Raw genomic sequence first — 57671 nt, forward strand, 5'->3', positions numbered from 1 at the left:
TGCTCGGCCAGGTCGGCCAGACCCAGGGGATCCCGCTTCCCACCGCCGGTGAGGTCGACGTCGACCTCGCCCCGCTCGACGCTCCGTTCGAGGAGGACTTCCACCTCGGCCAGCTCACCGTCTCCTGGGACGGCCAGCGCGTGTTCGTCGAGGCCGCCGGCCTGTCGCAGGGGGAGACCCGGGTCGCCGAGGGCGACAGCGAGGTCGACTCGCTGCGGGTCGGCCTGTCGATCGAGCAGACCAAGGCCTTCATCGAACGGGCCCGCAGCATCGTCGCCGCCGGCCGGCCGCCCTGTGTGCTGTGCGGGCGCCCGGACGACCCGGGCGGCCACTTCTGCCCACGCCTGAACTGACTGTCCGTCCATGCCTGGACTGGCTGTCCGCCCCACGCCCCGCGCCCGCCGGCTCCCGCCCACCTCCGCCGAGGCCGCCCAGGCCGCCCAGGGCCTCCCCAGGACCACCCGGGCTCTTCAGCGGGTGGCGTAGGCGGGATCGAAGGCGTCGTAGGCGGCCTCGTAGGCGCGCCGGACCGCTGCCGACAGCCCGCGCAGCGCCGCGGTGCGGCGGCTGACCTCGCTCGCGGTGACGGCGGCCCCGTCGTCGAGCGCGGCGAGTTCGAGGAGCTTCGCGAGCCGCTCGGCGCGGGCGAGGAGGGCATGCGCGTTCGGCGGGTAGCCGGGGCCCAGGCCGGGACCGGGCTCCGCCTCGCCCCGGTCGCGCAGCAGCGCCAGCACCTCCGGCCGCGCGCTGGCGATGTCGAGGTCGATCAGCGCGGCCGTGGTCTGGCGGATCGCGACGGACAGCTCGTGGTCGGCGGCCCGCAGCCCCGAGGGGGGCGGCGGCACCCGTGAGGCGCGCAGGACCTGCCAGTGGACGGACTCCAGCCCGCCCTCGACCGCGGGGCCGTGGACGACGAAGGACGGCACGAGAGCCAGCGGCGGCGTCGGCCCGATCACCACGAGCGCCTCACCCGCGGTGAGGGCGTCCTGGTTGACGTCGGCGGGACCCGGGAGGCTGCTGACGTCGCCGGGCACGGGAAGCACCAGGCGCAGCCGTTCCGCGCCGGCGCGGCGCAGCGCGCCGAGGCCGAGCACGAGGGGATCGTCGCCGAGAGTGTGCGGCGCGTTGCTGCCCAGGGCCTCGTGTACCCGGGTGATGACGTCGTCCAGGCCGACGAGTCCGGCCAGCCAGGCATTGCCCCAGCCGGCGACGACGCCGGAGCGAGGGGACGCGGGCATGTCGGCAAGCACATGCCTACGGTAGGGAATTCACCGGCCGGACGCGGTACCGAGTCGCCGGAAACCGGTGTTTCTTCGCCGCGGAGCCCCCCGGAGGGCCTGTGGGCGGCCCGCCAACCAGGGAACTCCGATCGTGGCGACCCATCTGAGGTGGTCGAAGGTCCCCGGTGGCGGGGGCTCGTGGCGCGGCTCCGGGATGTCGGCGAGCACCATCCCGCTCTCCCGCAGCCGGTCGACGAACGCCCGCGCGATCAGGCGATGCCCGTGCGGGCCGGGGTGCACCCGGTCGACGTCGAAGGTGGAGCGCCGGCGCACGGCGGGATGCCGGCCCAGGTCGACCACGAGCACCCCCTCGTCGCGGGCGGCCGCGGCGTCCACAGCGGCGTTGAGGTGCCCGACACGTTCGGTGAGCAGACGTCCGAGGGGGCCCGGAAGGGGGAGCAGCCCGCCCGGGTCGGGCAGCCTGGCGGTCAGGACGACGACTCCGTCGGCCCGGAGCCGGCCGATGCTCCACACCAGGTCCTGGCGCAGCCGCAGCGGGTCGAAGGCCGGCTTGAACACGTCGTTCATGCCCGCGACCACGCAGGCCAGCGCCGGGCGCAGAGCCAGCGCGACGGGCAGCTGACGGACCCGGACCTCCCGGGCGGTGGCACCCGTCCGGGCCAGGTTCTCGTAGTGGACACGCCCGGGTGGGGCCAGGGTGGCGGCCAGCAGCGCGGCGAAGCCGCGGCCGGCGAGCGCCGCCGGGGTGCGGTCGCGGCCCATGCTCACCCCGTCACCGAGCCCGGCGGTGAGGCTGTCGCCGAGCGCGACGAACCGGATCACCTCCGGCGTGCTGTGGTCCACGTGCGACGGGAGTCAGGCGGCCACGGCCGGCGGTGCCGTGACCTCGGCTCCGTGACAGTGCAGGAAGCCTTCCACGGTCGAGGCCCAGGGGAACTGCTCGGCCCGGGCCCGGGCGGTGGTGCGGCGCCGGTCCGGATCGATCTCCAGCAGTTCCATGGCCGCGTCGGCGAAGGTGAACCCGGTGCCCGCGGCGCTCAGGCCACCGGCGATGTCGTCCCAGCCTTCGCCGGCGCCGGCGACCAGTTCGGCGAGCGCGCTCGCGTGGTGGACGACCGGCGAGGTGCCGCTCGCCATCGCCTCCAGCGCGGCCAGCCCGAACGTCTCCACCGGTCCGGGCGCGAACGCCAGGTCCGCGGTGGCGAGCAGGCCGGCCAGCCGGGACGGGTCCGCGACGAAACCGAGGAAGGTCACCGGCAGCCCGGCGGCCAGTCGCTCCAGCCGTCCGCGGCTCGCACCGTCACCGGCGACGACGAGGCGCACCGGTACCCGGCGGCGCACCAGCTCGGCGACGGCCGCCACCGCGATGTCGACCCGCTTCTCCGGCGAGAGCCTGGTCGCCGCGACGATCAGGATCTCCCGGTCGCGGGCGAACGCGCGGCGCAGGGTGCGGTCGTGGTTGACCGGGCGGAACCGGTCGAGCTCCACCCCCAGCGGCACCTGGCGCAGGTTGCCGGCACCGATGCGGACGAACTCGGCGCCGGCCCAGCGGGTCGTCGCCACCACGGTGTCGAAGGACGCGGCGAGGGACCGGTTGGACCGGTCGGCCGCGGCCCCGACCGGGAGCACCCCGCGCAGCGGCGCGGGCGTCCACAGCCCCAGCAGCCGGTCGAGCCGCTCGTGGCTGACGACGAGCGAGCGGATGCCCTGACGGCGGGCCCACCGGCCCAGCGGGCGCAGGGTCGCGCGGTCGTGGACCTCCAGCCGGTCCCCCCGCACCTGCTCGACGACGGCGGCGACCCGCCGCGGCTCGGCAAGGACCCGGTAGCCCGTGCGGGGAAGCGTCGGCGACCGCAGGGTGATGACCCGGGCGTGTGCCGTGCGCTCCTCGCCGTCGGCCGCACCGGGGATGATCTGCACCACCTCGTGGCCGGCCCCGGCGTAGCCCGCGGCGAGGTGCCGCAGGGTCGTCCGAATGCCGCCGGACGCCGGGGCGACGAAACTCGCCGCCTGCACAATCCTCATGCTGGCCACCTGTCGGTCGTGACGGTAGTGGTGAGTCCCCGGCCCCGCACACCGCCCGGTCGGGCGGTGGCGACGGAGCGGTGGGTCCGGTGGACGCGGTTGCGCAGAGGAGGCCGCCGCCCGGTCGTGAGCCCGGTGCCCAGGACGTCCCGGTAGTGGCCGAGGAGCTCCTCCCCGATCGTGTGCCAGTCGCAGCCCGCGACGGACGCCCGGGCGGCCGTCGCCAGCCGGTTCCGCAGCTCGGCGTCCGCGACCAGGCGCACCACCGCGCGGCGGAACGCGACCGGGTCACCGGGGGTGTAGTGCAGGCCGGTCCGTTCGTGCTCGATCACGTCGAGCAGGCCGCCGGCCGCCGGGCCGACCACCGCCAGGCCGCTCGCCTTCGCCTCCTGCGCCGCCTGGCAGAACGTCTCGTGGATCCCGGTGTGGACGAACACGTCCAGACTGGCGATGGCGGTGGACAGCTCGAGGCCGGTGCGGAAGCCGAGGAAGGTGGCCCCCGGCAGCGCGCGGGTCAGCGCGGGCCGGCACGGGCCGTCCCCGACGACCACCAGCCGGGCCCCGGGCATGTCGGCGAGGGCGGAGAGCAGCTCCACCCGCTTCTCCCGGGCGAGCCGGCCGACATAGCCGACCAGGACCTCCCCGTTCGGCGCCAGCGTGGCGCGCAGGCTCTCGTCGCGGTGGTCGGGGTTGAAGCGCTCGAGGTCGACCCCGCGGCTCCACCGGGCGACCCGCTGCACCCCCTCCGACAGAAGGGTGTCGACCGCGTCCCAGGACGGGGCGAGCGTGCGGCTGGCGACGCGGTGGACGGTCGCCAGCCAGCGCCAGATCGAACGCTCCGCCGCCGCGAGCCCGTAGCGGGTCGCGAACGCGGCGATGTCGGTCTGGTAGACGGCGATGCTCGGCACGCCGAGGCGCCGGGCGGCGTAGGCGGCCTGGGCGCCCAGGCCCGCCGGGGCGGCGAGATGGACGACGTCCGGGCCGAACTCGCGCAGCGCCGACGCGAGGCCCGGCCAGGGGGTGGCGAAGCGGAACTCGGGGTAGCCCGGCATCGGGGCGGACGGGCTCCACAGCACCGGGGCGCCGGCATAGCTCCGCGGTGCGGTGCGGCGGGCCGCCGGAGCCGGCGCGGGCGCGACGACCAGCGCCTCGTGCCCGGTGTCGCGCAGGTGCTCCAGCACACGGCACACGGAGTTCGTCACGCCATCGACCTGAGGTAGAAAGGACTCACTTACCACCGCGACTCGCACACGAGCACGGTGGCAGCGACCGACGCCCACGTGAGGACTACAGTCCGTCCGTCGCGTAAACGTTCGGATACAGCTTGGTGCGACGGGAACTCGGGGCCGGGTGGCGGATCTCGCGACGGGGATCGTTGTCTCACTCCCGCCCCGCTGGGCAGGATGGCAGGGGGCCGGCTGTCGTGCCGGGCCGGCACCGGACCGGCTGGTGCGGCCGGCCGGGGAGACGAGCGCCCACGTGAGCAGGCGGTAGATGTGAAGTGGCGACGGAGCGAGCCAGTACTGATCACGTCGGCGGCTGAGTCCAGACCGGAGGAGATCCATCGCCGGGAGCAGCGTTACATCGCGACGATGTTGTTCCGGGTGGTCTGTTTCGTGCTCGCCGTCGTCGCCCTCGACGGGTGGCTGCGCATCGTCGCGGTCGGTCTCGCGATCATTCTCCCCTGGGTCGCTGTCGTCGTCGCCAACGGCGGCCCGCCGCGCTCGGACCGCCGCCAGGCCGGCTTCGCGGAGCAGGAGCCGGCGCAGGCCGACCCGCACGCCCTCGCCGCCGGACACGAGGTGGTCGACGCGGCCGCCGCCGACGGCGACGGCCGCGCGAAGCCCGGCAGCACCGCCCGCGTCCCTGCCGGGCTGCCGCCCGGCAGGGCGGAACCGGTCGGATCGGCTGACCCGGCTGACCCGGCCGGGCCGACGGGGCCGGCTGGACCGCAGGTGATCGACTCGGTGGTTCTGGCGTCCGTCACGGTGGAGCCGGGCTCCGGCGGGCCGGCGCCGGAAAGCGGCGCGGCACCGGTGCCTGCGGCGGCCGACGGCAACCCCGCGTACCGCGGCGGCGGGGCCACCCCGGCCTGACCTCGCAGCCCGGCACCGACGCGTGCGGCGGGGTCAGCCCGCCTCGGCGGTCTCGGTCGCCGCGGCGGCCGCCGCCTGGGCGCGGAACACTCCGGGGGCCAGCTCGCCACCGGCGCGGGCCTTCTCCAGGGCCGACGACCACCAGGCGACGTCGTCGAGCAGGATCTGCAGGCTGGCATCCGTGAACGGGTTGACCGGCTCGCCCTTCTCGTCGAACGTCTGGCCGACGAACGGCAGCACCACCGTGTTGCGCAGCGGCACCGCCTCCGCCTCGACGGCGATGTGGGCGAGGTGCTCGATCGCGCGGATCGCGCCGCTGATGCCGCCGCTGTAGCCGACGCTGGCGATCGGCTTGTTCCGGAAGCCGAACGACAGCCACACGGTGTCGATGGCGTTCTTCAGCACGCCCGGCACGCTGTGGTTGTACTCCGGCGTGATGACGACGAACGCGTCGGCGCTCTTCACCTTCGCGTTCCAGGCACGGACCAACGGATCCGAGTAGGTCGGATCGTTGATGTCGCCGATCGTGCCGAAGTGCTCGGCGAAGATCGGCAGCGGCCAGTCCCGCAGGTCGGCGACCTCGACGTCGAAGGCGCCGTGCGCCGCGGCGCGCGCCACGACCCAGGGGACGACGCTGTCGGCCGCCCGGCCGGGGCGGGTGCTCCCGACGATCACCAGAAGCTTGGACACCAGCACTCTCCACTCGGTGCGCAGGAAACCACGATACGTTCGTCAGTATCGCCGATAGTTTGCGAAACGCAAACTATCGGTATCTGACCTGTCGATGGTCGGGGTAGCCTCCAGAGATGGCAGAGCCTCCGCCGATCCTCGATCAGCAGGTGCTGCCCCTGATCGTCCAGCTCGCCCGGGTCGGCCAGCGTGCGGCCGGTATCCACATGGCCGGCTGTGTCCGCCCCCGCCAGCACTTCGCGCTCGCGCTGCTCGAGGAGCGCGGCCCGCTCAGCCAGCACCTGCTGGGCCAGGCCCTGCGGCTCGACCCCAGCAATGTCGTCGGCCTGCTCAACGAGCTGGAGACACTCGGGCTGATCGCCCGCCGCCGGGATCCCGCCGACCGCCGGCGCCACATCGTCGAGCTGACCGCCGCCGGCGGCACCGAGCTGACCCGTACGAACGCCCGGCTCCGGCTCGTCGAGGACGAGCTCCTCGCGGCGCTGCGCCCCGAGGAGCGGGCGACGCTGCACAGCCTGCTCGTCCGCGTGGCCGGGGTGGGCGCCGCGGGCGAGGCCGCCGGGGCGTGCGCGGCCGAGGCCTCCCCGTGCGGCGGCGGGGCCGAGCCGCCGCCCTGCTGATTCCCGCGCGGGTAGGGAACCGGCCCGGCGGGCCCGGTCCGGGCACTAGCCTGGCCTGCGTGCTTCCGCTCGCGGGTGTGACCGTCGTCAGCCTGGAACATGCAGTCGCCCTGCCGTTCGCGACCCGGCACCTCGCCGAGCTCGGGGCGCGGGTGATCAAGGTCGAGCGGCCGGGTCGCGGTGACTTCGCCCGTGACTACGACCGCGCGGTGCGCGACGGTCTGTCCGCGCACTTCTCCTGGCTGAACCGCTCGAAGGAGTCGCTCACCCTGGACCTGAAGGTCCCCGCGGCCCGGGCCGCGCTCGACCGGCTGATCGCGGGTGCCGACGTCGTCGCCCAGAACCTCGGGCCCGGCGCGGCCGCGCGGCTGGGGCTCGACGCGGCGACCCTGGTCGGGCGCCAGCCCGGGCTGGTCGCCGTGGATGTCTCCGGCTACGGGCCGACCGGCCCCTACCGGGCGCGGAAGGCCTACGACATGCTCGTGCAGGCCGAGTCGGGGCTGATCGCCGTCACCGGCAGCCCGGAGCAGCCGGCGAAGGCGGGGTTCGCCGCCGGTGACGTCGCCGCCGGCAGCTATGTCATCGAGGCGGTGCTCGCGGCCCTGCTGCGCCAGGCGCGCTCCGGTGCCGGGGCGGCCCTGCAGATCGCCATGCTCGACGCCCTCACCGAGTGGATGGGCTACCCGGTCCAGACGGTGGAGCACACCGGCACGGAGATGGCCCGGTCGGGGATCAGCCACCCCTCGATCGCCCCCTACGACGCCTACCGGACCGCCGACGGCGACGAGGTGCTGATCGGCGTCCAGAACGACGGGGAGTGGCGGCGGCTCGCCGAGGGCCCGCTGGCCCGCCCGGATCTCGTCGCGGACCCCGCCTTCGCGACGAACCAGGCCCGGGTGCGCAACCGGGCCCGGACGGACGCCGCGGTGGCCGACGCCGTCGGCGGACTGCGCACGGCCGAGCTGGAGGCGGGCCTGGAGGCCGCGGGCATCGCCTACGCCCGGGTCAACTCCGTCGCGGACCTGCTCGCCCACCCGCAGCTGGCCGCCCGCGGCCGATGGGTCGAGGTGGGCTCGCCGGTCGGGCCGGTGCGTCAGTCCCGCCCGGTGGTCGAGTTCCCCGGGGAGCCGGCCCGGCTGGACCCGGTTCCCGCGCTGGGGGAGCACACCGAGCGCATCCTGGGCGAGGTGGGCCTCTGCGCGGGGGAGATCGCCGAGCTGCGCGCCGCCGGCGCGATCTGACCTTCCCGGGGATGCGATGAGCTGCGTCAGCCTGACGACCGACTACGGCCTGGTGGACGGGTTCGTCGCCGCCTGCCACGGCGTGCTGCTGCGCCTGGCCCCGGGAGTACCGATCGTCGACGTGACGCATCTGGTGCCGCGCGGCGACGTCCGGCGCGGGTCCGCCGTGCTCGCGGCGACGGTGCCACACCTGCCGTCCGGGGCGGCCCACGTCGCCGTGGTCGACCCCGGCGTGGGGACGGGGCGGCGTGCGCTCGCCGTCCGCACCCCGGAGGGGTTCCTGGTCGGCCCGGACAACGGGCTGTTGGTCCCCGGCGCCGAGGTGCTCGGCGGCGTGCTGGCGGCGGTGGATCTGACCGTGCCGGCGGGCACCCCGGCGACCTTCCACGGCCGGGACGTCTTCGTGCCGGCCGCCGCGGCCCTGCTGGCCGGGCGTCCGCTCGACGCGCTGGGCACCCCGGTCGACCCGCGGTCGCTTGTGCGGCTGCCGGCGCCGCTGGCACGGGTGTCCGCCGGCCCGGGCGGGATCCGGCTGGAGTCGGAGGTCCTGCTGGTCGACACGTTCGGCAACGTGGCCCTCGCCGCGCCCGCCGAGCTGCTCGCCGAGGCCGGACTGCGCCCGGGCACCCGCGCCCGCCTCACCTGTCCGCCTCCCAGCCGCGCTCTCGGCACTGGCGGCCCAGCCGGCCCAGCCAGCCCGGTCGAGCTCACGGTCGGGGTCACCTTCGGCTCGGTGCGGCCCGGTGAGCTGGTGCTCTACGTCGACTCGTCGGGGCTGGCGGCGGTGGCCCGGCGGGACGGGGACGCGGCCCGGGCCCTCGGCCTCGCGCCCGGCGACCGGGTGGTCGTCGCCCCGCTCTGACCACCCGGGGCGCTCTCGTCAGGAGAAGTCGGATCAGCAGAAGCCCGGCGTGCCGTACCACGCCGTGGGGGCGGCGGGGGCGTCGTCGCGCAGCACCGTGCCCTCGATCAGCCCGTACGGGCGGTCGGCCGCGAGGTAGACCGAGTCGGGATTGTCCAGGCCGAACGGCGCCAGGTCGACGAGGAAATGATGCTTGTTCGGCATCGAGAGCCGTATCTCGGCGACCTCCGGGAATCTGACCAGAACTGCCTCGCCCATGCGGTGCAGGGTCTGCTGGAGGGCCAGGCTGTGTACCTGCGCGAAGGTTTCCAGCAGTGTGCGTGGTATCTCGGCGGCAAGTCGCCCGAAATCCGGGCCGCCGGTCGCCTGCCCGGTTCCCAGGTAGCGCCAACGTGCCGTCACCTCGGTGGCGAGGATCCGGTCCGACGTCTCCGCGAGGGTCGTGTAGCGGTCGCGGGGGAATCCGCGGAACTCCGACCCGGTTGTTTTGAGCACCACCACTCCGGCAAGTCCGGAGACGACATGCACGGTGTCCGCCTCGACGGTCACCACGGTCGTCCGCCGGCCCCCGCCGGACCGGAGGAAGGAGTGGTCATGCGCGTGCCCGTCCGCGGTGATCCGGTCCCAGCCGGACTGCTCGATCTCGATGCGTGCCGCGGTGACCCACTCGTGACCGGACGTGAAATGACGGCCGAGCCGGGTCGCGAACTCTTCGATCTCGCCGATGCCGCCTTCGCGGGCGAGGGCGTACACGACGTTCTTCTGGGTGTCGGTGGTGAGCACGTGGCTGTTGTCTCCCGCGGTGTGGGCGGCGACGAAGTCGCCGCGCAGCGCGGTGGACACGGTCAGGTCACTGATCCGGTGGACCGGGGTGGAGCGGTCGACGTGGACGAGGCGGACCTCGGCCTTGCCGTACTGGTTGGGCCCGGGAACGATGGCCATGGGCACCTTTCGTGGTCGGCGCGGCGGGCCCGGGCCGGCGCGGCGGGGGTGCGAGGGGCCCGAGGCCCGCGGAGCCCGGCGGGCCCGTCTCATTGTGGCGCCGTTTCGCCCGCGTTCCCGGTCCGGCCGCACTGGCCTGTTCCGGCCAGGGGGCACCGAAGTCGGGCCGCTCGGAGTGATTCGACCGGCACTTCCGGGGGTGGTGATTGTCCGGCTGCCGACACATTCAGCTCCGGATACCGGCAGCGCGGGCCCGGTGTCCGGCCGGCGCGCAACGTCGGATATGAGTTGTGCGTCGGACTTACCGGCGCTGGGAGGGGTTCATGTCGGTCAACCGGAGAGTGTCACTCTCCGAGTTCGTAATCTTGGTGAAACGTGGTTGTCTCGTCGGTGTGGCGAGGTTTTCCCGTGATCGACGGGACGTGGTCCGCGGTTGTGGGTACCGTCCGCTCGTGGGCGGTCGAGCAAGTGCACATTCTGTTTCCGTGCGGTCTCTCGCGGTGATGGAATCGCTTATTGTCGCCACTCCGTTCCGTCTGGTGTCCGTTGGTCCTCGCGGCGTGTTGTCAGGCCGGCCGCGATCGCGCGGGAAAGCCCACCCGACCCGGTCGCAGCGGTCTTCGGAAGAAGGCATCGCATGTCTCGCTCGATGATGAGCTCGGCGCGCGCCCGTCGCGGCGCCGCGCCAGCTGTTCCCGGTCCCTTCCGCGGCTCCGAGCCGTCCCCTCGCGGCTCCGGAGGCGGCCGCGGCCGGGTCGCCCCGGCCCGGCGCGGGATGGCCGGGATCGCCGCGGTGCTCGCCGCCGTCCTGCTGGCCTCCTGCTCGACGGGCGGCGGGGGTGGCGACACCGCCGCCGCGCCGACCCCGGCGCCGCCTCCCGCGGCCTCGGTGAAGGTGACGCCGGCCGACGGTGCCACCGGCATCGCGCTCACCGAGTCGGTCGTCGTGACCAGCAACGCTCCGCTGGAGGCGGTCACTGTCAACCGGGGCGCCAGCGCGGCGGAGAAGACCGAGCCCGGCACGCTCGCGGGCACGTTCTCCCCGGACCGTCGGACGTGGACGTCCTCGGGCGGCCTGTTCTCCGACAGCCGCTATGACATCCAGGCCACGACGACGGCGGCCACCGGCATCGCGGGTACGGCGAACATCGCCTCGAGCTTCACGACGGGCATCCCGGACAATCCGTTCAAGGTGTCGTGGGAGCCGGTGGCGGGCCAGACCGTCGGGGTGGGCGCCCCGATCAGCCTGACCTTCAGCGCGCCGGTGACCGACCGCGCCGAGGTGCAGCGCCGGCTGTCGGTCAGTGCCGACCCGCCCGTGCTCGGCGCCTGGAACTGGATGTCGAACCGCCTGGTCGCGTGGCGCCCGCAGCAGTACTGGACGCCCGGCACCCGGGTGCACGTGGAGGCCAACCTCGCCGGCTACGACTCCGGGACGGGGTGGATCGGGGTCAAGGACCGGACGATGGACTTCACCATCGGCTCCGCCCAGATCAGCAAGGTCGACGCGGCGACGCACATGATGCAGGTCTTCAAGGACGACCAGCTGGTGCGGACCATGCCGATCAGCGGTGGCAAGGCCGGCTACCTCACCATGGAGGGCCCGCACAACGTCCTCGGCAAGACACCCATGGTGATCATGGACTCGGCCACCGTAGGCGTGCCGAAGGGCCACCCGGAGTACTACTACGAGGAGGTCCAGTGGGCCGTCCACTACACCAGTGGCGGCCAGTACGTGCACTCCGCCCCGTGGTCGGTCCCATCGCAGGGGCGGGCGAACGTCTCCCACGGATGTGTGAACGCGGCACCCGCCGACGCCGAGTGGTTCTACAACTTCAGTCAGTTCGGCGACATCATCGACATCAGCAACACCGGGCGGCCGGCGGAGACCTCGCAGCTCGGGAACGAGTGGTCCGTCCCGTGGGAGACCTGGAAGGCGGGCAGCGCGCTGCCGGTCGAGGAGTCCCCGGCCGGCAGTGTCACCGGGGCCACCACCTCGGCCGGCGGGAACTGACCACGGCGCCACCCGCGGCCTGAGGTTCCCGGGCGGGTGGCCACGGAGCCGTTCCTCCGTGGCCACCCGCCCTTGCGTTCGTGATCGGCTGCCCGTGATTGGCTTGACGGCGCAAGCTGGACGAAGCGAGTCGGACACGGCGAGCTGGAAGTCGGACCGGAAGTCGAGGCGCGGTGGATCGGACGAGCCGCAAGGACCAGTTGGACCCGGGTGCGGACCCGGGCGGCGCGGCAGGCGACGGCGGCGGGGCAGGCGACGGCAGCGCGCCAGGCCGGAACGGCCAGCCGGGCCACAGCGGGGGACCGGCGGGCGACCAGGTGCGGGGCCGGTGGCGAAGGCGCCTGCTCAGCCCGACGACCGGGCTGCCCCACCTGTGGGTCGAGGCCGTCATGCTGGTGACCCTCTACTACACCTACACGGCGACCCGGGGCGCGGCCGACTCGTCCGAGGCCGGTGCGAACCGGCTGGGCTGGGACATCCTGCACCTGCAGGAACGCCTGGGCCTCGACATCGAGCTCGGCCTCAACCGCTGGCTGCAGGGCGTCCCGGCGCTGGCGGTCCTGTGCTGCTACTACTACGCCACGCTGCACTTCGTGGTCACCCCGGGGCTGCTCGTCTGGATGTACCGGCGCCATCCCGGCCGCTACGTCCGCGCCCGGTGGACCCTGGTCTTCACCACGTTGATCTCGCTGGGCGGGTTCTTCCTGTTCCCCACCGCGCCGCCGCGGCTGCTGCCCGGGACGTCCTATGTCGACACCATGTCCCACTTCGAGGGCTGGGGATGGTGGACCGGAAGCGCCAGCGCCGCGCCGGACGGCCTGGAGGGCCTCGCCAACCAGTACGCCGCCATGCCCTCCCTGCACTGCGCGTGGGCGCTGTGGTGCGGCGTCCTGCTGGCCCGGTACGCCCGCACGCCGGTCGTGCGGGTGCTCGGCTGCCTGTACCCGGCCGCGACGGTGTTCATCGTCATGGCCACCTCGAACCACTACATCCTGGACGCCGTCGCCGGCTGGGCTGTGCTCGGAGTGAGCGCGCTGCTCGCCCTGGCCGTCACGTCCCGGCGCGCAGCCCGTCAGCCGGGCGGCTCCCCACCGCCCCCGGCCGACGGCTCCCGGACTCCGGACGCCGGAACGCCACCGGCCGCGGCGGAGGTCGCGGAGCCGGAGCGGGTGGCCCTGACAGCGGCCGAGCCCGGGGAGAGATCAGGTGCGGAGGCGGAGCCGGGTGCGAGGCCGCCCAGCGGGGAACCGGTGGACGGCGGGACCGCCACCGCGCACTCCGGAGAGCTCCCGGCGGCCCAGCACCCGGCCGGCCGGCCCGCTCCCACCCGGACGCGGCTCAGCGGGGCCTGAGCGGGCCGGCGCTCACACTTTTTCCGCCACCTTCACCCGGTGCGTTCCCGATGTCGGGGATGTGCGAAAGTTGCGGAGCGATGTGATGATCTGCGTCGCGGCCCAGGGGCCTCGCGCACGCCGTGCAAGCGGCGGCGCACCCGTCAGTTCACCGGCCCCGGGCAGGTCAGCCTGACCTCCGTCCCGTCCCACGTCGAGCCCGGAGCACCTCATGTCCTCGCCCTCGGTGGCGCTCCTCCGGCGCCCCCGTCCGGTTGCGTTTGTCGTCGCGTTGGTTCTCGCGGGGCTGTTGCTCGCCCTGGTCGCCCTCTGGTTGCGCCGCGGCCCGATCGAGGACGACCTGGCCGATCGAGCGGCCGAGGCCGTCCGGGCGAGTGGTGCGGCCCGGGCCTGGGTCAGCGTCGACGGGCGGGACGTCGTGCTCCACGGCCGCTTCGACAGCACCGAGGAGGCGCGCCAGGCCCAGTCGGCGGCTGCCGTCTTCGGCGCCGGCTCCGTCCGGCTGGCCGGTGACGCGGTCGTCGCCGCCGAGCCCTCCCGCCCGCTGGTCATCGGGGTGAGCGGGGACGGCGGGGCCCCGTCCGGGCTGGCCCTGAGCGCCACCGTTCCGGACAGTGCGACCCGGGCCGACCTGCTCGGTTCCGCCGCGGACGCGTCCGGCGGCGCCGTCTCGGCGACCGTCACCGTCGATCCGCAGGTGGCCACTCCGGCCCTGGAGGCTCTCGGCGAGGTCGCCACGGCGCTGGGCCGGCAGGCCGGCGCGCGGTCGGTGACCATCGACGGCTCCTCGCTGGTCCTGCAGGGCGGGGCGCCCGACGCGGCCGCTCGCGCGACGATCGGTGCCGAGGTGCTGGCCGCGGTGCAGCCGTGGCTCCCGGGGGCCTCGCTGGACAACCGGCTGGCGGTCGGGGCCGGCGCCACCGTCGTGCTGGACCCGGAGACGGGCGTCGCCAGGCCGGCCGGCCAGGCAGCTGACCCCGCCACCGGCGGCAGCGCGACCGGCGGGACCGGCGGGACCGGCGCGACCGGCGCGACCGGCGGAACCGTTGACGGCACCCGTGCCGCGCTGCGGGTGGCGCTGGAGGGCGCGCGCCTGACCTTCGCCATCGATGACGCGACCCTGGACGCCGCCGTGCGCGCCGGCCTCGACAAGGTGGCCCGCGCGTTGCTTCCCGGTGATCTCACCGTTCTCGTCGGGGGCCACACGGACAGCACCGGTCCGCTCGCGCTCAACCAGGCGCTCTCGGTCGACCGGGCCAGCGCGGCCCGTGAGTACCTGGTGCTGCGGGGCGTGCCCGCGGAGCGGGTCCGGGCCGCCGGCTTCGGCCCGGACCGGCCGGTCGCCGACAACGCCACGATCTCCGGCCGGGCCGAGAACCGGCGGGTGGACGTCACCCCGCTCGCGGGCTGAGCCCCATCCCGCACCGATCGGCGGTGTGCCACCTTGAACAGCGGGCGATGATCGGGGATGGATCGGGCCTGGCGTGGTAGGTAGTGCGCTATGGGCGAGAACAGTATGGGGCTGCATGAGCAGTCCGGAGCCCTCTCACCAGGAACGATCGACCGCCACCGGGCGATCGCGTCGCTGATGGAGGAGCTGGAGGCCGTCGACTGGTACGACCAGCGGGTCGAGGCGGCCACGGACCCGGAGCTGGCCGCGCTGCTGGCGCACAACCGGGACGAGGAGAAGGAACACGCGGCGATGACGCTGGAGTGGCTGCGTCGCCGTGACCCGGTGCTGGACTCGCAACTGCGTACATACCTGTTCACCTCGGTTCCGGTGACGGAGGTCGAGGAGGTGGCGATGAGCGACGAGGGCCCTGACGGAGACGCCTCGGCGCGGGCCGCGGAGCCGTCGGACGGCTCGCTGGGGATCGGAAGCCTGAGAGGTGTGAGCGAGTGAACCATCTACTGCGTGGCTATGCACCCGTGACCGAGGCGGGCTGGAAGGCCATCGACGACGAGGCCCGGGGGCGGCTGACGACGAACCTCGCCGCCCGCAAGCTGGTCGACTTCGCCGGTCCCCACGGCTGGTCCTATTCGGCCACCCCGCTCGGGCGGGTCGCTCCGCTGCAGTCGCAGCCCGGTGACGGTGTGCGCGCCCGGCTGCGCCAGGTGCTTCCCGTGATGGAGCTGCGGGCGCCGTTCACCGTCGACCGCGGAGAACTGGAGGCGATCGACCGGGGCGCCGACGACATCGACCTCTCCGGTCTGGAGGACGCGGCCCGGCGGGTGGCGGTGACCGAGAACTCGGTCGTCTTCCACGGCAATGCCGAGGCAGGCATCGTCGGCATCGCCGAGGCGTCCTCCCATCCCCCGCTGGAGCTGGGGGCGGACACCGACTCCTACCCGCGCACAGTCGCCAAGGCGGTCGCTCTGCTGCGCCGGGCCGGTATCGGCGGGCCGTACGGGCTGGCCGTCGACCCCGACGGCTACACCGCGATCCTGGAGGCGACCGAGCACGGTGGATACCTGCTGATCAGCCATCTCAAGCAGATTCTCGACGGCCCGGTGGTGCGGGCGCCGGGGATCCACGGCGCGGTGGTGCTGAGCCAGCGGGGCGGGGACTTCATCTTCGATTCCGGCCAGGACCTCTCCGCCGGCTACTCGTCCCACACGCTGGACGAGGTGGAGCTGTACCTGGAGGAGAGCTTCACCTTCCGGGTGACCGAACCGGACGCCGCGGTCGCACTGGTGCCCGGCGCCGACCGCCCGGCCAGCCAGGCCTGAGCGCCCGGCAGCGCCCGCGGACCGGATCCCGGCTCAGCCGGGATCCGGTCTGCCCGCCTCGCCCCGGTAGCCGTGCGCGGGCACCTTGTTCGCACCGCCACGGAATGAGGCCCGCCTTGTTGCTCTGCGCATCAGGCCATCGCGGTCCGTGTGTGAGGTAGGTAAGGCTCTCTTGCGCACACCGTCCGTTCCGTGGCACTCTATCGATAAGGGAAGCCTTAGCTAAGCCTGAACCTCGGTGCGAAGGGGTCCCCCGGAACGGCAACGGTCCACTCTCTCGGTGGTTTCGGCCCCGACGACTCCGGGCGTGGTGAGGTGCGGTGCTCGTCTGTTCATGCTTTGCTGTCTCCGACCGGACGCTACGTAGCGTGATTGCTTCGGGCGCCTGTGACACGGAGGAGATCGGTGCGAGGTGTGACGCCGGCACGGGGTGCGGCGGCTGCCTCGAGGAGATCGCCGACCTGCTCGACGAGGCGATGCCGCGTCGGCGTCGTCCGGTCGCCAGATCAGCCTAGAGACCCACCGGGGCCTCCTGGGACGTGATCTCGGTGGGGTCGGTGCGGGTACCCGCGGCCGTCTGCGGGATCCGCCGCATGTTCACCATGCGGCCTTCCGGCACGCCGGTCGAGGGTCTGCCCAGTCTGAGGGTGCCGCCGCCGCATATCCGCCGGGACGTTTCACGGGGGTCGCCGGGTGATATTGCTGGAGGTTACCGGCGGTGCGTGGCGACGAACAGATCGTCGAGAGGCTGAACGCGGTTCTGACGAATGAGCTGACCGCCGTCAACCAGTACTTCCTGCATTCGAGAATGCAGCGGAACTGGGGATACAAGCACATTTCCGAGCACTACTACCATGAGTCGATCGACGAGATGAAGCACGCCGATCGACTCATCCACCGGGTGCTCTACCTCGGTGGTCTGCCGAACCTCCAGCGACTGCACACCCTGCGCATCGGGGAGACGGTTCCCGAGCAGCTGACCCTCGACCGTACGCACGAGACCGAGGCGGTGGACCTGCTCCGGGAGTCGATCGCACTGTTCCGGACAAAGGGCGACGTCGGATCGGCCGTGCTCCTCGAGGAGATCCTCACATCCGAGGAGGAGCACATCGACTGGCTCGACGCGCAGCTCGAACTCATCTCCCAGCTCGGCGCCACGGAGTACCTGTCCCAGCAGATCCGCGACTGACCGACGGTGCCGGTGGCCGGCCTCGACCGCCGGCCTCGACCGCCGGCCTCGACCGCCGGCCTTGACCGTCGACCCCAGCCACCGGCTGCGGCCCGGGACCGACTGGTGCCCCGGGCCGCGGCATGGTTGGCTGAGGCCGGTGGACGACAAAGCGATCTTCACGCGCATCGACTCGCTGGTGGCGGAGGAGCACGAGCTGCGCTCCCGGCGCAGCAGCGGCCAGATCGACTCCGACGCGGAGACCGACCGCCTCACCGAACTCGAGGAGACCCTCGACCAGTGCTGGGATCTGCTGCGCCGCCGCCGCGCGGCCCGGGATGCCGGCGAGGACCCGGACGAGGCCCGCGCCGGCTCCAGTACCCAGGTCGAGGGCTACCTGCAGTAACGCCGGGTCCGAGCCGCCGGCGCCCGGCCGCCAGGCGGCCAGGCGGCGGAGGGCTGTGGGCTCAGTGCCCGAGCAGGGCGGCGGCATCCTCCGGGAGGAGAAAGCCACCGTCGACGCCGGCCTGGGTCGCCTCCGCCAGCCGTTGCTCGTAGCTGCCCAGATCGGGGTAGAGCTGGGCCAGCCGCTCGCCGTCCAACGGCGTGGTCGCCCCGAACAGGACGCACAGCCCCTCACCCTCCCCTGACAGGGTCGCGGTGGGCACGTCCAGCGCAGGCAGGCGCACACCGCCGAGCGCGTTGCCGTCCTCGTCGCGGGCGATGCGGCCGTCCGGTGTGGTGGTGATCCTCGGCGCCTGCGGCGGGGGGGTGCCGTCCCGCGCCCACCGGGCCAGGAGCCGCACGGCGCTGTTCATCACCAGGTACTGGGGAGCGTCGTTGACCGGCTGGGCACAGTCCTTGCCGCTGGACGAGTTCAGCTCCCGCGCCATCAGCGGGTCGACGAAGTCCATGACGAAGCGGTCCAGATGGGCGGTGCCGGCCACCTCCCACGTCCGCAGGTACGCGGTGTCGGGCTGGCGGGCGTCCAGGTAGGTGAACGGACCCGCCCGCACATCGCTCTCAGCCTCCACGACCAGTACCGGGACGTCCAGATCAGTGCGGATCAGGGTCGGGCGCATCGAGTCCTGGGCGTCCGCCGACGAGTCACCGAGCGGCGCCGCGTACGGGCCCCGGCTGTGCACCAGAAACCCGTCGAACCGGTCGGCCGGCGGGACCAGCGGATGCACGGCGTTGAGGTAGGCGAGGAGCCGGGCCGCCGACTGCGACTCGCCGTCCGCCAGCACCGTCGCGACCGGGAGGCCGCGCAGCGGTCCGTCCGGGTTCCGCACCGCCCGCGCGGCATCGGTGAAGATGTCGTACGAATAGGCGTCGCCGGGATGGCTCAGCGACCCGTAACGCGCTCGGTCCCAGGCCCGCAGGCCGAGGAGGCCGTTCACGCCGACGGACTGCGCGGACACCCCGACCCAGGCATAGCCGCCGCGGACCAGCTCCTGGTGGGCGTACCCGAAGTCGGTCGGGGTCTCCGTGGTGGCGGTGACGTTGAGCCATTCGACGACGACGGTGCCGTTGAACCGCGCCGGGTCGCGCGGTCGCTCGATCAGCAGCCTCGTCCGGTACGGGGCGGGCTCGCCGGGGGAGGCCTGCCAGTAGCCGTCGGCGGAGCGGGCACCGGCGGTCCGGTAGGGGCGGGCCTCGCCTTCGAGCTGGTACTCGCTCTCCTCGTAGCCGGCGGCGGCCACGGCGGTGACCGGGGGGATGACGAGGGACAGGAACGGATGTCCCCGCAGACCGCCGGTGATCGGGGTCGTCACCGGAGCGGCCCGCTCCACGGCCGAAGGCTCCGCAGCCGAAGGCTCGGCGGCCGCCAGCACGGCCGCGGGCGGGTCGCCGGGGGAGGCCGGTGGTGGGGGCGCCGCGGGGCCCGCGGGCAGGCAGAAGGCGGCGGCGAGCGCCGCTGTGGTCAGGGTCGCGGTGGCCAGGAATCCGACGAACCGGCGCCCGATAGCAGGGGGGCGGCCGGCTGAGCGGCGGAGCCGACGGGTGCCGACGGGGGTCCGGGTCGGACGCACGGGAGCTCCTCGACTCGTCTTGGTGGTCGCCGTTGGCGCGCGCAGCGTAACGGGCGACCACCCGCAAATCGGGCTGCCGTTCTCCGGTCGGGGCGTGGCGTTCCTACGGGTTTGCCCGAACGGTCAGTCGTCGTCCTCGCCGTGCCCTCCGTCCTCTCCGGCACCCGCCCATCCGGCGAAGCTCACTGCCCCGAACGGACCGCGCGGCCTCCGGACGGACCGAACGGCCGCCGACCGCGACGAGCGGCCAGGGAAGGCCTGAGGGTGATCAGGCCTTCCCGGGCGGAGGTGGAGGCGGAGAGCAGGCCAGGGTGCGCAGCAGAGTGAAGGTGTCGCGGATCAGGTTCGGCAGGTCCCGCTGGTCGTCGCCACCGCCACCGTCATCACTGTGGGCGTTGCCGCGGGCTTCTCGGTCATCGGTGTGCCCGCCGCCGATCCAGCGCGCGAACGCGATCCTGAAGACCGCCATCCCCGCCTCCCCGGCGAGACCGGCGTCCGGGTCCACGACGCCGCGACGGCGCAGCGCCTCCGCTGTCGCCGCGGCGAGCGACGCGAGTTTGAGCAGCTCACGTTCCTGAAGACTCGGATTGGCATCGATCACGAGCTGGCGCTGCCGGGCGTGCTCGCGACGCTCCTCGGGGAAGAAGGTGGCCAGGGCGTCGAGGGCTGCCCCCATCGCGTCCATGGCCCCCGCTGCGGCGGGGGCGCCGGTGACTGCGTTCATCAGAAGCTCGCGAAGCAGGTCCTCGTTCCCGAAGAGGACCTCGCGCTTGTCGGCGAAGTGCCGGAAGAAGGTCCGCTCGGTCAGCCCGGCCCGCGCGGCGATCTCCGCGACGGCCGTCCGGTCGAAGCCGCGTTCCCGGTAGAGCTCCAGCGCCGCCTGCGTCAGGCGGCTGCGTGCGTCGGGGGCCCAGCGGCTCATATCTGTGATCGTAGGCCATGTCAGCAACTGACATCGCCGTGCTAGGGTCATGTCAGTTGCTGACATGCCCCCCCTGGCCGGCGCCGCGGTCATCCCCGCGGCCCACCCGACGCGACCAGGCAGGCCGATCGAACCCGTCCGGAGGTCTCTCATGCGTGTCCTCGTCACCGGCGCATCCGGTTTCATCGGCTCGGCCGTGGTGCCCGAGCTGCTCGCCGCCGGCCACCAGGTCGTCGGCCTCGCCCGTTCGGACGACTCCGCCGCCGCGATCGCCGCCGCCGGCGCCCAGGTGCACCGCGGCTCCCTCGACGACCTCGACAGCCTGAGGACCGGAGCGGCCGACTCCGACGGCGTCATCCACCTCGCGTTCATCCACGACTTCGCCGACTTCGACGGCGCCGCCAGGACGGACCGCCGCGCCATCGACACCTTCGGGGCGGCCCTGGCAGGCTCCGACCGTCCCCTCGTCATCGCCTCCGGCGTGCTCGGCCTGGCTCCGGGCCGGGTCGCCACCGAGCAGGACAGGCCCGACCTGACCGCCGGCGGCATGGCGGCACACCGGGGCGCGAACGCGCAGGCCGCACTCGCCCTGGCCGAGAAGGGCGTCCGGTCGTCGGTCCTGCGCCTTCCCCCGACCGTGCACGGAGCGGGTGACCACGGGTTCGTCGCGACGGCGGTGGACGTCGCCCGGCAGCGCGGCGCCTCCGGCTATGTCGGTGACGGCGCGAACCGCTGGCCGGCCGTGCACCGGCTCGACGCCGCCCGCCTGTTCCGGCTGGCCGTCGAGAAGGCCCCCGCCGGGTCGGTGCTGCACGGCATCGCGGACGAGGGCGTCCCCGTCCGCGCCCTCGCCGAGGTCATCGGCCGGCACCTCGGCCTGCCCACGGTCGCGGTACCGCCGGAGCGGGCGGCCGAGCACTTCGGCTGGCTGGGGCCGCTCCTCGCGGCCGACGCACCGGCCTCCAGCACCCTCACCCGGAAACTGCTCGACTGGAACCCGAGCGCCCCCGACCTCCTGGCCGACCTCGACGAGGGCCACTACTTCCTCGACCGCACGGCGTCGCCCTCGTAGCCGGGCAGCTGTCGGCACAGGGTGGCGGTATCCGCCTGGCCGGCGGTGCCGTTCGGACGGGTGGCAGTGGTGGGGTCAGCCGGCGGCGGGGGTGCTCGGGCCGGCGGGGGTGCTCGGGCCGGCGGCGGCGTCCAGCTCGGCTGCCTCGGTGGGCTCGAGGTCCGGGCGGATCGGCAGTGAGACCCGGAAGCGGGTGTCGCCGGGGACGGAGGTGACCGTCAGGTTGCCGTGGTGGCGGCTGACGACGATGCGCCAGGAGATGTCGAGCCCGAGCCCGGTGCCCTCGCCGACTGCCTTCGTCGTGAAGAACGGCTCGAAGATCCGCTCCTGGATCTCCGGTGCGACGCCGGTACCGGTGTCGCGGATCTCCACTACCAGGTCGTCGTGGTCCGCCCAGGTGGCGATCGTGAGGGTTCCGGAGCCGCCCATCGCCGCGGTGGCGTTGTCGATGAGGTTCGTCCAGACCTGGTTGAGCTCGGCGGCGTGGACGGGGATCTCCGGCAGGGTCCGGTCGTACTCGCGGGCGACCCGGACCCCGGCGAGTTTGCCCCCGAGCATGGTGAGGGTGCTGTCGAGCAGTTCGTGCACGTCGACCTGGCGGTAGGGCGCCCGGTCGAGCTGGGAGTACTGCTTGGTGGCCGCGAGCAGGCCGGAGATCCGGTTCGTGGACTCCTCGATCTCCTTCATGAGCAGTTCGCTCTCGACCGTGTAGGTCAGCCAGCGGACGGCGCCTTCGAGGATCTCCGGGGAGACGGTGACGGCGACCCGCTCCAGCCAGTCGACGTCGATGCCGCCCTGGACGAAGGTCGGCGCCAGCTCCCAGCCGCCGGTGACGCCGTGGTCGTCGAGCCAGTCCGCGACGGCGTCCTCGCGGTCGCTGGTCTCCATCGGCGTCAGAGCGGGTGCCTTCCCGACGCGCTCGGCGGCGTCCTCCTGCAGGCCGATCAGGGCCTCCAGCGCCGGGCGGTCGTAGGGGCCGGCGGCGATCATCCCCAGTTTGTGCCGCATGCCGGCGACCCGTTCCCGCAGCGAGACGGTGGCGCGCACCGCGGCGGCGGCCGGGTTGTTGAGCTCGTGGGTGAGCCCGGCGGACAGCGACCCGAGCGCGAGGAGCCGCTCGCGCTGCCCGGTCAGCTGCTGGAGGTTCTTCTGCCCGAAGAACAGCCCCTCCAGCATGTGGACGGCCATCGGGAACCAGTCGCGCATGAGCCGCGACAGCGCCGTGCCGTCCAGCACGACGAACCGGGACGGGGCCGTGACCCGCAGGGAGTTGGTGTAGACCTGCGGGACCCGGTCCTCGAGGTAGGCGAACCAGGCGCCGGCGTAGACGCCGCGCTGGCTGGTCCGGGAGACCTCGACGTCGTCGTCGCCGACCCGCCGGGTGAGGACGATGGTGCCTTCGACCAGCACGTAGAAGCAGGTGGCCGGATCGCCTTCCAGGAAGACCGGGCCGGCTTCGATCAGCTCGACGTGGCCGTTGCGGCAGATCCACTCGAGCTGGTCGTCGGTGAGCTTCTCGAAGAGGAACAGGCTGCGCAGCTCGTCGATGTCACAGGGCAGCGCGGTGCCCCTGACGCACGCCTGGCCCATGGCCTGGGCGCCGTCGGCCTGGGCGCCGTCTGCCGTGCCGGCCTGGGCGCCGCCCGCCGGCGCACCTTCCGTCTCGCCCGCCATGTGGCCTCCTCAGCGTCTCAGCGTCTCGCCAGGTAGCGGTGCACGAGGGCGACGGCCATCGCGCCTTCGCCGACGGCCGAGGCGACCCGCTTGACCGACTCGGCCCGGGCGTCGCCGGCCACGAACACCCCGGGCAGGCTGCTTTCCAGGTGGTAGGGGTCCCGCTCGGCGCCCCAGCCCGCCGGCCGCCGCCCGTCGACGACGAGATCCGGCCCGGCCAGGACGAAGCCGTGCTCGTCCCGGGCGACGACCCCGTCCAGCCAGTCGGTGCGGGGCGCGGCGCCGATGAAGATGAACAGCCACTGGGTGTCGACCCGCTCGGTCTCGCCCGTCGCGTTGTCCCGCAGGACAAGACCCTCCAGGTGGCCGTCGCCGTGCCCGGAGACGACCTCCGTGCAGGCGCGGACGTGGATGTTCGGCACGGCCGCGATCTGCTCGATGAGGTAGTGGGACATGGACGCCTCCAGCCCCCGGCCCCGGACGAGCATCGTCACCGACTTCGCGTGCCGGGCGAAGTACATCGCCGCCTGACCGGCCGAGTTCGCGCCGCCGACGACGTAGACGTTCTCGCCGCTGCAGCTCGGCGCCTCGGTGAGCGCGGAGCCGTAGAACACCCCCTGGCCGGTCAGATCGCTCAGGCCGGGGGCGTCGAGCTGCCGGTAGGAGACGCCGGTGGCGAGGATGACCGCGTGCGCGTCGATGCTGCCCCCGTCCCCGAGGACCAGCCGCCGGGCGGGGCCCGCGGCCTCCAGGGCCACCACGTCGGCGGTGGTCAGCAGCTCCGCGCCGAACTTGACCGCCTGCCGGCGGGCCCGGTCGGTGAGCTGGGAGCCGGAGACGCCGTCGGGGAAGCCGAGGTAGTTCTCGATCCGTGAGCTCTGGCCGGCCTGGCCGCCGGTCGCGTGCCGTTCGACGAGCAGCGTCCGCAGCCCCTCGGAGGCCCCGTACACCGCCGCGCCGAGGCCCGCCGGGCCACCGCCGACGACGACGAGATCGTAGAAGTCGCCAGCGGGCGCGGTCGCCAGCCCGACCCGGCTCGCGAGCTCGCCGTCGGTCGGGTTGACCAGGGCGGTGCCGTCGGTGGTGATGACGCAGGGGATCGTGTCCGGCGACGCGCCGGCGGCGGCGAGCAGCCGCTCGCCCTCCGGCTCGTCCGCCAGATACCACCGGTAGGGCACGTGGTTGCGGGCCAGGAAGTCGCGCACCTCGTAGGACCGGGCCGACCACCGGTGCCCCACCACCCGCGTCTCGGCGACGGGCCGGCGGTCCGTGGCGAGCCAGGCGTCGAGCAGGGCGTCCAGGACGGGGTAGAGCTTCTCCTCCGGCGGGTCCCACGGCTTGAGCAGGTAGTGGTCGAGATCGATGACGTTGATCGCGTCGATCGCGGCGCTGGTGTCCGCGTAGGCGGTGAGCAGCACCCGGCGGGCGGTGGGGAACAGGTCCATCGCCTGCTCCAGGAACTCGATGCCGTTCATGCCCGGCATGCGGTAGTCGGCGAGCAGGATCGCGACCTCGTCGCCACGCAGCTTGATCTCGCTCAGCGCCTCCAGGGCCTGCGCGCCCGACTCGGCGCGCACGATCCGGTAGTCGCCGCCGTACCGGCGCCGCAGGTCCCGGGCGACCGCCCGGGAGACGTTCACGTCGTCGTCGATGGTCAGCAGCACCGGGCGGGGAGCCCCGCGCCCGGCCCGGCCGCCGGTGGAGGCGGAGCCGGCGGCGGCAGGCTCCGGCGGGTGCGGACTGGGTGTCGTCACCGTGCCGAGAGTGCCGCTGGACGGGCTGGCCGGCAGGCTGCGGGACGTCGACTGCGATCGGTCACCCGCTCAGTCTAGGGCGGCTGGCCTGGCCATCCCGGTATTCAGGGCCATTCATCCGGTAGCGGAACGTATGCGCGGGACGCCCGATCCGGTCAGCAGGCGCAGGCGTTCCGCCGCCCGGCGGATCTGCCGCGGGCTTGCCCTGACGTGCGCGTGAACCTCTAGCGTCGAGGACGACGACGAGACCGGGGCCGGGCGGCACCGCACGGCCCGGCTCGGCCACGGGTGGAGGGCGGAGGTCGCCGGGATGCGCATCGGTGAGCTGGCGCGGCTCGCGGGGACGAGCACCCGCGCGCTGCGGCACTACGAGGAGCGCGGGCTGCTCGCCGCCCGTCGGCTCGCCAACGGCTACCGCGACTACAGCGCCGCGGATCTGCGCGAGGTCGAGGAGATCCGAGCACGGGTGGCGGACGGGTTCGCGCTCGCCGAGACCCGTCCCTTCGTCGAGTGCCTGCGGGCGGGGGAGGGGACCAGCGACGCCTGCGTGGACTCGATCGAGGGCTACCGCCGCCGGATCGCGCAGGTCGACGCCGAGATCGCCCGGCTGCGGCACGTGCGGGAGCGGCTGGCGGCCCAACTCGACACGGCGTGCCACGGTGCCCGCGGCCAGGGGGACGTCCCGCCCGCGCCGCCGGGGTGCGTGCTGTTCCCGGCTCAGCCCGGCGTCTGACCGCCGTCACGTCTCCTTCCTGTCGTCTCCTTCTCCGTACCTTTCGGCCGTTTCTCCGTACCTTTCCGCCGTGCGCCGGCCAGCCCCCGCGGCCGGGCGGGCGGATCACCCAAGCTCTGAGGGAGCTGTCTCATGCCTGTTCACGAGATCTCCGCCGCCGACGGTGTGGTGTGGGAGGTCGGCGACGACACCTTCGCGGACGCCGTGCTGCGGTCCCCGGTCCCGGTGCTGGTCGACTTCCAGGCCGACTGGTGCCCGCCCTGCCGGATGATGCGGCCGATCCTGCGCCAGGTCGCGTCCGAGCTGGCCGGCCGGCTGCGCGTCGTCGAGGTGGACGTCGACGCCAGCCCGCGCACCGCGCTCGCCCACGGCGTGCTGGCCATGCCGACGATGGTCGTCGTCCGTGACGGCCGGGCGGTGGCGACGCTGGTGGGCGCCCGCAGCCGCCGGCGCCTGCTGGACGACATCGCCGACCACCTGGTGGGCCAGCCGTAGGACCGCGCCGGGCCACGGGTGGGCGGTCGGGGGTTCTGGAGCGGCGGGGCCGGGCTCCGTAGGCTCACGGTGTGAGCGAGCGCCTGTACTTCCGTCAGCTTCTGTCCGGTCGTGACTTCGCGGTCGGTGACCCCGCGGCGACGCAGATGGTCAACTTCGTCTACCTGATCGGTGACCGGGAGACCGGGGAGGCCGTCGTGGTCGACCCCGCCTACCGGGTGGGCGACCTGCTCGACGTGCTCGCCGCCGACGACATGCGGCTGACCGGGGCGCTGGTCACCCACCACCACGCAGACCATGTGGGCGGCACCGCCTTCGGCATCGAGCTGGAGGGCATCCGCGAGCTGCTGGAACGCACCTCCGTCCCGATCCACCTGCAGCGGGACGAGGCGGAGTGGGTGCGGCGCGGGACGGGGGTGGGCGCGGCCGAGCTCGTCGAGCACGACGACGACGACGTGGTCACCGTCGGCTCGGTGGACATCCGGCTGCTGCACACGCCGGGGCACACCCCGGGCAGCCAGTGCTTCCTCGTCGACGGCCGCCTCGTCGCCGGGGACACGCTGTTCCTCGAGGGCTGCGGGCGGATGGACTTCCCCGGCGGCGACGCGGCCAAGATGTACGACAGCCTGCGGCGCCTCGGCACCCTGCCGGACGACGTGACCGTCTACCCGGGCCACCGGTACTCGGCGGAGTCCTCGGCCGAGCTCAGCGTGGTGCGCAAGATGAACTACGTCTTCCGGCCGACGAGCTCCAGGCAGTGGCTCGCCATGCTCGGCGCCTGACCGCTCGCGGTGGCGACGTACGGGGTGGCGACGTACGGAGTGGCGATGCACAGGGTGGGCGGGAACGTACGGGGTAGGGGTCGGCTGTGACCGGTGAGGCCAGGCAGGAACGCCCCCGGGTGGAGATCGAGTACTGCACCCGCTGCAGGTGGCTGCCGCGGGCGGCCTGGCTGGCGCAGGAGCTGCTGACCACGTTCGAGGCCGAGCTGGGCGCGGTCGCCCTCGTCCCGGGCACGGGCGGGGTGTTCACCGTGCGGGTGGACGGAGAGGTGCTCTGGGACCGCGCGGAGCAGGGCTTTCCCGAGCCGTCCGCGGTGAAGCGCGCCCTGCGCGACCGGGTCGCCCCGGACCGCCCGCTGGGCCACGTCGAGCGCTGACCCGCCGGCCACGGGCCGGCGCGCCCACCGCCCGTGCACCGGAAGCCCACCCACCGGGACGCCCCGGGACGGGCCCGGGGCACCACGACGTGGCACCCCGGGGCGTCCGTCAGAGGCGGAGGTTCGGCCTACCGGCGGCCGAAGGCCTGCGTCCAGTAGTGGCGGTAGGTGCCGCCACCCTGGGCGTAGCCGACGCCGAGGTGCGTGGAGCCGCAGTTGAGGATGTTCGCCCGGTGCCCGGAGCTGTTCATCCACATCTGGATGGTGGCTGCCGGGGTCGTCGAGCCGGCGGCGATGTTCTCGGAAACGGAGCTGTTCGGCCAGCCGGCCGCCCGGGCCCGGCTGATGTGGGTGCTGCCGTTGAGGCCGGTGTGGCTGAAGTAGTTGTTCGTCGCCATGTCCGCGGAGTGCGCCTGGGCCGCGGCGGTCAGGCTGGCGTCGAACAGGAGCGGGCCGCAGCCGGCCTTCTGCCGCTCGACGTTGGTGAGCCGCAGGATCTCGTCCTGCGCGGTGCCGCTCCCCGGCGGGTTGGCCGGCGGCGGGTTGGCCGGCGGCGGAGGCGGGGGGTTCTGCGTCGGCGGGTTGGCCGGCGGCGGAGGCGGTACCGGCGGGCGGGTCGTCGGGACGGGCGGGCGGGTGGTCGGCGCCGGCGGGATGGTCGGCGGCGCCGTGGTGGGCCCGGCCGGCGCGGTCGTGGCCGGCGCCGTCGTCGGCGCGGCCGGTGTGGTCGTGCCCGGTGTGGTCGGGCCCGGGGTCCCCGGTGTGGGAGCGGTGGACGCCGAGGCGCTCACGCTCGGTGCCGGGGTGGGCGGGTGGTATCCGCCACCGGGCGAACCGCCCGGGCCGGATCGGCAGGACGCGACGGCCGCCATCAGGGCGACCGCGGTAGCTGCGCTGGCGACGGCCTTACGGACCGGGGCCATGGAGACTCCTTTGGGTGATCTCCCCCCTCGCAACGCCTGGAACTGTAGCGAACCCGACAGAACCCGCGCCCGGCGGGTCCGACGCGCCTGCGGAGCGGCCGGGCGGGACGCGCGTGCCTGGCTGCTCAGGGCGCCGCGCCGCCCTGGCTGTAGACGTCCCAACGGCCCTCGTCGACGGTGAGCCAGACCGGCGTCCCGCGGACCAGTCGCAGTTCGGCGAACAGCCGGGCGGGGATCTCGGCCCGCGCCGCGGGGGTGCTGGCGACCTGCACCCGCACCCGGTCGCCGAGCGTCTCCACCGAGGTCACCGGGCCGGTGAGAACCTGGGCGCCGGGTGCGGCACCGGGCTCGCCGCGGTGCACCCCGATCTCGGACGGCCGCAGTGCCACCAGCACCGGCCCGTCCGCCGTGCCCGGCGGGGCCGCCACGGTGACGGGCCGGTCGGCGGTCGCGTCGAGGGTGACCACGCCACCGGCGGCGGTGCCCGGGAACAGGTTGAGGCCGGCGAGGCGGGCGACGTACGGCGTGCGCGGCCGGGTGATCACCTCGGCGGGTTCGCCGCGCTGCACCACCCGCCCCCGCTCCAGCACGGCGACGTCGTCGGCGAGCGTGAGTGCGTCGACCGGGTCGTGGGTGACCATGACGACGGGGACGTCCAGCGTCGGCAGCAGGGCGCGGATCTCGGCGCGGACCTCCAGGCGGGTGCCGGCGTCGAGGGCGGCGAGCGGCTCGTCGAGGAGCAGGATGCCGGGCCCCGGCGCGAGCGCGCGGGCGAGTGCGACCCGTTGCGCCTGCCCGCCGGACAACGCCCCGGGCCGCAGGTGGGCGACCTCGGCGAGGCCGAGTCGGTCGAGCATCTCCCGGGCCGCGGTGCGGGCCGCCGCCCGCCGCACCCGGTGGCGCACCCGCGGCCCGAAGGCCACGTTGTCGATCGCGGACAGGTGCGGGAAGAGCAGGTAGTCCTGGAAGACGTAGCCGGCGCCGCGCTGCTCGGGGGGGACGAAGCGGCGGGCCTGCGGGTCGTCGAGGACGGCGCCGTCCAGCTCGATGCGCCCTCGCTGCAGCGGGACGAGCCCGGCCAGCGCCCGGAGCAGCGTGCTCTTGCCGGCGCCGTTCGGCCCGAGGACGGCGAGGGTGCGGCCCGGCTCGACAGCCAGGTCGGCGTCCAGTGCGAGCGTGCCGAGCTCGATCCCGATCCGGGCGACGAGCCCGGTGCGGCGCGGTGTGCCGGGCGGCGCCTTCTCCAGGGCGGACGGACCGGACGTCTCGATCATGCAAGGCCCACGGTGTGCCGACCGTTCCACCAGCGGCCGCGCAGGGCGACCAGGACGACGATGCTGACCGTCAGCAGCACGAGGGACAGCGCGACCGCCTTGTCCGGGTCGACCTCCATGGCCAGGTAGACGGCCAGCGGCATGGTCTGGGTGGTCTTCGGGAAGTTGCCGGCGAAGGTGATCGTCGCACCGAACTCGCCCAGCGCCCGGGCCCAGCACAGTACGGCACCGGCGGCGACCGCCGGCAGGATCATCGGCAGGGTGACCCGGAAGAAGACCGTCACCCGGCTGGCGCCGAGCGTGGCCGCGGCGTCCTCGAACCGCCGGTCGGCGGCGCTGAGCGCGCCCTCGACCGACAGGACGAGGAACGGCATCGCCACGAACGCCTGAGCGATGATCACCGCGTCGGTGGTGAACGGGATCGTGAACCCGAACCAGTCGTCGAGGCGCGAGCCGACGATGCCGCGCCGGCCCAGCACGAGCAGCAGCGAGACACCGCCGACGACCGGCGGCAGGACGAGCGGGATGGTCACCAGCGCCCGCAGCAGCGAGCGCCCCGGGAAGGTGGCGCGGGCGAGCGCCCACGCCAGCGGAATGCCGAACAGCATGCAGACGACGGTCGCGATGGTCGCCGTGCGAACCGACAGCCACAGCGCGTGGCGGGTCGAGGGATCGGTCAGCAGGTCCGGCAGCGATTCCCACGGCGCCCGGATGATCAGTGCGAGCAGGGGCATCAGCAGGAACAGGGCGGCAAGAGCCGCCGGCACGGCCAGGGGCCACGGCGCGCGCCCACGTGCCTCGCTCCGCGAGCGTGCGGGTGGCCGGGGCCGTGCCGGCCGGGCCACTGGCCGTGCCAGGCGGCGGGTGGTCACGCCGGCGGGCCGAAACCGGCCTCGGTCAGCACCGCGGCGCCCTCGTCGGACAGGACGAACTCGACGAACTCCTCCGCCGTCTGCGCCTCCTTCGACTCGTTCACCGTCGCCACCGGGTAACTGGTCCTCGCGTTCACGTCGGCCGGGATCTCGATCCCGGTGACCCTGTCCTCGGCCGAGGCGACGTCGGTCTGGTAGACGAGGCCGGCGTCGACCTCACCCAGGCCGACGGTCGTCAGCACGGCCTTGACGTCCGGACCGAAGGTGACCGGCGTGACCTGCAGGCCGGCCTTCTCCAGCACCGTGGTGGCGGCCACGCCACACGGCACCCGCGCCTCGCACAGCGCGACCTTCACGTCGGGGTCGGCCAGGTCGGCGAGATCGTCGATCCGGGCCGGGTTGTCCCTGGGGACCGCGATCTCCAGCGAGTTGGTCGCGAAGGTCTTCGGGTCGGCCGCGTTGCCGGCGTCCACGACCTCGGTCATGTTCCTCGTGCTCGCCGAGGCGAAGACGTCCGCCGGAGCGCCGTTGTTGATCTGCTGTGCCAGCGCGGAGCTCGCGGCGAAGGAGAACTCGACCGTCGTCCCCGGGTGGTCGGCCTCGAACTGCCTGCCCAGCTCGGTGAACGTCTCGGTGAGCGAGGCGGCGGCGAAGACGGTGATGGTGTGGGGCTCCGCGGCGGCCGTGGTGGCGGCGGGCGGAGCGGCCGTGCTCTCGTCGTCATCGTCGGATCCGCAGCCGGCAGCGACCAGCGCGAGTGCGGGAACGAGGACCAACGGAACGGCGAGGCGGGACACACGGGTTTTGCGCGCGGTACGGATCATTGGCACGGGATGCACGATACAGCCGCAATCGCGCTTCTATGGCCGCTTTCTGATCCGCGTTTACGGTTTGGTAACCGCTGTCGTGGCAGGTGAGAGGCTGTGGCTGTGACGATGGACCTGCGTGCCCGCGGCCCGGCCTTCCTCGAGTTCTGGCGCGAGCGGCACCTGTGCAGCCTGACGACGGTGCGCCCGGACGGCACGGCCCACGTCGTTCCCGTGGGCGTGACGCTCGAGCCGGCGGTCGGCCTGGCCCGCGTGATCACCATGCGGGGGTCGCGCAAGGTCGCCCTCGTCGCCGCCCGCGGGGCGTTCGACCTGACCGGACCGTCGGCCGAGCCGGGCCTCCGGTCGGCGGAAACCGACCCCGAGGGGATGGGTATTGATAGTGAATTGTCCGTAATTATGAATGATGGCGCGGGTGTCGACGGCCCGCCGCGCCGGCGCGGGGGCGCACGGGTGGCCGTCTGTCAGATCGACGGCGGGCGGTGGTCGACCCTCGAAGGGCTCGCGGTCGTCCGGGACGAGCCGGCCGCCGTCGCCGAGGCCGAGCGCCGTTACGCCGAGCGGTACCGGACTCCGCGGGTCAACCCGCAGCGGGTCGTGCTGGAGATCTCGGTGACCCGTGTCCTCGGGACGCTGTGAGCCGTGACCGGCCGTGACCGGCCGTGACCGGTCACGGCCGGTCACGGCCGACAGGCTGGAAACGTCGGATCCGATGTGACCCGGATCGCAGTCCGTTACCTGTCGTTAACGATGTCGGGCGTCTCGCCCGAACCCGCGGCGGCACTGTGACGCGTAACAGTCGACACGGCGCGGTGACTGACAGACCCGGGCCATGCGGACACTAGACTGCGCACTCCGGGCGGCGCGGTACGGGAGGTGCGGTGATCGCTGGGGTTGCGGGCCTGGCCGCGGCTGCGTCGTCGGTCGGCATGCTGATCGTCACCGCGGACGGTCGGGTCGCCTGGGTGAACGACGCCCTCGTCGAGCTCGTCACCGGCCTGCGGAACCCCGACTCGGCGTTCGAGGCACGGCTCGCGGTCGCCGAGGCCGGCCTGCCGCTGACCGGGCTGCACCCGTCCGCCCCGCCGGCCGTCCTGGACTGGACCGGCCCCGACGGCTCGCCCCGCCTGCTGCGCGCCTCCTGCCGGGACATGAGCGCCGGCCAGCCGTCCGAGCTGTTGCTGTTCGAGATCGTTGACCTGACCGCCGAGATCACCGCGTTCGGCGCCGGCCCGCCGGCCGCGCCAGCGCCTTCCGGGGCCGCGCCGGGCGGTTCCGGGGAGCCGGCGAGAGGCGTCCCGGGAGACCCGGTGGGGGATCTCATGGGGGATGTCGTCGCGGAACTGGCGGCGGCCGTGCTGGGGGGCGCGGGTGCCGTGGGCCTGGGGGAGACAGCCGTCCCCACCGCGGCCGACGAGTTCCCGCCCACCCATGGCACCGCTGCCCCGGAAGGCGCTGGCGCGGCCGCGGGCGATCCCGCCCCGCTCGCCGAGCAGGCCCCGCTCGCCGAGCAGGCCCGTCCCGACACCCACGGCATCGATCCCCTCACCGGTCTGAGCACCCGCTACGCCCTCGCGGAGGAGCTGGAGAGCAGGGTCGCGGGCACGGAGGCGACGGACGGCTCGCTGCTGATCCTCGACATCGACCATCTCGCCGACGTCAACGACCTGCAGGGGTACTCGATCGGTGACGCCGTCCTGCGGGCGGTGGCCCAGGCCCTGCGGGAGGAGCTCCCCGCCGGCAGTCGCCTCGGGCGCCTCGGCGGGGACGAGTTCGCCGTCGTCCTCCCCGCCGGGGGCGGCAGCGAGGGCCTGGCCGTCGCCGAGCAGCTCTGCGCGGCGATCGCGGCCCGCACCGCCGCCGCCGAGGACGTCGCCGTCCAGGCCACCGTCAGCATCGGCGTCGTCCCGCTCGAGCTGGCGGCGGGCAGTGAGGCCGCCTTCGCCTGGGCGGACCTGGCCCTGCGCGAGGCCAAGCGCTCCGGGCGCAACCGGGTCCGGCTGTTCACCCGTGAGCAGTACGACGAGGCGGCGCTGCGGGTGACGGTCACCAGCCGGGTCGCCGCCGCGCTCGACAACGGCCAGATGTCGCTGGACGTCCTGCCCGTCGTCGACCTGGCCAGCCGGGAGATCGTCGGGTTCGAGCTGCTCTCCCGGCTGCGGGACGGAGTCTGGCCCGAGCTCGGCCCGCGTGGCTTCCTGGCCGCCGCCGAACACACCGACCTGGGCCTGCACCTCGACCGGTGGGTCGTGCTCCGGGCCGTGAACGCCCTCGTCAGCGGGCTGCCCGGGCGGGTCTACGTCAATCTGGCCGCCCGCTCCCTGCGGGACCCGGCCTTCGGCGACTTCATCCTCTCCACACTGCGCGACAGCCGGGTCGACCCGGCCAGGCTCGCCCTGGAGATCCCCGAGGGCGCCGCGGTGGCCAATCTGGACGCGGCCCGGCGGCTCGCCGAGCAGCTCACCGCCGCCGGCTGCCCGGTTCTGCTCGACGACTTCGGAATGACCAGCGGGGCCGTCATCGCGCTGCGGAACCTCCCGCTGTGGGCTGTCAAGATCGACAGCAGTCTGGTGCGGACCGTGGACACCAGCGCGCGTGACCGCGCCGTCGTCGAGGCGGTCGTCCAGATCGCGCGGACGGCGGGCATGACCGTGATCGCCGAGGGGGTGGACCGGGCGGCGCTGCCGCAGGCCCTCCTCGACATCGGGGTCACAGTCGCGCAGGGCTATCACGTCGGCCGTCCGCGGCGCCTCGCCGAGCTCCTCGGCGGCGACGGTGACGACGACGTCACGACGGTGATGAGCCTCGGCGGCTACCGCCGCTGACCTGGTGCGCGCCGGCGGTGGCACCCTTCCGCTGGCTCCGGCGTGGTCGCCGTGCGTAGTGTCGGTCCATGGTTGCGGCGTCGGACGCGGCACCGGACGCGGCGCCGTCGGAGCGTTCCCGGCCCGGCGCGCCCTCCCAGCGACTTCAGCGCTGGCAGCTGTTGCTGCTGGCGGTGGCTGCGGCGCTCGGCACGATGCTGCTCCCGTCGTGTGGTGCCTCGTCCGCGGGCAGCGACCCGCCTGGGCGCGAGACCGGCACGGCGGGGGCGGCGTCCGCCCCCGCGCAGGGTTCCGGGGCCTCCGGGAACGGTGCGGCGGGCCGCCCGGTCCTGGCTCCGGACCAGCCAGGGGAGCACCCGGTCGGCTACCGGACCCTGACGGTGACGGACGAGAAGCGCCCGCACCGCCCCCTGGTGACCTCAGTGTGGTATCCGGCCCGCGCCGGCACCGACCCTGCGGCCGGCACCGACCCTGCGGCCGGCCTCGCGCGCTATCCGGTGACGGACGGGGTGACGCTCACGTCCCCCCGCGCGGGGGAGGGGCTCCCGGCCGCGCCCGGCCGCTTCCCGATGGTGGTCATGTCGCACGGCAGCGCCGGCAGCCGGGTGCAGCTCGCCTACCTCGCCGAGGCGCTGGCGAGCCGCGGGTTCGTCGTGGCCGCGCCGGACCACCCCGGCGACACCATGATCGAGGTGGCCGAGGGCCGGCAGGCCCCGCTCGTCGATCTGGCCAGCGACCGGCTCCTCGACGTCTCGAGCGTCATCAGCGCGTTCACGAAGCCCGACTGCCCGATCGCCGGCATGGTGCGGCCGGACCAGATCGGCATCGTCGGGTTCTCCTTCGGCGGCCTGACCTCGATGGCCTCTCCGGTGGGCTTCCTGCACGCCCCCGCTGACAGCCGGATCCGGGCTGTCGTCGGGATCGCCCCGGCAACCGAGGTCATTCCGGCGGATCAGCTCGCCCGGCTCCGGGTGCCGACGATCATGATCGGCGGCCTGATGGACGGCGCGGTGCCGCTCGACCGCAACGCGCGGCCCGCCTTCGGTGAGCTCACCGGCTCCCGCCCGCGTTACTTCGTCACCGTTGCCGGCGGGACGCACAACTCGTTCACCGAGATCTGTGCCCAGGCCGCCGCGGCCCGCGATCGCCCGGTGGCGGAGGGCGTGCGGGTGCGGCTGGAGGTCACGGCGGACATGACCTGCCGACCCCCCGCCATCGACATCGACCGGGCGCATCGCCTCACCGTCTACTACACCGTGGCGTTCCTGGAGAGTCAGCTGGCCGGCGCGGCCGGTTACGACCGTTACCTCACTGCGGCGGCGGCCCGGACCTTCCCCGAGAGCGAGCTGCACGCGGTGGACTGAGGGCTCGGCGTGCCGACCACACCCGCGGGGGACACGGTTGTGGTCTGATCGGCGCGGTTGCGGTCGGTGACCTGGGCGAACGTGTCGGTGTGCGCCGCGCCCGCAGACCGGCGCGGCCAATCGGACGACCGTCCCCGATCACGGCGGCTACCGTGACCCGACCGGCCGGTGCCCGACTGCCAGTGGCACCAGGCCGCCCGGGCGCCGTTGGCGCCCGGCACCACCCAGCGGCACGGTGTTGTGACCCGCGAGGAGGTCGACCAGGATGTCCGCACGCCAGATCCGGCGGTTCCACCTTGAGCGTGCAGTCGACGTGTCCGGAGTGTCCGGCACCGGCGCTGTCGCTTTCGGAGTGCAGGCCCCGGACGGAACCTGTGTCCTCTGGTGGAACTCCGACCACGGCTCGGTTGCCATCTACCCGTCGATGGGAACGTTGCTGGCGATCCACGGCCATGCCGGGATGACCCGGGCGGTCTACATCGACAGCCCCGAGTCTCCCGCCGCGGTCCTGGCCGATCCCACGCTGGCTGACCTGGTGCCAGCCGGCTCGGTGGTGACGGACTCGGCCGCGGTGCGGGCCGCGGCGGCATCGGTGCGACCCGGCCGGGCTTCGAGCCCTGGTCGGGCTTCGAGCCATGGTCGGGCGCCGCGTCCTGGTCGGGCGAGCGGGCGCCGGTCGTCGGCAGCGGTGCGTGATACCGGCCGGCGCGGGCGCGCCGTCCGGCCGTCCTGGGAAGCCACCGCCGGGTCGATCATCGCCCGGATGGCCGCGCGGGGAGGTGCCGCGCGCGTCCTGCAGAGTGAGCGTCCGCCGGTCGAGGAGGGGCCAGGGGAGCGGGCGCCGGCGCGGCGGCTGCCGGTGCGGCCGCTGTCTGCTCAGGTGAGTGGGCGGAAGCACGGGACGGTCGGGCCGTCCGGGTCGATGGTGTAGAGGGCGAGCGTGCCGGCCATGTCCTGAGGGTCGACACCGATCGTTCGCATGTCGTCGGCCATGCCCGCCATGATCCCGAGCGCGTGCCGCACCAGCACGGCACCCATGCCACGCGGGTTGTCGACATGGGAGTGGAACTCGACGGCTGACCGTGCGTCCGAGGTCAGCGTGGCCAGGGCGCCGAGCCGGATGCGGTCGGTCAGGGTCTCCCAGACCCGTTCCGACTGCGGTGCTTCCGGGCTGCGCCATACCTGGCGGTAGGACATGGCCGCGATCACCGCGGCGGGCGGTCGCCCGGTGCGCAGGTGGATCGTGACCGTCCACATCGCCAGCAGCCAGGTCAGTGCGGACATGGTGCGGTGGGGGTCGTCCTCGACGCGTTCGACGAGCTGTTGCTCGGCGGCAAAGCGGTTCTGACGTGAGAGCCACGAAACGACAAGTCGCTCCATGTCAACCACATCGATCATGGGCAGTTCTCGAGGATGGGGGCGGGCGAGCGCGGCGGCCCGGCGTGAGCTGGTGTCCACCAGAGCCAACGCCCCCGTGTCCGGGAGAGTCTGCCAGGCGAGTCCCGACAGCGGCATGGCGGCCACAGTAGCCGGGGTCGGGAGCTTTAACCATCAGCGTTGATGAAAGATTGTTGTCATTTCGGTTTCCAGTGCTACCCGTCAGTGCTGGTCGGTCCGGATTTCTGTCGGTCCTGTCACCAGGCTGGCCGGAAACCGTCACGAGAAGGTTCGGCGGCGTGCCCAGAGTGCCCGGTCAGGGACACATCGGACCCGCCGCCGTGCCGCTACTCGCCCAGAAGGTCTAGGACGATGGTGGGGGGCTGGGTGGGGGTGGTGGCGATGTGGGTGCGCCAGTGTGTTTCGGCGGCGTCGGGGTCGTGGTGGGGAGACTTCGGTCCCGAGCCGGACGACGGGGACAGCGCCGGCACGGCCCGGGTGCGGGCACTGCGGGACAGGCTGGTGGCGGTCGCCATGCTGACCGTTCCGGTGGTCCTGCTGGCTATGGTCCCGGCGCTGCAGTTCGACTACTGGCAGTGGCTCTCGCTCGCACTGGCCGCGCCGGTGGTGCTCTGGGGCGCCTGGCCGTTCCACCGCGCGGCCTGGACGAACCTGCGGCACGGCGCCGCGACGATGGACACGCTCGTCTCGACCGGCACGCTCGCCGCGTTCGGCTGGTCGTTGTACGCGCTGTTCCTCGGTGACGCGGGCGAGCCCGGAATGACCCACGGGTTCAGTCTCACCGTGACCCGCGGCGGAGGGGGCGACAACATCTACCTGGAGGTGGCGGCCGGGGTCACCACCTTCATCCTGGCCGGGCGGTACCTGGAGGCGCGGGCGAAGCGGCGCGCCGGCTCGGCCCTGCGTGCGCTGCTCACCCTCGGCGCGCGTGACGTCGCGGTTCTCTCCGACGGCAGGGAGATACGGGTGGACGTCGACCAGCTCGACGTCGGTGATCTGTTCGTGGTCCGTCCTGGCGAGAAAATCGCCACCGATGGTGTGGTCGTCGAAGGTGCCTCGGCGGTCGACGCCTCGATGCTGACCGGCGAGTCCGTGCCGGTGGAGGTCGGTCCGGGCGACGCGGTGACGGGTGCCACGCTGAACGCGGGCGGGCGGCTCGTCGTCCGGGCGACCAGGGTCGGGGCCGACACGCAGCTCGCCCGGATCGGCCGGCTCGTCGAGGAGGCGCAGACCGGCAAGGCGCCGGTGCAGCGGCTCGCCGACCGGGTCGCCGGGGTCTTCGTCCCGATCGTGATCGCCATCGCGGTCACCGCCTTCGGCTACTGGCTGGGCCGGGGAGACGGGCTCACCTTCGCGTTCACCGCCGCGGTCGCGGTGCTGATCATCGCCTGCCCCTGCGCGCTCGGCCTGGCGACTCCCACCGCGCTCATGGTCGGCACCGGGCGGGGTGCCCAGCTCGGCGTGCTCATCCGCGGGCCGGAGGTGCTGGAATCCACGCTGCGGGCCGACACGATCGTCCTGGACAAGACCGGAACGGTCACCACCGGTGAGATGACCCTGCAGGACGTCGCCGTCGCGCCGGGGGAGGACCGCGACGAGGTGCTGCGGCTCGCCGGCGCGCTGGAGAGCGCCTCCGAACATCCGGTCGCGCGTGCGATCAGCCGGGCCGCCGCGGGGGCCGCCGTCAGTTCCGCCGAGGAGCTGCCCACCGTCGCGCAGTTCGCCAACCGGGAGGGGCTGGGGGTCCGCGGGATCGTGGACGGGCACGCGGTGCTGGTCGGCCGCCCGAGGCTGCTCAGCAGCTGCTCGCAGCCGCTGCCGACCGCACTGGCCGAGGTCGCCCGGGAGGCCGAGGCCGCCGGGCGCACCGCCGTCGCGGTGTCCTGGGACGGGCGGGCCCGCGGGGTGCTGACCATCGCCGACGCGGTGAAGCCGACGTCCGCCGCCGCCATCCGCGAGCTCCGTGGGCTGGGGCTGCGCCCGGTCCTGCTGACCGGCGACAACGCGACCGTGGCGGCGAACGTCGCCGCCGAGGTCGGGATCGCCCCCGATGATGTGATCGCCGAGGTGCTGCCCGAAGGCAAGATCGAGGTTGTGCGGCAGCTGCAGGCCGCCAACCGGATCGTCGCGATGGTCGGTGACGGGGTGAACGACGCCGCCGCGCTCGCCCAGGCCGACCTGGGGCTCGCGATGGGCACAGGCACGGACGCCGCGATCGAGGCCAGTGACCTGACGCTGGTCAGCGGTGACCTGATGGCCGCCGTCGACGCCATCCGGCTCGCCCGGCGGACCCTCGGCACCATCCAGGGCAACCTGTTCTGGGCGTTCGCCTACAACGTCGCGGCACTTCCCCTCGCCGCCGCCGGCCTGCTGAATCCGATGCTGGCCGGTGCCGCGATGGCGGCCAGCTCGCTGTTCGTCGTCGGGAACAGCCTGCGTCTGCGCCGCTTCGCCTCACGCCGGGACGCCTGACCGCCGCGCCGGCGGCACCGGTCAGTGGTGGACGAGCTCACCCTGCTGGTCTTCGGGAGCCGCCGGCGGGCCTGAGGTCGTCCCGGAGCCGCCTGCGGCGAACTCGTCCGGCGCGGGCTCGGGGCTGCCTTCACTGCTGGCGGGCGAGGCGGCGTCCGGTGCCGCGACGGGCGGTGATGTTCCGGCCCGGCCGGTGCGGGCCTGCGTCGCGGCGGCGGTCGGCAGCCACCAGGCGGACCTCCCGAGCAGCCGCAACGCGGCCGGCAGGAGCACCAGGCGGACCACAGCGACGTCCAGCAGCAGCCCGAACGCCAGCAGGATGCCGGCCGGCCGCAGCAGCGGATCGGCCGGCAGGGCCAGCGCGGTGAGGACGACGGCCGCGATCGCCGTGACGGCGGCGGCGGTCGGCGCGCCCTCCCGGTAGCCGGTGGTGACCGCCATGCGGGGGTCCGCCGTCCGGGTGAACGTCTCCCGCATCCGGGACACCATGAAGACACCGTGCCCGGCCGTGAGGCCGACCAGGAGCCCGACCGCCACCACCGGGAGGACCGCGGCGACCGGTCCCTGTCGCCAGATCCCGAGCGGGCCGGCGAGCCAGCCCCACTGGAGCAGCGCAACGGCGGCGCCGGACGTCCCGACGAGGCTGAGCAGGGAGCCGAGCGTGACCGCCAGGGCGGCTGGCAGGCCGCGCAGCGCCAGGGCGAGCGCGGCGGCCGTCAGCCCGACGGCGAGGGCGAGGGCGAGTGGCAGGGTGTCGGTCAGCCGCTGGGCGACGTCGATGTCGATCGCCGTCCGACCGCCGACCGTGAGCCGGGCCCCCGTGGTGACCGCGAGGCCCGCGGCGCGGCCGCGGATGTCGTGCAGCAGCTCCGCCGTCGCCGGATCGCCCGGCCCGGAGAGCGGGACCACGGTGATCGTCGCCAGGTCGTTCCCGAAGCGGGGTTCGGTCGTCAGCGCGACGTCGCGCATGCCCCCGACGGTCCCGCGGATCTGCTGGACCGCGCGCTCGGGGTCCGGTGCGCCGGCAGTGTCGATCACCAGGAGGAGCGGGCCGGTGAACCCGGGGCCGAAGACCACGCTCAGCTGATCAGGAGTGTCCCGGAGGATCCCGTCCGAGGCGGCGGTGATGCTGTGGTCGAGGGGCCCCGGCCGCAGATCGGCCACCGGCAGGGCGACCGCGCCGAGCGCGGCCAGGCCGAGGAGCAACGCCCGGACCGGCCGCCACGTGGCCGTCCGTGCCCCCGGTGGCCTTCGCGTCCCCTGTGGCCTTCGTGTCCCCTGGGACCGTCGTGTGCCCTGGGGCCGTCGTGTCTCTCGTTCGTGTCGCGTACCGCCCGGGGCAGCCGCGGGCTCCCCGCCCGTGTCGTTCGCCCGGACCGCGCCGAACGCGGCGACCGGCAGCGTGAGAGCGACGCAGACGGAGAGAGCGACGCTCCCGGCTGTCGCCAGGCCCAGCACCGTCAGCATCGGCACGCGGGTGACGGCCAGCGTGAGGGGCGTGACCATCATGATCAGGCCGGCGAGGGCGACATCCGCCCCGGTGGTCCGCAGCGTGCGTCCGGCCGCCTCCGCACCCCGGTGTCCGGAAGCGACCTCCTGCCGGAACCTCGCGGTGACGAGCAGCGTGAACCCGAGCGCGGTGACGAGCCCGACCGCCAGCGCCGGTGCCACGGTGGCGGTGTCGAAACCCGCCCGGACGACCGCCGCCCGCGCGGCGAAGCCGCCGACGACGACGCTGACCAGGCCTGCGACCAGGGCAGCCCCCACAGCCGGGAGCAGGGCGAGGGCGGCCGTCGGACCGGAGGTGGCTGCCGACGCGGCCGCGACGGCGAGAACGACCGCGAGAACGACGGCCAGGGCGAGGAGCCCGGTGAGCACGGCACCGGGCGGCCGGGACCACTGCTCGGCCGCCGGCCCCGTGATGTCGACGGTGATCCCGGCATCACGTGCCGGTCGGGCCGCCGCGATCAGTGCGTCACGCGTTCCGACGGCCAGGTCCGGGCTCGTCACACTGAACGTGACCAGCGCGTACGCGGACCGGCCGTCACCGGCCAGCCCGCTCTCACCGGCCAGCCCGCTCCTGTCGGCGCGTCGGGTGTCGCCGGGGACGGCGTCACCGAGGGGATCACCCACCCGCGCGACCCGGGGGACCTCGCGCAGCGCGGCCAGAGTGCGGTCCACCGCGGCCTGGTACCGCGGGTCGGCGAGGGTCGACTCGTCGCCGTCGGGGGCACCCAGGCGCAGGACGAACGACGCGGTCGCCGCGTCCCCGGCCTGGGCGGCGGCATCGGCAGCCGACCGGCGCTGGCGGACGAGATCCGCGGCTTGCGCCGACCCCGTTCCGGACAGGGCGGGCCCGGCGAGCGCGGCGCCCGCGGAGTGGCCGGGACGAAGGTGGAGGACGCCGTCGACCGACCCGGACGACCACACGGCACCCGTGCCGGCCAGCACGAGGAAGGCCAGCCACAGCCCCAGGACGGCCCGGCCGTGCCGGTGGCAGGACCGGCCGAGGCGGTACAGAACGGTGCGCACAAGCTGTCTCCTTGCGGGGTGTTGCCCGCCGTCGTCGCGGATTTCACGCGGACGTGCGCCCAGCCCCTCGGAGCCGGCCCGTTCCCTGACCGTTCGGCGGTGCCCGATGGTGACTTCGTGGGACCGCACGGCGATCGCCCGCCCACGATGCGCGCCCCGCACTCAGCGACTGGCTTTCGTCCGGTACGGGGTGGTTCGTCCGTCACCGGTGGGGCCTGCCCGGGTGGCTCTCGTCCCGGCGTGGGACCAACTCGTCCCAGCGGGACAACGCCCGGCCCGGACCATGACTGGTCCGTCGAGGGCAGCTGTCGCCCGGAGTAGCCCCGAAAAGGCGGGTGCTGGGCCACAATGGGCCCGCCGATCCCGATCTGACAGGCCCGTGACGTGCGGGATCGGTCTCCGTAACGGCCGTTTCGGGCCGCTGTGGGGTGCTCGCGGGCCGGGACGGGAGAAGAAGATCGTGACGGTCGAACTGGTGGACCGCCGGGTGGGCACAGGCGCCGGCAGGCTCAAGCTGAGCGCCACGGCGCTGGACCTGTTCGCGCAGCGGGGCGTGAGCGCCACCTCACTGCAGATGATCGCGGACGCGGCGGGTGTCACCAAGGCGGCTGTCTATCACCACTTCAAGAGCAAGGACGAGATCGTGCTCGCCGTGGTCCGGCCCGCACTCGACCACCTCGCCGAGGTCGCCGCACTCGCGGAGAGCAAGCGGTCACGGTCCGCCCAGGTCGACGCGGTGATCCGCGGTCTGGCCGACCTGGTGATCGGCAACCGGCGCCTCTACGGGCTCATGCACGGGGACCCGACCTGTGCCGCGATCCTGCGGGAACGCTCCGGGTACCCCGCCCTGGCCGAGCGCCTCGTCGCCGTGCTCGCCGGCCCCACACCTGACGTGGGGTCGGTGATGGCGGCCGGCATGCTGCTGACCGGATTACGTGGCGCGGGGATCGACCCTCGGGTGACAGCGCTGGACGACGAGCAGTTCCGCCGCCATCTCGTGGACTGCTCCCAGCGGCTCATCCGCGCCCGGCGTCCGTCGGCGGGTTCAGGCAGGTCCCCGCGTCACCCTGGCATCGCACCCCGGCACACGCAGGTCTCCGACGCCGCCCGCGCCCTGGATGTCGCTCCGGTTGTCGCTCCGGCCGCCGCTGGTCCCGGCGTCGTCGCGCGGACTCCCGCCGCCCCCCTCACCGCCGCTGCCACGGCTCCCGCCACGGTTCCCGGCGCTGTCCCCGGTTTCGGCGCCGCCGGCGAGGACGCCGCTGCGAGTGCTGTCCCGCTCGACGAGCGAGACGGGTAGCACCGTCTCCCGGGCGTCCGCCTCGCCGCTCGCCATCTGGATCAGCAGGCGGGCCGCCTCGGCGCCCAGCCGATCCGGGTGGCGCGCCACCGACGTGAGCGACGGCTCGGTGAGCTCGCCCCAGGCGATGCCGTCGACGCCGATCAGCATCACACCACCGGGCACCTCCCGCCCGGCCTGGCGCAGCGCCTGCGCGGCACCGACCGCCTGGAGGTCGTTGGTGCAGAAGATCGCGTCCACCCGTGGGTCGGAGGCGAGGATCTGATCCGTCGCCCAGCGCCCGCCGTCGAGTGTGTAGTCGCTGGCGAGGGACCGCCAGGGAGGCATCGAGCGTCCACCGGCCTGCAGCTCGGCGCGGAAACCGGTACGCCGGGCGCGGGCGGTCGTCAGGTGCTCCGGGCCGCAGATCATCGCGATGCGGCGCGCCCCGCGGGCAAGGAGGTGCGCCGCGGCGAGCCGACCGGCGGCGAGATCGTCCGAGAAGACCCCGCCGGCGCCGGCCACGGCCAGCCGCTCGTCACACGCGACGACCGCTATCCCGCTGTCGATCATGTGCTGGACCTGGTCGGTGTGGCCGGAGGTCGAACAGACGAGCACGCCGTCGGCGGCGCCCGCCATGCGGTCGAGGTAGTCGGCCTCGCGAGCGTCGTCCAGGTTGGCGCTGGCGAGGAAGACGGCCCACCCCAGGGACTGCGCCACCGTCTCGACGCCGTGGGCGATCTGGGCGAAGAACGGGTTCTGCGCGTCCGGGACGATCAGCCCGACCGCGTGGCGGGTCGATGTGCGGGGCGTGTGTGCCCCGCTGCCCGGCCGGTAGCCGAGACGGTGGGCCGCGGCCCGTACCCGGGCGCTGGACTCGCCGCTGACCGACCGCCGACCGGCCAGGGCGTTGCTGACCGTGGAGACGCTGACGCCGGCAAGTGCCGCGACCTCGCGGATCGTGGCGGGCCGCTTCACCGCCGCTTCCCGGGACGTAACGCGCTCGATGTAGCGGTCGGTAGACATCACCTCCATTAAAGGTCGATGTCGCCCGCCCGGGAGGTCGCGTCGGTCACGCTGCTCACCCGCAAGGAAGGCGAAGGGTGACCGTCGGGGACTCCAAGGGACTTTTGACGTGCTCTTAAGGATCGCTTAGGCCTGCGTTGATGAGGTGGAAAGGCCGCAGGGAGAGAGAGCCCCCAGTCCACCCGGCGGAGGTAACCCCCACCCTCCGGCGGGTTTCCGGCCCGGGTCGTGGTCCGTCCCAACCACGGCCCGGGCCACAGGCCCCGACCCGCGCGGGCGCGTCCGACGTCGCGCGGGCGCTGTCGGTCAGGCCGTGCTCACAGCCGTTCCGAGCCGGTCGACGGCCTGGCGCAGCCGGGCGAGGGTCTTCTCCCGGCCGAGAACGGTCATCGACTCGAACAGCGGCAGGCCGACACCACGGCCGGTGACGGCAACCCGGACCGGCGCCTGCGCCTTGCCGAGCTTGAGGCCGTAGCCCTCGCCGATTCCGACAAGCGCCTCGCGCAGCGAGTCCTCGTCCCAGGCCACACTCTCGTAGCCGGCGGCGACGTCGCGCAGCAGCTCCCGGGCCGGGCCCTTCATCGCCTTCGTCCACGAGGCCTCGTCGATCGACACCGAGGGGAGGAAGGCGAAGTCGACCATGGGGACGATCTCTGACAGCACCGACACCCGAGTCTGCGCCAGCGGCGCGAGAGCGGCGAAGACCTCCGGGGAGAAGCCCTCGGCTGGCCACGGCGGCGCCGCGATCTCGCCCTCGCCCCCGCCCGGGCCCGGGCCCGCCGCCGGCGTCAGCCAGGGCTCGCAGGCGGCCATGAACTCCTCGACGCTCATCGCCCTGATGTACTCGCCGTTGAAGGCCCGCAGCTTCTTCTCGTCGAAGAACGCCGGGGAGGGCTTCACGTCCTCGAGCCGGAACGTGCTCTCGATCGTGGCGAAGGGCACGATCTCCTCGTCGCCGGGCGGCGCCCAGCCGAGAAGCATCAGATAGTTCTTCATCGCCGCCGAGAGGTACCCCTCGGCGCGGTAGGACTCCAGCGCGACCTTGTCGCGCCGCTTCGACAGCTTCTGCCGCTTCTCGTTGACGATGACCGGGACGTGCGCCCACACCGGCGGGGTGGCGCCGAGCGCTGCCCACAGCAACTGCTGCTTCGGCGTGTTGGGCAGGTGCTCCTCGCCGCGGATGACGTGGGTGATGCCCATGTCGAGATCGTCGACCACGTTGGCGAGCAGGAAGACCGCGGATCCGTCCGCCCGGGCGATGACGAAGTCCTCGATGGTGTCGTTCGGGAACTCCGGCGTGCCGCGGATCACGTCGACGACCACGGTCGTGCCCTCGTCGGGTGTGCGGAAGCGCAGGGCCCGGCCCGGGCCCGGGCCGAGCCCGCGGTCCCGGCAGAAGCCGTCGTAGCCGCGCTGCGCGTTCCCGGTCCGCTCGGCGAGCAGGTCACGGGTGCAGTCGCAGTGGTAGGCCTGCCCCGCGGTGAACAGGCCGGCTGCGGCCTCGCGGTGCCGTTCGGCCCGCTCCGACTGGAACAGCGGGCCCTCGTAGCCGCCCGGGCTGATACCCAGCCAGTCCAACGCGCTGATGATGCCGGCGGTCCACTCCGGGCGGTTACGGGACGCGTCGGTGTCCTCGACGCGGAGTACGAAGTCGCCGCCGGAGCCGCGGGCCACCAGCCAGTTGAACAGCGCCGACCGTGCGCCGCCCACATGGAACATGCCGGTCGGCGACGGTGCGAATCGCACCCGCACCCGTCCAGAGCTCATGGTCGCCGAGCGTACAGGTCGACCGGGTCCGGGCCGACCGACGTCACCGGGACCACAGGAGATCCGGACCAGTGGCGTGGAACGGCGCCGGCGGCTCGTAAAATCAGATGGCGTGACAGCGCCCGCTCGGCTGGCCGGTCGCGACCGTGATCCCGGTCGTGGCCGTCGCTCCACTGTCCGTGAGTCGAGACCGCGGGCTCCGGGGGTGAATTCGGCTCTCCCGGAGCCCGCCGATGTCGTCGACCTGCCCCGGGTGCAGGTCGGTGCGCAGCCGCAGCATCTGCTGACGACCCTGCTCGGTGACTACTGGGCCGGGTGCCGCGAGCACATCCCATCCGTCGTGCTGGTCAGCCTCCTCGCGGACTTCGACGTCAGCACCGTGGGTGCGCGGGCCGCACTGAGCCGGCTGTCCCGGCGCGGTCTCCTGGAGCCGTCCCGGATCGGCCGGAACACCTACTACGGGCTGACGGCCGAGGCCTCGCTCGCTGTCCGGGAGTCCCTGAACCGCACCTTCGGCTTCGGTCTCCGGCACGAACCGTGGGACGGGCGCTGGACCGTGGCGGCCTTCTCCATCCCGGAAGGGCAGCGCGACGTCCGCCACGCGGTGCGGGCGCGGCTGCGCTGGTTGGGCTTCGCCCCGCTCTACGACGGGATGTGGGTGACGCCCCGCCTCGTCGGGGAGGCGGCCCGGCGGGTCTTCGCCGAGCTGGGTGTGAGTGCTTCCACGGTACTGATCACCACCTCCGAGGCGAGGCGTACCGATCCGCGCCCGCCGATGGCCGCATGGGACCTCAGCGAGCTGCAGCGCACCTACGAGGACTTCGTCAGCACCTATGCCCCGTTGCTCGAACGGGTCCGTCATGGGGACGTCCAGGGAGCGGAGGCGCTGGCCGCGCGGACCGCGGTGCTCGAGTCCTGGGCGCGTTTCCCGAGCCTCGACCCGGACCTGCCGATCGATCTTCTTCCCGGCCGCTGGCCTCGTAGGGAGGCCCGGACCGTCTTCGCCGAGATCTATGACGGCCTGGCTGCGCCGGCGGTGACGCGGGTCCGGGACCTGCTCGCCGTCGTCTCGCCAGACCTTGCCGATCTCGTCCGGCTCCACACCACGGTCGGCTAGTTGCCGCGACCGGCTGGGTCCGCCCCGGCTGGTGCGTCTGTCGACTGGTGACGGCATCACCGAGATCCTTCTCGGTGCCGGTGCGGTCAGCCTGACGCGCCCCGCGGCAGGGGTACCGATGACCTGGCGACCGCCGCCCTGCCCTGCCCTGCGCGACCGACGATCTCCGGCGGCAGCCCGAGCAGGTCCAGGACCGCGCTCGGGGGCTGGGTGGGGGTGGTGGCGATGTGGGTGCGCCAGTGTGTTTCGGCGGCGTCGGGGTCGTGGTGGGTGATGAGGTCGAGGAGGTGGGTGTGGTCGTGGTGGTTGTGGGGGGTGGGGTGGGGGGGTGGGGTGTGGGTGTCGAGGATGTGGCGGAGCATGCCGGCGATCATGGTGAGGGTCTGGTTGCCGGCGTGTTCGAGGAGCTGGTGGTGGAAGTGGTTGGGGTCGGGGTGGGTGAGGGCGGTGTGCAGGGCGGTGAGGGTGGTGTCGGTGTGGTGGGTGGCGAGGAGGCGGACGGCGGCGGGTTCGAGCAGGGTGTGGGCGGTGTGGACGTCGGCGACGGTGGTGTGGCGGTGTTCGAGGACGAGGCCGGCGTAGCGGGCGGCGACCTGGCCGTCGGGGGTGTGGACGCGGGCTCCGCCGTGGGCGCCGCGGCGGACGGAGATGAGGGCTTCGGATTCGAGGACGCGGAAGGCTTCGCGCAGGGTGGGGCGGGAGACGCCGAACTGTTCCATGAGGACGGCTTCGGGGGGCAGGGCGTCGCCTTCGACGAGTTCACCGCGGACGATCTGGCGGCGGAGTTGGGCTGCGACGAGTTCCGCGGTCTTCGGCACCCGGATCTGCTGGCGAGCCAGGCCGCTGCGGGGCTCAGCCCGAGCCGTTGACGGACCGCTCGTACCGGGTGCGTTCCGACCGTCATGCTGCTGCGCGGATACCGTCATTCTTCCGTGCCTCTCGAGAACGGTCGCAGCGCATGGCGCCGTGGGCATTCCGGCGTAGCACCGGTACCGATAAATGGGGTCGATTGTGACACCAACCCGGGCACGTTGCTGCCGCCGAGGCCGGCTTCTCCATCTGGCAGAAAGAACGATACACGGTCCGAAATCGGGGGAGTGCCCAGTGGGTCATCGGGTATGTGGTCCTCATGTGCTTCGATGCGACTGCTGGCCGAGTGTCGTCCAGGTGCTCCATCCAGCCCGAGGCCCTGCTGCCGGTGCAATCAAACCTGCGCCGCGGATAGGACGGTGCCTGCGCCCGTGGCTTTTTCCTCCGGTGTCGCAGACCCCTGCCGGTGACGCCACGGATGGCTTTCCCCCATTGAGACACCTGCGGCGACGGGGGTAACCAGGTTACTGTGCGAGCTCCCGCGGATGAAGGTCGGTGGGTGCGTCCCCGGCAGGGCCGCTGCTCCTGTCGTGCCCCGCTCCCGAACCACCCGGAAACGTCCGTCGGCACGCCCGGTCACCGGTGTTCCCACCCACACCGCGCTGCGGACCAGGTCCGTGCGCCGTGCCCCGCCCGGCAATACGTGCGTGCCGCAATGAGATCGGAACCGCAACAGGGCTGGCACGCATTACGCCCGGGACGACAATGCGTCCCGGGCGCAAATGCGGCCAGGTATGCGCCAGCCGAGCCCACCAGGCTGCCGGCAGGCGATGCGAGCGGCGCCGTCGCCGAGCCAGCTGCGGGTGGGCGGATAATCAGTGCCGGTGGGCGATGGCCTCCTCGACATGCCGCCGGATGCAGGACCGGGCGAGATGCTCCGCCAGGGCGGCCTCGCCCCGGGTGATCGCGTCGACGATCTCGGCATGCAGCGGATGCTGCCACCACTGCCCCAGCCGGTCACCCTCGTCGTGCGGATGGGCGAGATCCGCGAGTACCCGGATGAACAGTTCGGCGGCCGGATTGCCTGCCAGGCGGGCAATCTCCAGGTGCAGCAGCACGGACGCCTCGCCGGCCGTGCCAGCGGCGACGGGGCCCGAGCGTGAGCCGCCCGGCCGGTTCCGCGACCGCCCGCCGGTGGCCCGGGCACCGGGCGCGACGGGCTCCAGCGCACCGCGCAGCCGGGCGAGGCCGGCGGTGTCGATCTGCTCGGCGAGCCGCCGCACGGCCACTGCCTCCAGCGCTGACCAGGTCTCGCACAGGTGCTCCGGCCGGGCCCGCGCGAAATCGAGGTAGACCCGGGCGACGTCGCGGACGCCATCGTGGTCGGGAGCGGTCACGACGAGCCCGCCCCCGGGCCCCGGCCGAGGTCGCGCGACCCAGCGGCTCTCCAGCAGCCGGACCGCCTCGCGCAGCACGGATCTGCCGACCTGGTAGCGCTCCATGAGCTGGGCTTCGGAGCCGAGGCCCTCGCCGACGGGCCAGCCGCGACGGATGATCTCCAGCTCGATGGTGCGGGCCAGTCTGGAGGCGAGAGTGCGCTGGCCGAGCCGGGAGGTGAACTCCTGCGGCGGGCCGACAGCGAGGCTGACGGCGCCGCTGTCGAGAGAGCCGTTGTCGAGAGGACCGCCGTGCAGATGGCCGGCGTGGACATGCCCGGTCTTGGGACGTCGGTTCGTGGTGTGGCCACTGCCGGCATGTCCACCGCCGGAGTGCCCACCGAGGGGTGCGCCGCCTGTCGGTGCGGCGTTGCGGGGGGAACTGCGCACCGGGCTGTGGAGGGCGCCGGGCACTGCATTCCGGCCGGTTGGGGTGAGCCCGTCAGACACTGGTCTTCCTCCGGATGTACTCGTTGGCCTTCGTCGGTCTTTCCAACGCAGCCATGACTGCTCCGACGGCGGTTGCGACCCTCGCCCCGGCTCGCGTACGCCGGCGGCGGGGACGGCACCCGCAGTGTGATGAGTTTCCTTTCCGGATGTGTTCCGTGCCGGCACCGGAGTGTTCCCCGTGGACGGCACTGACGTTCGCCCCCCCGGCACCCGGAAGCGTGTTCCAGATAAGGGTCTCCAGTCAACCGATTGCAGCTACCCATGAGTGCCCCACCGCCGACGGTTTGGCATCTGCGCAGGTCCGGAGGCCCGGGCCCGGGTGGCACAGAAGCGTCATCGGAGGATGCACATGCGTCTGGGAATGCTCCTGCGCTGGCAGTTTCGACTGCGAAGCAGATCCTCCCCGCTCCGGCCCACCAACCGCTCCTCCGCGCCCCGCCGGACCGGGTCCGCCGTGCGCGTCATCCGGCGGCCGTGTCGCATCCCATCCACGCCTTGGGCCGGCAGTGGCACTTTCGAGCCAGGGCATCCCTCGCGTCGCTTCATGTCGCAAACGGAAGTTCCTCCCGGGCTGCCAATACGCGATGCGCCCCGACTGCCCCCGGCCCGAATCGACAGCGGCCGGCGGCCCCGTGTCCGCTTTGCTTCGCTGATATTTCGACGCTATTTCGTTGCTGGTTGCCGGGAGTGCGGAGGAGCTTCTCGGGAGGCTTGTCGCGGTGTCGGTCAATGGCTGGGCGGGGCTGCGGTAAAGCCCGCGTGGCCCGGGGTCGGGCCTGGAGGTCGCAGCTGTGGGTGGTTGCTCAACGTGACGAACCCGGTCCTCGTTGAGGCGGATCGGCCCGGGTGGCAAGGGCCTCCTGGGCCACCACGTCAGGGACTGAAGTCCCGAGGCGACCACCTTCGTCACGTAGCGCGCCGAAGCACTCTCTTAAAGTATAAACAAGTCGACTTATTGTCGATATCTGAGAACTTGTGTTAGGAATGGGCGTCTTTTCGTTCTCGGGGGGAACATTGATCACGGCGCAGGCTGTCCATCAGCACGCGAGTCAGGATCTTCTGTTTGTTGCGGTGTCCGTCCTGCTGGCGATGATCGGGTCGTTCGCCGCGTTGGTCTGTTCGATGCGGATACCTTTTGCGGTGGGTCGGTCGCGGTACGTCTGGACGACGCTCGCCGCCGTCTCGCTGGGGGGCGGGGCGGTCTGGTCGATGCACTTCATCGGGATGATCGGCTACCAGGTCGCCGACCGGGACCTGCGCTACAGCCTTCCGTTGACCGGGGTGTCGCTGCTCATTGCGATCGTGGTGTCCGCGGTGGGTCTGTCCCTGGTCGCCCGCCGCCGGGAGAGCCGCGCACGGCTCGCCGTCGGCGGTGTCGTCGCGGGGCTGGGAGTCGCGGCGATGCACTACACGGGTATGGCCGCGATGCATGTGGGCAGTGACATCACCTACCGGCGCCCGATCGTCGTGCTGTCGGTCGCCATCGCCATCGGCGCGGCGCTGGCCGCCATGTGGATCGCCTTCCGGGTGGTGAAGGGGTGGCACGTGGCGGTCGCCTCGGTCGTCATGGCCATCGCGGTCTGCGGAATGCACTACACGGCCATGGCCGCCACCAGGGTCGAGGCGACGGCGACCCCCGAACCGGTCACCGGCGCCGATCCGATCACTCTCGCGCTTCTCGTCTGTGTCCTGGCGTTCTCGGTGCTCGCGGTCGTCATCTTCGCGGCGCTGGGTGGGGTCACCTATGCCGACCCCTTCTCCTCCGCACGCGTGTACGGCCACCGCCGTGGCCTTCCCGGGCCGACGGCGGCTCCCGCCCGGCCACGGCAGCGTGCCGAGTCGCCCGACCAGGTCGGCGGTCCCGACCAGGTCAACCGTCCTGACCAGGTCAACCGTCCTGACCAGGTCAACCGTCCTGACCAGGGCGGCCGCTCGCGCGAGGCCGGCCGCCATGAGGCGGTCCGTTCTCGCGCCGCGGGTCCTGCCCGTGAGGGAGGCCGGACGGTCTCCGCGGGGCCGGCGGGCACCGCGCGGCCGGCAGAGCGGGAGTGGACGGGAGAGCGGGAGTGGACGGGAGAGCCCGGGCCCGCCGGGCCTCCGGAGCGGGCGGAACCGGCCGGGTGGTCCCACCAGCCAGGGCGACCCGCGCCGTCGGGCTGGGCCCAGCTGCCGGAGCAGCCGGCAGGGGAGTACTGGGCGCAGCCCGGCGCGGGAGCCCAGCCGTCCACGTGGACAGGCCGGCCGGACGGCGTGTAGACCGGTCGCCGGCACCATGGCGGCGACCGGCCGCGGGGCTGCGAGGGCCCCGGGCCGTGCGGTCACTCGGCTCACCCGCCGTACGGTGGGCGGGTGAGCCTCTTCGACGCCGACGTGCCGGGGCTGCCGGACTCGTCCGGCCCGCTCGCGGCCAGGCTTCGCCCGCGAGATCTGGACGAACTGGTCGGCCAGCGTCATCTGCTGGCCGCGGGGAGCCCGCTGCGCCGGCTGGTCGAGGGCGGTGGCATGACCTCGGTCGTGCTCTGGGGGCCGCCCGGCACCGGCAAGACGACGCTGGCCCACATCGTGTCGCGGGCCAGCCGCCGCCGGTTCCGCGAGCTGTCGGCGGTCACCGCGGGTGTGAAGGACGTCCGCGCGGTTGTGGACGAGGCCAGGGACACACTGTCCATGTCGGGCGTGCGCACTGTCCTGTTCATCGACGAGGTGCACCGCTTCACCCGGACGCAGCAGGACGCTCTGCTGCCCTCGGTGGAGAAGGGATGGGTCACCCTGGTCGCCGCGACCACCGAGAACCCCTTTTTCTCCGTCGTCTCTCCGTTGCTCTCCCGGTCGTTGCTGCTCACACTCGAGCCGCTGACCGACGCCGACATCGTCGAGCTGATCGAGCGGGCGGTTCGTGATCCGCGCGGCTACGGCGGCGCGGTGGAGCTGACCGGAGAGGCACGGGAGCATCTCGTGCGGCTCGCCGGCGGGGACGCCCGGCGGGCGCTGACCGCGCTGGAGGCTGGCGCCGAGGCGGTGCTGGAGGGGGCGAAGAGGTCTGTCGCCGCGACCGGCAGCGACGGGGACGGCGGCGTCCCCGGCCCCGGCCCCGTCCCGCTCGGGCTGGAGCTGCTGGAGCGTGCGGTCGACCGGGCCGCGGTCCGCTACGACCGCGAGGGTGACCAGCACTACGACGTGGTGAGCGCCTTCATCAAGTCGATGCGCGGTGGCGACGTCGACGCCGCTCTGCACTACCTGGCCCGGATGCTCGAGGCGGGGGAGGACCCGCGGTTCGTCGCCCGCCGCATGGTCATCCTCGCCAGTGAGGACATCGGTATGGCCGACCCGGGTGCGCTCGGTGTGGCGGTGTCGGCGGCGCAGGCACTGGAGCTGGTCGGCCTGCCCGAGGCGCGCCTCGCCCTCGGCCAGGCGGTGATCCATCTGACGCTCGCGCCGAAGTCGAACGCGGTGATCACGGCGATGGACGCCGCGGCGGCCGACGTGCGCGCCGGCCGGCTGGGCCCGGTGCCGTCGCACCTGCGTGACGCCCACTACCGGGGCGCCACACGGCTGGGCCACGGTGCTGGCTACCAGTACCCACACGATCACCCGGAAGGGGTGGTCCGTCAGCAGTACGCACCAGACGTCCTCGCCCGGTCGGACTACTACCGTCCATCCGGGCACGGGTTCGAGCGCCGGGCGGCTGACCGGGTGCGGTTCCTGCGCGGCGTCCTGCGCGGACAGCCCTCGTCGCCCTCCGCGCCCCCGGCGGGCGACGAGGGCTGAGGGCCTGTTCCCGGCTGTGCCCGGCCCGGGACGGACACGGACGGCCCGGGGGTTACCGGTGGTGTGCGCGCACTGGTCGGTAAGGTCACTGGCGAACGGCTCCGGTGGTCCCTGCGCCGTGGCCGGCACGACGGGCCTGACGACTCGCCCGCGCGGGGCTCCGCCCGCGAGCGGTGCGATCGATCCGGGTCCGGCACGGCCAGGCGTCATCCAGATGCAGGCGTCATCCAGACCAGCGTTACCGACAACGATGGAGGCGAAGCACATGTCCGGTGGTGCGGTCGCGGGCCTGATCGCCTCGGGGGCGTTCGCGGTGCTCGTGCTCTTCGCCTGCTATGTCCTGTTCAAGCTCGGCAAGATCTTCGATGAGACGGCTGCCCGGGTGCGGCAGACCGGGATCGCGATCGACGAGGGCACCGCACGGGTCCGCCAGGCGGGCACGACCGTCGACGAGGTGAACGTCGCCCTCGCGCACGTGAACAAGGAGCTGGGCCGGATCGACGCGATCACGGCGAACGTGGAGACGGTGACGACCAACGTCTCGTCCCTGACGTCGCTGTTCGCCGCGACGCTCGGCGGCCCGGTGGTGCGGGTCGCGGCGTTCAGCTACGGGGTGCGCCAGGCGGTCGCGAAGCGCTCGAAGGCCGACCTCACGGCCCGGGTGTCCGCCCAGATGAAGGCGGAGAAGTCACAGCGGCGGGCTGCCAGGCGCGCGCCCGCGGGCAGCGCGGTCGGCGCGGGCAGCGACGGCCGGAGCGGTGGCCGCTGATGGTGACCCGGGTGTTCTACGTCGCGCTCGGTGCGGCGACGGGCGTGCTGGCGGTGCGGCAGGTGGCCAGGGCCGTGTCGGCGCTCTCGCCGACCAGCGTCGCGGGGTCTCTCGTACAGTCGATGCGGGAGTTCGCCGCCGACGTGGCCGAGGCCATGGCCGAGCGTGAGGAGGAGATACGCTCCGCGCTCGGCCTGGACGAGCCGGATGCCGCCGGCGGTCCGGACGACCCCGCCCGTGGCCGGCCCGGTGACCCTGCCGGTGGTGATGTCCTCCGGGGCGCGCCACAGGGTTCCCCGGGGCCCGCGGTGTTCGACCCGGAGCAGACGATGCGCCTGGTGCCGGGGGCACGCCGGCCCTGACCCTCCAGCCGGTGACGGCCGACCCAGGCCGCGGATCCGGCGCCGGCCGGCTTCCCGCTGGTCGGCCGACCCATCCCGACAACCCTGGACGACGTGAACCGATGGACACGGCCGAGATCCGCCGCCGCTTTCTGAACCACTTCTCCGAGCGGGGTCACACCGTGGTCCCCAGTGCGTCCCTGGTGGCGCAGGACCCGACCCTGCTGCTGGTGAACGCCGGCATGGTGCCGTTCAAGCCCTACTTCGTCGGTGACCTCACACCGCCGTGGAGCCGGGCGACCAGCGTGCAGAAATGCGTGCGGACCGTGGACATCGACAACGTCGGCCGCACCGCCCGGCACGCCTCCTTCTTCCAGATGTGCGGGAACTTCTCCTTCGGCGACTACTTCAAGGCCGAGGCGATCCCGTTCGCCTTCGAGCTGATCACCGAGGGCTACGGCTTCCGGCCGGACGACCTGTGGGCCACCGTCTACCTCGACGACGACGAGGCCGAGGAGATCTGGCGCACCCTGCTGCCCGCGGAGCGCATCCAGCGGCGCGGCAAGAAGGACAACTTCTGGTCGATGGGCGTGCCGGGCCCGTGCGGGCCGTGCAGCGAGATCTACTTCGACCGCGGGCCCGAGTACGGGCGTGACGGCGGCCCGGAGGCGGACGAGGACCGCTACCTGGAGATCTGGAACCTCGTCTTCATGCAGTACGCGCGGGGCGAGGGCAGCGAGTACGGGTACGAGATCGTCGGGGACCTGCCCAGCCGCAGCATCGACACCGGCATGGGCCTCGAACGCATGGCCACCCTCCTGCAGGGGGTCGAGAACCTCTACGAGATCGACATCTCCCGGCCGGTGCTGGACGCCGCCGGCCGGCTCACCGGCGCCCGCTACGGCGCGGACCCGGCGGCCGACGTCCGGCTGCGCGTCGTCGCGGACCACACCCGGACCGCCGCGATGCTGATCTCGGACGGGGTCTCCCCGTCCAACGAGGGGCGTGGCTACGTCCTGCGGCGGATGCTGCGGCGCGCGGTCCGTGACGCCCGGCTGCTCGGCGCCCGCGAGCCGGTGATGGCGGAGCTGTTCGCCGAGGTCCGCCAGGCGATGGGCCCGATCTACCCGGAGTTGATCGACCAGGCGGAGGCGATCACCGCGGTCGCGGTCGCGGAGGAGGCCGCGTTCCTGGAGACGCTGCGGACGGGCACCACGCTGTTCGACACCGCGGCCACCCAGGCGCGTTCCACCGGGTCCACGCAGCTCAGCGGCGAGTCCGCGTTCCGGCTGCACGACACCTACGGGTTCCCCATCGACCTGACAATCGACATGGCCGCCGACGCGGGCCTGACGGTGGACGAGGCCGGTTTCCGCCGCCTGATGGAACGCCAGCGCCAGGCGGCGAAGGCGGACCGGGCGTCGCGGCGGATCGGCAACCTCGACCTGTCGGCCTTCCGGCCGATCCTCGCCACCGCCGGTCCCACCGCCTTCACCGGCTACTCCGAGCTGGCCCGCGAGTCCGGCGTGGTCGGCATCGTCGGCATCGGTGACGGCAGCAGCCTGACCACGGTCGGCGAGGGCGACGAGGCCGGCATCATCCTGGACACGACGCCCTTCTACGCCGAGGGCGGTGGCCAGGAGGCGGACCTCGGCCGGATCCTTTTCGACGGCGGCGAGTGCGAGGTCCTCGACGTCCAGCGCCCCGTGCCCGAGCTGGTCATGCACCGGGTGAAGGTACTGCGCGGCGAGCTGCGGGTCGGCGCGGACGTCGCCGCCGAGGTCGACGCCCAGCGTCGGCGGGCGGTGTCCCGCTCGCACACGGCCACCCATCTCGTGCACACCGCGTTCCGCCGGGCGCTGGGCGAGTCGGCCACGCAGGCCGGGTCGCTGAACTCGCCGGGGCGGCTGCGCTTCGACTTCCACGCGGTCGGAGCGATCCCCGACTCGGTTCTCGCCGACGTGGAGGACGAGGTCAACGAGGTCGCGCTGCGCGATCTCGAGGTCCGCTGGTACGTCACCTCGCAGGCGGAGGCGCGCCGCCTCGGCGCGATGGCGCTGTTCGGCGAGAAGTACGGAGACGAGGTCCGGGTCGTGGACGTCGGGGACTACGCCCGCGAGCTCTGCGGTGGCACGCATGTGTCCAGTTCGGCCCAGCTCGGCGCGATCAAGCTGCTGTCCGAGTCGTCCATCTCGGCCGGAACGCGTCGGGTCGAGGCGCTGGTCGGGATGGATGCCTTCCGCTTCCTGGCCCGCGAGCACCTGCTCGTCTCCCAGCTGTCCGGTGCGCTGAAGGCCCGTCCCGACGAGCTCGTGGACCGGGTCGCGGACATCGTCACCCGGCTTCGCGACGCGGAGCGGGAGCTGGAGCGGGTGCGGGCGCAGGCGGTACTGGCCGGTGCGGCCGCCCTCGCGGTCGGCGCCGAGGAGGTCGGCGGGGTCGCCCTCGTCGCCGCCCAGGTGCCGGCGGGAACCCCCGCGGACGACGTGCGGCTGCTGGCTCTGGACGTGCGCGGCCGGCTCGCCGGCCGCCCCGCGGTCGTGGCCGTCGTCGAGGCGGCGGGGGCGTCGATCGTCATCGCGACCGACGACGCCGCCCGCGGCCGGGGGCTGCGGGCCGGCGACCTGGTCCGCCAGTCCTGGGCCGCGCTTGGCGGCAAGGGCGGGGGGAAGCCGGACGTCGCGCAGGGCGGCCGGGGTGATGCCTCGATGATCCCGAAGGTGTTCGCCCGGATCCGCGAGCTGGTCGCCGACCAGAGCGCGTGAGCGACACCGGAGCGCCCAGCCCTGACAGCGGCCGCGCCGCCGGCGGTGACGCGGCCGGCGGTGACGCCGGCCGCGGGGTCCGGATCGGGGTGGATGTCGGCTCGGTGCGGGTCGGGGTCGCGGCCAGCGATCCGGACGGGCTGCTGGCCGTTCCGGTCACCACGCTGCGCCGGTCCGGTTCAGGTCGTCGTCACACGGACGTCGACGAGCTTGCCGACATCGTCCGGGAGAGGCACGCTGTCGAGGTTGTCGTCGGTCTGCCGCGCCACCTTTCCGGCAGGGAGGGTGATGCGGTCCGTCACGCGCGGGAGTACGCCGAGCTCCTTTCCGCGCGTGTCGCGCCCGTACCGGTCCGTCTCGTCGACGAGCGGCTCACCACGGTCGTCGCTCATCGCAGAATGGCTGAGCGCGGACTGCGGTCGCGGGCCCGCCGTGATCTTGTGGATCAGGAGGCAGCAGTGCAGATCCTCCAGCACCACCTGGACATCCGTCGGGCACGAGGGGGAACCGGCGGCGCCGCCGCCCGGGGCGGTACTCCGCGGCCTCTGGATCCGGCGTGAGCCGGAACGGGGGCGGATTCGACGACCTTTTCGGCGATGCCGGCTACGACGATCGCGACGACCGCCGGGTGGGCGGGCGCGCCGAGCGCCACCGGGCCGCGGCGGCATCCGGCCCCGGCCGGCGCAGCCAGGACCGCGCCGGCTATGACGATCCCGGCTACGACGATGCCGGCTACGACGATGCCGCCGCCTACGGCGAGGCCGGGTATGGCGCGAGCAGTCACGCCTCCGACGATCCCGACCCGGCCGGCTATGACCCGGCTCCGGCCGGATACG

The 57671-nt window shown here is 73.4% G+C and carries 51 protein-coding genes and 1 pseudogene (2 of these 52 cut by a window edge); 32 read left to right on the forward strand and 20 right to left on the reverse strand.

Going from position 1 to position 57671, the window contains the following annotated elements; translation table 11 throughout:
* On the forward strand, positions 1–353 hold the 3' portion of the coding sequence (locus B207_RS0105510) for a DUF3090 family protein (RefSeq protein WP_026310709.1). Its footprint begins 163 nt before the window's first position; 353 of the gene's 516 nt are visible here — the last part of the coding sequence; its start codon lies beyond the left edge, outside the window; it ends in the stop codon at positions 351–353.
* A 117-nt stretch (positions 354–470) separates the two neighbouring features.
* Here B207_RS0105510 and B207_RS0105515 read toward each other — a convergent pair whose 3' ends face one another.
* From B207_RS0105515 to B207_RS0105530, 4 genes are read right to left on the reverse strand one after another with little or no spacing between them, the layout of a single operon-like run.
* Complete coding sequence (locus B207_RS0105515; protein ID WP_018635528.1) at positions 471–1238, reverse strand: hypothetical protein; 768 nt, start codon at positions 1236–1238, stop codon at positions 471–473.
* Between the two features lie 30 nt (positions 1239–1268).
* On the reverse strand, positions 1269–2084 hold the full coding sequence (locus B207_RS0105520; protein WP_018635529.1) for an SGNH/GDSL hydrolase family protein: 816 nt from the start codon (positions 2082–2084) through the stop codon (positions 1269–1271).
* A 12-nt stretch (positions 2085–2096) separates the two neighbouring features.
* Positions 2097–3266, reverse strand: coding sequence for a glycosyltransferase (locus B207_RS32675; protein ID WP_035740035.1), 1170 nt, complete (start codon positions 3264–3266; stop codon positions 2097–2099).
* Complete coding sequence (locus B207_RS0105530; RefSeq protein WP_407671369.1) at positions 3263–4516, reverse strand: glycosyltransferase family 4 protein; 1254 nt, start codon at positions 4514–4516, stop codon at positions 3263–3265. Before B207_RS0105530 ends, B207_RS32675 begins: the two co-directional genes overlap by 4 nt.
* Before the next feature lie 246 nt (positions 4517–4762).
* On the opposite strand from B207_RS0105530, the gene B207_RS37920 reads away from it, so the two are divergent.
* The gene (locus B207_RS37920) at positions 4763–5362 is read left to right on the forward strand and encodes a DUF3099 domain-containing protein (protein ID WP_018635532.1); all 600 of its coding nucleotides are present in this window, start codon (positions 4763–4765) and stop codon (positions 5360–5362) included.
* Positions 5363–5395: 33 nt separating this feature from the next.
* Here the strand turns inward: B207_RS37920 and B207_RS0105540 are convergent, their stop codons facing one another.
* Positions 5396–6052 (reverse strand): NADPH-dependent FMN reductase, encoded by a 657-nt coding sequence (locus B207_RS0105540; RefSeq protein ID WP_154675170.1) that lies wholly within the window; start codon positions 6050–6052, stop codon positions 5396–5398.
* A 116-nt stretch (positions 6053–6168) separates the two neighbouring features.
* Here B207_RS0105540 and B207_RS0105545 point away from each other — a divergent pair, with 116 nt between their 5' ends.
* Genes B207_RS0105545 through B207_RS0105555 form a run of 3 tightly spaced genes read left to right on the forward strand, consistent with a single transcriptional unit; the run spans position 6169 to position 8775 of the window.
* A complete protein-coding gene (locus B207_RS0105545; protein WP_018635534.1) occupies positions 6169–6672 on the forward strand; it encodes a MarR family winged helix-turn-helix transcriptional regulator in 504 nt (167 codons plus the stop codon).
* A 59-nt stretch (positions 6673–6731) separates the two neighbouring features.
* The gene (locus B207_RS0105550; RefSeq protein ID WP_026310710.1) at positions 6732–7913 is read left to right on the forward strand and encodes a CaiB/BaiF CoA transferase family protein; all 1182 of its coding nucleotides are present in this window, start codon (positions 6732–6734) and stop codon (positions 7911–7913) included.
* Positions 7914–7929: 16 nt separating this feature from the next.
* On the forward strand, positions 7930–8775 hold the full coding sequence (locus B207_RS0105555) for an SAM hydrolase/SAM-dependent halogenase family protein (RefSeq protein WP_018635536.1): 846 nt from the start codon (positions 7930–7932) through the stop codon (positions 8773–8775).
* Positions 8776–8808: 33 nt separating this feature from the next.
* Here B207_RS0105555 and pucL read toward each other — a convergent pair whose 3' ends face one another.
* Positions 8809–9717, reverse strand: a complete 909-nt coding sequence (pucL, locus tag B207_RS0105560; protein ID WP_018635537.1) for a factor-independent urate hydroxylase — start codon at positions 9715–9717, stop codon at positions 8809–8811.
* Positions 9718–10354: 637 nt separating this feature from the next.
* On the opposite strand from pucL, the gene B207_RS0105565 reads away from it, so the two are divergent.
* The 8 genes from B207_RS0105565 to B207_RS0105605 all read left to right on the forward strand — a co-directional run bounded on the left by B207_RS0105565 (position 10355) and on the right by B207_RS0105605 (position 17387).
* Positions 10355–11731, forward strand: coding sequence for a L,D-transpeptidase (locus B207_RS0105565; protein WP_035740037.1), 1377 nt, complete (start codon positions 10355–10357; stop codon positions 11729–11731).
* A 173-nt stretch (positions 11732–11904) separates the two neighbouring features.
* On the forward strand, positions 11905–13083 hold the full coding sequence (locus B207_RS37925; protein ID WP_018635539.1) for a phosphatase PAP2 family protein: 1179 nt from the start codon (positions 11905–11907) through the stop codon (positions 13081–13083).
* A gap of 211 nt (positions 13084–13294) precedes the next feature.
* The gene (locus B207_RS0105575) at positions 13295–14494 is read left to right on the forward strand and encodes an OmpA family protein (protein ID WP_018635540.1); all 1200 of its coding nucleotides are present in this window, start codon (positions 13295–13297) and stop codon (positions 14492–14494) included.
* Positions 14495–14584: 90 nt separating this feature from the next.
* Positions 14585–14986 (forward strand): encapsulin-associated ferritin-like protein, encoded by a 402-nt coding sequence (locus B207_RS0105580; protein ID WP_018635541.1) that lies wholly within the window; start codon positions 14585–14587, stop codon positions 14984–14986.
* Complete coding sequence (locus B207_RS0105585) at positions 14983–15813, forward strand: family 1 encapsulin nanocompartment shell protein (protein ID WP_018635542.1); 831 nt, start codon at positions 14983–14985, stop codon at positions 15811–15813. Before B207_RS0105580 ends, B207_RS0105585 begins: the two co-directional genes overlap by 4 nt.
* Positions 15814–16133: 320 nt before the next feature.
* The gene (locus B207_RS0105590) at positions 16134–16328 is read left to right on the forward strand and encodes a (2Fe-2S)-binding protein (RefSeq protein ID WP_026310711.1); all 195 of its coding nucleotides are present in this window, start codon (positions 16134–16136) and stop codon (positions 16326–16328) included.
* A gap of 203 nt (positions 16329–16531) precedes the next feature.
* Positions 16532–17002: a bacterioferritin gene (gene bfr / locus B207_RS0105600; protein ID WP_018635545.1), complete on the forward strand. Its 471-nt coding sequence runs from the start codon at positions 16532–16534 to the stop codon at positions 17000–17002.
* Between the two features lie 139 nt (positions 17003–17141).
* The gene (locus tag B207_RS0105605; RefSeq protein ID WP_018635546.1) at positions 17142–17387 is read left to right on the forward strand and encodes a DUF2630 family protein; all 246 of its coding nucleotides are present in this window, start codon (positions 17142–17144) and stop codon (positions 17385–17387) included.
* A 61-nt stretch (positions 17388–17448) separates the two neighbouring features.
* Here the strand turns inward: B207_RS0105605 and B207_RS0105610 are convergent, their stop codons facing one another.
* The gene (locus tag B207_RS0105610) at positions 17449–19014 is read right to left on the reverse strand and encodes an alpha/beta hydrolase domain-containing protein (RefSeq protein ID WP_018635547.1); all 1566 of its coding nucleotides are present in this window, start codon (positions 19012–19014) and stop codon (positions 17449–17451) included.
* 268 nt (positions 19015–19282) lie between these two features.
* Positions 19283–19936: a TetR family transcriptional regulator gene (locus B207_RS32685; protein ID WP_018635548.1), complete on the reverse strand. Its 654-nt coding sequence runs from the start codon at positions 19934–19936 to the stop codon at positions 19283–19285.
* A 151-nt stretch (positions 19937–20087) separates the two neighbouring features.
* On the opposite strand from B207_RS32685, the gene B207_RS0105620 reads away from it, so the two are divergent.
* A complete protein-coding gene (locus tag B207_RS0105620; RefSeq protein ID WP_018635549.1) occupies positions 20088–21008 on the forward strand; it encodes an SDR family oxidoreductase in 921 nt (306 codons plus the stop codon).
* Between the two features lie 75 nt (positions 21009–21083).
* Here the strand turns inward: B207_RS0105620 and B207_RS0105625 are convergent, their stop codons facing one another.
* Together B207_RS0105625 and B207_RS0105630 are read right to left on the reverse strand one after the other, a co-directional pair.
* A complete protein-coding gene (locus tag B207_RS0105625) occupies positions 21084–22598 on the reverse strand; it encodes an ATP-binding protein (protein WP_154675174.1) in 1515 nt (504 codons plus the stop codon).
* Between the two features lie 101 nt (positions 22599–22699).
* Positions 22700–24346, reverse strand: coding sequence for an FAD-dependent oxidoreductase (locus tag B207_RS0105630; RefSeq protein ID WP_026310713.1), 1647 nt, complete (start codon positions 24344–24346; stop codon positions 22700–22702).
* 400 nt (positions 24347–24746) lie between these two features.
* On the opposite strand from B207_RS0105630, the gene B207_RS32690 reads away from it, so the two are divergent.
* From B207_RS32690 to B207_RS0105650, 4 genes are all read left to right on the forward strand, one after another.
* A complete protein-coding gene (locus tag B207_RS32690; RefSeq protein WP_018635552.1) occupies positions 24747–25169 on the forward strand; it encodes a MerR family transcriptional regulator in 423 nt (140 codons plus the stop codon).
* Between the two features lie 132 nt (positions 25170–25301).
* Positions 25302–25664 carry a thioredoxin family protein gene (locus B207_RS0105640; protein WP_018635553.1) on the forward strand — a complete coding sequence of 121 codons (363 nt, stop codon included), beginning with the start codon at positions 25302–25304 and terminating at the stop codon, positions 25662–25664.
* 71 nt (positions 25665–25735) lie between these two features.
* Positions 25736–26446, forward strand: coding sequence for an MBL fold metallo-hydrolase (locus B207_RS0105645; RefSeq protein ID WP_018635554.1), 711 nt, complete (start codon positions 25736–25738; stop codon positions 26444–26446).
* 86 nt (positions 26447–26532) lie between these two features.
* Positions 26533–26823, forward strand: a complete 291-nt coding sequence (locus B207_RS0105650) for a SelT/SelW/SelH family protein (RefSeq protein WP_026310715.1) — start codon at positions 26533–26535, stop codon at positions 26821–26823.
* Between the two features lie 128 nt (positions 26824–26951).
* Here B207_RS0105650 and B207_RS0105655 read toward each other — a convergent pair whose 3' ends face one another.
* The 4 genes from B207_RS0105655 to modA all read right to left on the reverse strand — a co-directional run bounded on the left by B207_RS0105655 (position 26952) and on the right by modA (position 30716).
* Positions 26952–27746, reverse strand: a complete 795-nt coding sequence (locus tag B207_RS0105655; protein ID WP_018635556.1) for a CAP domain-containing protein — start codon at positions 27744–27746, stop codon at positions 26952–26954.
* 125 nt (positions 27747–27871) lie between these two features.
* Positions 27872–29020, reverse strand: coding sequence for an ABC transporter ATP-binding protein (locus B207_RS0105660; protein ID WP_018635557.1), 1149 nt, complete (start codon positions 29018–29020; stop codon positions 27872–27874).
* Positions 29017–29877, reverse strand: a complete 861-nt coding sequence (locus B207_RS0105665; protein WP_051102411.1) for an ABC transporter permease — start codon at positions 29875–29877, stop codon at positions 29017–29019. Before B207_RS0105665 ends, B207_RS0105660 begins: the two co-directional genes overlap by 4 nt.
* A gap of 11 nt (positions 29878–29888) precedes the next feature.
* Positions 29889–30716, reverse strand: coding sequence for a molybdate ABC transporter substrate-binding protein (gene modA / locus B207_RS0105670; protein WP_026310717.1), 828 nt, complete (start codon positions 30714–30716; stop codon positions 29889–29891).
* A 99-nt stretch (positions 30717–30815) separates the two neighbouring features.
* On the opposite strand from modA, the gene B207_RS0105675 reads away from it, so the two are divergent.
* The 4 genes from B207_RS0105675 (at position 30816) to B207_RS0105690 (ending at position 35839) form a co-directional block, all read left to right on the forward strand.
* A complete protein-coding gene (locus tag B207_RS0105675) occupies positions 30816–31358 on the forward strand; it encodes a pyridoxamine 5'-phosphate oxidase family protein (protein WP_018635560.1) in 543 nt (180 codons plus the stop codon).
* A gap of 242 nt (positions 31359–31600) precedes the next feature.
* On the forward strand, positions 31601–33544 hold the full coding sequence (locus B207_RS0105680; RefSeq protein WP_018635561.1) for a bifunctional diguanylate cyclase/phosphodiesterase: 1944 nt from the start codon (positions 31601–31603) through the stop codon (positions 33542–33544).
* Positions 33545–33612: 68 nt separating this feature from the next.
* Complete coding sequence (locus tag B207_RS0105685; RefSeq protein WP_018635562.1) at positions 33613–34908, forward strand: alpha/beta hydrolase family protein; 1296 nt, start codon at positions 33613–33615, stop codon at positions 34906–34908.
* A gap of 265 nt (positions 34909–35173) precedes the next feature.
* Positions 35174–35839: a hypothetical protein gene (locus B207_RS0105690; protein WP_018635563.1), complete on the forward strand. Its 666-nt coding sequence runs from the start codon at positions 35174–35176 to the stop codon at positions 35837–35839.
* Here the strand turns inward: B207_RS0105690 and B207_RS0105695 are convergent.
* A complete protein-coding gene (locus tag B207_RS0105695; protein ID WP_026310719.1) occupies positions 35785–36423 on the reverse strand; it encodes a hypothetical protein in 639 nt (212 codons plus the stop codon). The genes B207_RS0105690 and B207_RS0105695 overlap by 55 nt on opposite strands.
* A 234-nt stretch (positions 36424–36657) precedes the next feature.
* Here B207_RS0105695 and B207_RS0105700 point away from each other — a divergent pair, with 234 nt between their 5' ends.
* On the forward strand, positions 36658–38778 hold the full coding sequence (locus tag B207_RS0105700; RefSeq protein ID WP_063820886.1) for a copper-translocating P-type ATPase: 2121 nt from the start codon (positions 36658–36660) through the stop codon (positions 38776–38778).
* A 21-nt stretch (positions 38779–38799) separates the two neighbouring features.
* Here B207_RS0105700 and B207_RS0105705 read toward each other — a convergent pair whose 3' ends face one another.
* Positions 38800–41310, reverse strand: a complete 2511-nt coding sequence (locus tag B207_RS0105705; protein ID WP_018635566.1) for an MMPL family transporter — start codon at positions 41308–41310, stop codon at positions 38800–38802.
* A gap of 283 nt (positions 41311–41593) precedes the next feature.
* On the opposite strand from B207_RS0105705, the pseudogene B207_RS42515 reads away from it, so the two are divergent.
* Positions 41594–41953, forward strand: a pseudogene (locus B207_RS42515) (helix-turn-helix domain-containing protein); the annotation flags it as partial.
* 402 nt (positions 41954–42355) lie between these two features.
* Here B207_RS42515 and B207_RS0105715 read toward each other — a convergent pair.
* Both B207_RS0105715 and gltX read right to left on the reverse strand, forming a co-directional pair.
* Positions 42356–43624: a LacI family DNA-binding transcriptional regulator gene (locus B207_RS0105715; protein WP_018635567.1), complete on the reverse strand. Its 1269-nt coding sequence runs from the start codon at positions 43622–43624 to the stop codon at positions 42356–42358.
* A gap of 297 nt (positions 43625–43921) precedes the next feature.
* Positions 43922–45382, reverse strand: a complete 1461-nt coding sequence (gene gltX / locus B207_RS0105720; RefSeq protein WP_026310721.1) for a glutamate--tRNA ligase — start codon at positions 45380–45382, stop codon at positions 43922–43924.
* Positions 45383–45587: 205 nt separating this feature from the next.
* On the opposite strand from gltX, the gene B207_RS0105725 reads away from it, so the two are divergent.
* On the forward strand, positions 45588–46499 hold the full coding sequence (locus B207_RS0105725) for a PaaX family transcriptional regulator (protein WP_018635569.1): 912 nt from the start codon (positions 45588–45590) through the stop codon (positions 46497–46499).
* Positions 46500–46585: 86 nt separating this feature from the next.
* Here B207_RS0105725 and B207_RS0105730 read toward each other — a convergent pair whose 3' ends face one another.
* Both B207_RS0105730 and B207_RS32695 read right to left on the reverse strand, forming a co-directional pair.
* On the reverse strand, positions 46586–47425 hold the full coding sequence (locus B207_RS0105730) for a FadR/GntR family transcriptional regulator (protein ID WP_026310723.1): 840 nt from the start codon (positions 47423–47425) through the stop codon (positions 46586–46588).
* 759 nt (positions 47426–48184) lie between these two features.
* On the reverse strand, positions 48185–49135 hold the full coding sequence (locus B207_RS32695; RefSeq protein ID WP_230204854.1) for a FadR/GntR family transcriptional regulator: 951 nt from the start codon (positions 49133–49135) through the stop codon (positions 48185–48187).
* Between the two features lie 1131 nt (positions 49136–50266).
* Between B207_RS32695 and B207_RS36705 the strand changes: the two genes are divergently transcribed.
* The 7 genes from B207_RS36705 to mltG form a co-directional block, all read left to right on the forward strand.
* A complete protein-coding gene (locus tag B207_RS36705; RefSeq protein ID WP_018635572.1) occupies positions 50267–51451 on the forward strand; it encodes an MHYT domain-containing protein in 1185 nt (394 codons plus the stop codon).
* 93 nt (positions 51452–51544) lie between these two features.
* The gene (locus tag B207_RS0105745) at positions 51545–52960 is read left to right on the forward strand and encodes a replication-associated recombination protein A (RefSeq protein ID WP_018635573.1); all 1416 of its coding nucleotides are present in this window, start codon (positions 51545–51547) and stop codon (positions 52958–52960) included.
* A 265-nt stretch (positions 52961–53225) separates the two neighbouring features.
* Positions 53226–53729 carry a DUF948 domain-containing protein gene (locus B207_RS0105750; RefSeq protein ID WP_018635574.1) on the forward strand — a complete coding sequence of 168 codons (504 nt, stop codon included), beginning with the start codon at positions 53226–53228 and terminating at the stop codon, positions 53727–53729.
* The gene (locus B207_RS0105755; RefSeq protein WP_018635575.1) at positions 53729–54091 is read left to right on the forward strand and encodes a hypothetical protein; all 363 of its coding nucleotides are present in this window, start codon (positions 53729–53731) and stop codon (positions 54089–54091) included. Before B207_RS0105750 ends, B207_RS0105755 begins: the two co-directional genes overlap by 1 nt.
* A 101-nt stretch (positions 54092–54192) precedes the next feature.
* Complete coding sequence (gene alaS, locus B207_RS0105760) at positions 54193–56835, forward strand: alanine--tRNA ligase (RefSeq protein WP_018635576.1); 2643 nt, start codon at positions 54193–54195, stop codon at positions 56833–56835.
* Complete coding sequence (gene ruvX, locus B207_RS0105765) at positions 56832–57395, forward strand: Holliday junction resolvase RuvX (RefSeq protein ID WP_018635577.1); 564 nt, start codon at positions 56832–56834, stop codon at positions 57393–57395. The genes alaS and ruvX overlap by 4 nt, the downstream gene beginning before the upstream one ends.
* On the forward strand, positions 57392–57671 hold the 5' end (the start) of the coding sequence (mltG, locus tag B207_RS0105770; RefSeq protein ID WP_018635578.1) for an endolytic transglycosylase MltG. 1202 nt of this gene lie beyond the right edge of the window; only the first 280 of its 1482 coding nucleotides appear in the window; it begins with the start codon at positions 57392–57394; its stop codon lies off the right edge, out of view. The genes ruvX and mltG overlap by 4 nt, the downstream gene beginning before the upstream one ends.

It is taken from the genome of Parafrankia elaeagni (genome assembly GCF_000374165.1).
Lineage (GTDB): Bacteria > Actinomycetota > Actinomycetes > Frankiales > Frankiaceae > Parafrankia > Parafrankia elaeagni.

Bases quoted from the DNA above. Each gene is read 5' to 3' on its own strand.
- B207_RS0105515 (WP_018635528.1), bottom strand. From the start codon at position 1,238: ATGCCCGCGTCCCCTCGCTCCGGCGTCGTCGCCGGCTGGGGCAATGCC.
- B207_RS32675 (WP_035740035.1), bottom strand. From the start codon at position 3,266: ATGAGGATTGTGCAGGCGGCGAGTTTCGTCGCCCCGGCGTCCGGCGGC.
- B207_RS0105545 (WP_018635534.1), top strand. From the start codon at position 6,169: ATGGCAGAGCCTCCGCCGATCCTCGATCAGCAGGTGCTGCCCCTGATC.
- B207_RS0105555 (WP_018635536.1), top strand. From the start codon at position 7,930: ATGAGCTGCGTCAGCCTGACGACCGACTACGGCCTGGTGGACGGGTTC.
- pucL (WP_018635537.1), bottom strand. From the start codon at position 9,717: ATGGCCATCGTTCCCGGGCCCAACCAGTACGGCAAGGCCGAGGTCCGC.
- B207_RS0105565 (WP_035740037.1), top strand. From the start codon at position 10,355: ATGTCTCGCTCGATGATGAGCTCGGCGCGCGCCCGTCGCGGCGCCGCG.
- B207_RS0105575 (WP_018635540.1), top strand. From the start codon at position 13,295: ATGTCCTCGCCCTCGGTGGCGCTCCTCCGGCGCCCCCGTCCGGTTGCG.
- B207_RS0105580 (WP_018635541.1), top strand. From the start codon at position 14,585: ATGGGCGAGAACAGTATGGGGCTGCATGAGCAGTCCGGAGCCCTCTCA.
- B207_RS32685 (WP_018635548.1), bottom strand. From the start codon at position 19,936: ATGAGCCGCTGGGCCCCCGACGCACGCAGCCGCCTGACGCAGGCGGCG.
- B207_RS0105620 (WP_018635549.1), top strand. From the start codon at position 20,088: ATGCGTGTCCTCGTCACCGGCGCATCCGGTTTCATCGGCTCGGCCGTG.
- B207_RS0105625 (WP_154675174.1), bottom strand. From the start codon at position 22,598: ATGGGCCAGGCGTGCGTCAGGGGCACCGCGCTGCCCTGTGACATCGAC.
- B207_RS32690 (WP_018635552.1), top strand. From the start codon at position 24,747: ATGCGCATCGGTGAGCTGGCGCGGCTCGCGGGGACGAGCACCCGCGCG.
- B207_RS0105640 (WP_018635553.1), top strand. From the start codon at position 25,302: ATGCCTGTTCACGAGATCTCCGCCGCCGACGGTGTGGTGTGGGAGGTC.
- B207_RS0105655 (WP_018635556.1), bottom strand. From the start codon at position 27,746: ATGGCCCCGGTCCGTAAGGCCGTCGCCAGCGCAGCTACCGCGGTCGCC.
- B207_RS0105660 (WP_018635557.1), bottom strand. From the start codon at position 29,020: ATGATCGAGACGTCCGGTCCGTCCGCCCTGGAGAAGGCGCCGCCCGGC.
- modA (WP_026310717.1), bottom strand. From the start codon at position 30,716: ATGATCCGTACCGCGCGCAAAACCCGTGTGTCCCGCCTCGCCGTTCCG.
- B207_RS0105685 (WP_018635562.1), top strand. From the start codon at position 33,613: ATGGTTGCGGCGTCGGACGCGGCACCGGACGCGGCGCCGTCGGAGCGT.
- B207_RS0105690 (WP_018635563.1), top strand. From the start codon at position 35,174: ATGTCCGCACGCCAGATCCGGCGGTTCCACCTTGAGCGTGCAGTCGAC.
- B207_RS0105695 (WP_026310719.1), bottom strand. From the start codon at position 36,423: ATGCCGCTGTCGGGACTCGCCTGGCAGACTCTCCCGGACACGGGGGCG.
- B207_RS0105700 (WP_063820886.1), top strand. From the start codon at position 36,658: ATGGTGGGGGGCTGGGTGGGGGTGGTGGCGATGTGGGTGCGCCAGTGT.
- B207_RS0105715 (WP_018635567.1), bottom strand. From the start codon at position 43,624: ATGGAGGTGATGTCTACCGACCGCTACATCGAGCGCGTTACGTCCCGG.
- gltX (WP_026310721.1), bottom strand. From the start codon at position 45,382: ATGAGCTCTGGACGGGTGCGGGTGCGATTCGCACCGTCGCCGACCGGC.
- B207_RS0105730 (WP_026310723.1), bottom strand. From the start codon at position 47,425: ATGACGGTATCCGCGCAGCAGCATGACGGTCGGAACGCACCCGGTACG.
- B207_RS0105750 (WP_018635574.1), top strand. From the start codon at position 53,226: ATGTCCGGTGGTGCGGTCGCGGGCCTGATCGCCTCGGGGGCGTTCGCG.
- B207_RS0105755 (WP_018635575.1), top strand. From the start codon at position 53,729: ATGGTGACCCGGGTGTTCTACGTCGCGCTCGGTGCGGCGACGGGCGTG.
- alaS (WP_018635576.1), top strand. From the start codon at position 54,193: ATGGACACGGCCGAGATCCGCCGCCGCTTTCTGAACCACTTCTCCGAG.